Raw genomic sequence first — 41,969 nt, 5'->3', positions numbered from 1 at the left:
GTGGCCTGGAGTGATCAGGCGGCTCAGGATCCGACCTTGCAGGCGGTCAACAAGGGCGGCATGAGCGAGGATTCGCTGTATCTGAACATCACGGCTCCCAAGGATGCCGACAATCTGCCGGTCATGGTTTGGTTTCACGGTGGCTCCTTCGCCATCCTGTCGGCCAACTCCAGTCAGTACAACAACCCTGAAGGGCTTACTGAAAAGGGTGTAGTGCTGGTAACCGTGAATCATCGGCTGGGACCATTCGGCTACATTGCCCACCCGCTGCTGACTGAAGAGAGCGGTTATNGGTGTAGTGCTGGTAACCGTGAATCATCGGCTGGGACCATTCGGCTACATTGCCCACCCGCTGCTGACTGAAGAGAGCGGTTATAACGGCTCAGGCAATTACGGTCAGATGGATCTGGTCATGGCCCTGGAGTGGGTACGGGACAATATCGCTGGCTTTGGTGGTGACCCGAATAACGTGACGCTGTTCGGCCAGTCCGGCGGCGGTGGCAAAACCTATTCGTTGATGAATTCGCCGCAGGCCACCGGGCTGTTCCACAAGGCGATTGTGATGAGCGGTTTTGCCCCGCTCGACACCATCAGCGGCCCGGAGGTGTCGCTGGCCGAATCGGAGGCTATCGGTATGGCGTTGTTCGAGCGGACCGGGGTTACAACCCTGGAGGAAGCCCGGGCACTGCCTTGGACTGCTTTTGCGCAGGCCGACCTGATCAACAGCATTCCGCGTCAGACCTACCGGCCCAATGCCGACAACTACTACCAGCCTGATACCTACTACCGCAATGCGCTCGATGGAATGCCCAGCGATGTACCCCTGATGGCCGGTGTCACGTCCGGCGACTACGACACGCTCAGAGCATTTCTGCCAATCTGGCTGGCCCAGCGCTCCGATACCTATCAGTCGGAGCAGTTCATCTACAAGTTCAGCCGTGTTCCTGATGGCTGGGCGGACATGGGCCTGCGCAGTTGTCATGGTTGCGAGCTGCCCTATCTGTTCAACCATCCAGCGGGCATGGTGCAGAACTATCAGCTGGGGCTGGTCCTGACGCCCGAGGGTCAGCGCCCGGTAATTGGGGACCTCAACGGTAATGGCGTAAGCGGTAGCCAGGGCGATGCGCAGGATGTGTTTCTGTCAATGGAGTACGGCGCGGACGATGATCAGATCGCTGATCTGACCATGACCATGTGGACCAACTTCGCCAAAACCGGTAACCCCAGTATCGAAGGCTTCGACTGGCCGGTGTTTACACGCGAGAATGACACCTTTGTCGAGATCGGTCCTGACGCTCAGAGCAGCGTGAAGACCGGGCTTGAGGCAGCGATGCAGTGAGCTAAAGCCCCCCCCCGCGGTGGTTAAGGCGGGGGGGCTTTAGGCCGGGATCTGTTGTGTTCAGCGCACCGCTTTTAGTCGGTGCTCCCACAGTCGCTTGGCCAGTCGGCGCATGTTCGGGATGTCGTCCGTTTCATCAAGAATCGGTTTGCCAATCAGCGTCTCAATGATGTCTTCCATTGTCACCAGTCCACCCCAACTACCGAACTCGTCGTATACCAGACACAGGTGCTGCTGTTCGTTGAGCAGTTGACTAAGCAGGGCTTCGACATTCTGTGAGTCTTGCGCCACCTTGACCGGTTTCATTACCGAGGACACAGGTGCGCTTAGGTCGTCGGTGCCAAGGATATCGACCCTGAACACTACGCCGAGGGGGGTCTCGTCGTCGCTGATCACCGGGTAGCGTGAGAACTGACTGTCTTGCACGCGGGTCAGGGCGTCGGCCAGCGACATCTCTGGAGCCAGCGCTTCACACACGGTGCGTGGAGTCATTATGTCTCGCAGGCGAATCATATGCAGGTCCAGCACATTGCTGATCACGCGCTGTTCGTCGTCGTCGAGTTTGTCCAGTTCACGGCCGAGCAGCGCTAGCGCCTTGATCTCTTCGCGGATGTTATGTTCGGGTGTCTTGCCGCCGAGACTGCGGGTAACCAGGTCGGATAGTAGAATGAACGGCTTGAGCAGTACGATCATGCCGTTAAGAAAAGACGGCAGTACTGGCGCAAGTATTGGCCAGTAGCGTGCCCCCAAAGTCTTGGGCAGAATTTCAGAGAGAACCAGGATCAGCAGGGTCATGATTGCGGAGGCAATACCCAGGTAGCCATCGCCGAACACTATAGTGACCTGCGCACCGACTCCGGTGGCGCCGACCGTGTGCGCCACAGTATTAAGTGTGAGGATCGCCGCGAGTGGCTGGTCGACGTTTTCCTTGAGGTGCTTGAGGCGCTCGTAGAGCCGAGGCTTTTCGGCTTTTTGGTTGGCGATGAAGCTTGGTGTCATTGACAGCAGCGCTGCTTCAAGTACGGAACAGAGAAAGGAAACCAGAATGGATAGGACAGCAAACGCTATCAGGAGAGTCATGTATGGGGGGTGGTGGCCAATAGAGTGAATATTCTATTCCAGTTGTGTGTTAACGGCTGTGCTGGCTGTTGCGTACAGATATTTCTAAATGTTTCAATGCTGATCTGGCTGATATTGATCAGAACCAGATCTTGTCGTCAGTAGCCGAGCCATGTACGCAGTCTGTTCAGGCTACCCCAATGCGGCCAGCCCAACTTGATAGTGTTTAGACTCCAGCGGCTGACAAGCCCATCCAGCCAGCTTTGCACGCCGCCAAGCTGACCCAGCCAGCGCGGTGCCAGCCGCCGGGCCAGGCGGTAGGCGGCCAGCGGGTGGATCAGGTAGCTGCGCACTTGATAACTGCGGTGCTGACCGCTCAGGCACCAGTTGCAGAAGTGTTCGCAGTTGTTGGTGAGGATGTGATAGCGGCGTTCTCCCAGGCGTGAGCGGGCGCGGTGCACAACTTCGCGGCCGCTGAACGTCGTGTCAGGGCGCTGGTGGATCAACACTGGTTCGCCGGCGGCAAAACGGTCGATGCCGACTTCTTCTACCGGTCCGCCATGAATGTCACGGCACAACCCAGCGTAGTGAACCACCCGGCCTCGGCCAACATAGATGCCATGGTGCCAATAGCCATTGCGCGGGCTGATCAGATGGGTCCCGGCAGCCGGCTCCAGCTCACGTCCAAGATCCCAGAGAGCCAGATGCGGGTCGTCGGTGAAGTTCATGGCGATGGGCTGAGCGTTGAACATGGGAATCTCCTGCCTGGGGGGCTTTGTCGATTCGTTGGTATGTTTGTGATCAAGCATCAAGCGTGCCAGCCGCCTGTTCAGCGGGTGTTCTGCCATGCAGAGGCCGAAAAGAGTGAGCAAATGCTCAACAACACTGCGGATATGAGCAAATGCTCAAGTCACCCGCAGGCTGTGTGAGTGCGGTGAGTGGCGGTGGATTACCCGGTTTTGGGGCCTATGGCGCAGCGGCTGACTGCATGCCGCGCAGCAAGGCTTCCAGTTCCGCCAGCAGCCAGCGCATATAAGGTTCCTGGCCGAGTGACTTGCGCCAGTACAGACGTACCGGAATCGGTCGGCTGGGGAAGGGCAGCGCAAGTAACCGGTTGCCGTTGAGCCGGGCCAGATTCTGCGCGTAGCTGCGCGGCATGGTCAGTAGCAGGTCGGTCTGAGCGACCACCTGGGCAGCGGCATGGTAGTGCTCGCAGTGCAGGGCGATGCGCCGCTGCTGGCCTTGCAGGCCGAGCAAGTCCTGCTCAACCAGGCTGCGTTCGCGTTCGGTCAGGGTCACCAGCACATGCTCGGCCTCGGCGTAGTCGTCCAGACTCAACTGGCCGCTGTGGTAGGCCGGGTGCTGGGGGCCGACCATGACGCTGAGCTGTTCGCGCACCAGCTCGCGGCTGGCCAGTTGCTCGCTGACCGGATATTCCAGATTGACCGCCACATCCAGCTCGCCGGCCAGAATCCGCGCCTCGATGTCTTCGCCCAGCACCCGCTGACTATGAAAACGCACTTGCCAGTGCTGTGTGCGGGCGCGTTGCAGCAGGGTCGGCATCAGCAGAAACTCCAATGCATCACGCAGCCCGCAGCGGAAGGTCATGGCTGAACGGGTGGGGTCAAAGGCGCTGTGCCGCAGGGTGGTGGTGGCCAGTTCGTCCAGGGCGCTGCGCACTCTGGGCAGGATGCTGCGGGTGTGGGCGGTCATTACCAGTTGCCGGCCATGCTTGACGAACAATGGGTCGCCGAGCATCTCGCGCAGCCGCCGTAGGGCATGGGAGACCGCCGACTGCGACAGGTGCAGTTGATTGGCGGCCTCGATGGTACTGCCGCTATCAGCCACGGCCAGCAACACGCGAAACAGGTTGAGATCGCCCTTTGAATGAATTTCCTGCATAGAAATTCCTGAAAAATAGCCATTATACACATAGGTTGTGCCGCGTTAGTGTCGCAGGTTCTTGCGAGCCTGACTGAGGAATAACAATGAACAGCAGCATGATCGAGCAGGTAAAAATGAGCACCGTGGGTGGCGAGCGTGCAGCGAAGATTCCGCTGCCGCCAAGTTTCACCGATCCCTACCAGCACCGCGCCTATCTCAAGCAGCGGCTGGCGGCGGCATTCCGGCTGTTTGCCCTGTACCAGTTCGATGAAGGACTGGCCGGGCACATCACCGTGCGCGATCCGGTCGAGCCGGACACCTTCTGGGTCAATCCGGTGGGTGTGCACTTTGCGCTGATTCGCGCCAGCGATCTGGTGCGTCTGGATCACAGCGGCAAGCTGGTCGAAGGTGAAGCCCTGGTCAATCTGGCGGCGTTCATGATCCATTCACGTATCCATGCCCGTTACCCGCAGATCAATGCCGTGGCCCATGCTCACTCGCCCAAGGGGCGGGCCTGGTCGGCGTTCGGCAAGCCGTTGCAGCCGCTGACTCAGGATGGCTGCGTGTTCTTCGAGCGGCATGCGGTGTTTTCGCAGTTCAACGGCGTGGTGCATCAGCAGGGTGAAGGTGATGCGATTGCCGATCAGTTGGCCGAGGGCCATGTTGGACTGATTCTGCAGAACCATGGCCTGCTGACCGTGGGCAAGGATGTAGACAGCGCGGTGTCGCTGTTCATCCAGTTGGAGAAGTCTTGCGAGACCCAGTTGCTGGTTCAGGCAGCCGGTGCCGATGCCCAGCCGATTCCGGTCGAGATCGCGCGCAAGACCCGCGCCTTCACCGGCTCGGACCTGGTGGTGTGGGGCAACTTCCAGCCGCAGTACGAGATGATCGCGCGGCTGCAGCCCGATCTGCTCGACTGACCTCGACATAACGACAAGCCGGGGCGGGGCGCAAGCATCGCACCCGGCGAGGATAATTCATGGCCGGCGATCTTGTTGCACAGGTGCTGCTGCCCCTGTGTCTGTTTGTCATCATGCTGGGAATGGGTCTGACGCTCAGCCCCGGCGACTTTACCCGTATCTTTTGTTTTCCCCGCCCGGCTCTGGCCGGGCTCGGCGGGCAGATGCTGCTGTTACCCTTGGTTGGCTTTGCTCTGGCGGCCTGGCTGATGCCGACGCCGGCATTGGCCATCGGCCTGGTGCTGCTGGCGGCCTGTCCCGGCGGGGTGACCTCCAATCTGGTGACTTGGCTGGCGCGCGGTGATCTGGCGCTGTCAGTCAGTCTGACCGCCGTCAGCAGCCTGCTGGCGGTGATCAGTATTCCGCTGCTGGTCGGGCTGGCGTTCATGGTCTTTGGTGGCGGCTATCAAAGCGTGCAGGTGCCAGCGTTGCAGATGATGCTCAGTTTGCTGCTGATGACTCTGCTGCCGGTAGTAATTGGGATGTGGGTCCGGGCCCGCAGCGAGCGAGTGGCGCGCTGGCTGGAACCGAAGATCAGCCTGTTCGGTGCGCTGTTTCTGGCGATGCTGGTACTGGGGGTACTGGTACGTGAGGGCGACGATGTGCTGGCCGGGCTGCACCAGACCGGCGCGGCCATCGTTCTGCTCAATCTGGGCATGCTGACGCTGGGCCTGCTGCTGGCCCTGGCGCTGCGCCTGAATGCGGCGCAGACCACGTCGATCACCCTGGAAACCGGCATCCAGAACAGCACCCTGGCCATCCTGATCGCCACCAGTTTCTTGCAGGACGAGCAACTGGCGGTGCCGGCGGCGCTGTATTCACTGGTGATGTATGTCAGCGCCGGGCTGGTGGTGCTGGTGCGGCGCAGGCAGCAGGCTGTCGCAGCCGCTGGCCGCTTGGAGTCGTCGTCGGTTAGCTGATCAGGCTGTGGCGGTGCGGGCTGTGCCTTGGCTGAGCGGCACCGCAGATTGCCTGTCAGAACGACCGCAGCATGCGCCCGAGTAGTTCCATGGCCTGTTCGCTATCAGTGCTCCAGGGGTGGCCGTGGTTCAGACGCGCGCAGTGGCGAAAGCCCTGGCTGGCGGAAAAGATTGGCCCCGGTGCCAGGCTGATGCCCTGGGCCAGGGCCAGCTTGAACAGTTGCAATGAGTCGACCTGTTCGGGGAATTCGAACCAGAGAAAATAGCCGCCGCTGGGGCGGGTTACGCGGGTGCCCTGGGGAAAGTGCCGTGCCGCCGACGCCAGCATGGCATCCTGCTGGCGCTCCAGGGTGTAGCGCAGCTTGCGCAGGTGGCGGTCATAGCTGCCATGCTGCAGGTAATCGGCAATGGCGGTCTGGGCCGGCACTGAGGGCGATATGGTGGTCATCAGCTTGAGCCGGGCAATCCGTTCGGCAAAGCGCCCGCCGGCTACCCAGCCAACCCGGTAGCCGGGCGCCAGGCTTTTGGAGAATGAGCCGCAATGCATCACCAGGCCGTCGTCGTCGAGGCTTTTGATCGGCCTGGGCGGACGTTCGCCAAAGTACAGTTCGGCATACACATCATCTTCGATCAGCGGTACCTGATGCTCGCGCAGCAAGCCGTAGAGTTCCAGCTTACGCAGTTCGCTCAGGCTGGAGCCCACCGGATTCTGAAAACTGCTCATGAACCAGCAGGCTTTGATCGGCAAGCTGCGCAGTCGATCACGCAGAACGTTCAGGTCCACCCCGTCACGCGGATGTACGGGGATTTCCACAGCTTTCAGCTGCAGGCGTTCAAGTACCTGCAAACAGGCATAGAAGGCCGGGGATTCGATGGCCACCAGATCACCGGCCTGGGTCACGCTCTGCAACGACAGGTTGAGGGCCTCCAGTGCGCCGTTGGTGATGACCAGCTCCTCCATCGGCAGCCTGACCCCGCCGACCATGTAGCGCAGGGCAATCTGGCGCATCAGATCCGGATTGCCGGCGGTCATGTCGGCAATGATGTCATGCGGTGCCAGCGTGCGCAGGCTGTGCGCCATGGAGCGTGCCAGTCGGGCTAGCGGGTACAGGTCAGGGCTGGGAAAGGCTGAGCCGAAGGGCACAGTATGTGGGTTCTTCAGTGAGCCGAGTACCGAAAAGACCAGTTCGCTGACGTCGACATCGGTGGTTTCATGTGCGGCCGGGCTGGGTTGTGGCTCCGGCAGCGGCAGACCGGCCAGGGCCCGGACAAAATAACCGGAGCGGGCTCTGGCCTGAATCAGCCCACGGTCCTCAAGCAGATAATAGGCTTGAAACACGGTGGACGGGCTCACCCCGTAAGTCTGGCTGGCATGGCGCACCGAGGGGATTTTCTCTCCGGGGGCCAGAATACCGTTGCGGATCAGGCCGGCGATATCATCGGCCAGGCGTTCATAGCGTTTCATCAGCGTCTCCAGACTTACAGCGTTGTGCAGCTAGCGGCGTACCGGCGCCACGAAGGTGGATTTGGCCACCACTGGCGGGCCGCTGTCATCCAGCGCGGTCAACACGAAACGGATGTGTTGGCGCGGAGCGGGAGCCTGCTCACCGGTCCAGACGACACTGACCGGAATGTCGCGGATGTCTTCAGCGCTCAGCAATACGGGGCCAGGTGCTGCCAGCTGGAAATCCTCTGCCGCGTCCAGGCTCAGTTGGTAGTGGCCAGCCTGCTGACGTTTGTTGATGACTTTCAGGCTATAGGCGTTTTCCAGTTGTCCGGCACTGTTCTCGCGGAACAGGTTGCGGTCGCGGGTGACATCCAGCGACATCAGTGGCCGCTCGATCAGGGCGACGACAAACAGTCCAATCATCAACACCAGCATACCGGCATAGCCGATCAGCCGTGGCCGCAGCCAGTGAGTACGTTCACCCGCCAGCGCCCGTTCCGAAGTGTAGCGGACCAGGCCACGGGCATAACCCATCTTGTCCATCACGCTGTCGCAGGCATCGATACAGGCCGCGCAGCCTATGCACTCGAATTGCAGGCCGTTGCGAATGTCGATCCCGGTTGGGCACACCTGTACGCACAGGGTGCAGTCGATGCAGTCACCCAGGCCCTGGGCTTTCGGGTCGCTGTCCTTGCGTCGGGGGCCACGCTGTTCGCCGCGCTCGGCATCATAGGCGATGACCAGGGTGTCGCGGTCGAACATCACGCTCTGGAAGCGGGCATAGGGGCACATGTCGCGGCAGACCTTTTCCCGCAGCCAGCCGGCGTTGATGTAGGTGGCGGCGGTGAAGAAGAACAGCCAGAAAGCCGACTGTGTACCCAGGTTAAAGGTCAGCAGGTTGCTGGCCAGTTCGCGGATCGGGGTGAAGTAACCGACAAAGGTCAACGCGGTGATCAGGCTGACGGCCAGCCAGATGGCGTGTTTGGCGCTGCGGCGCAGCAACTTGTTGGCCGACCAGGGGGCGGCATCCAGGCGTATGCGTTGATGGCGATCGCCTTCGGTGACCTTTTCCGCCCACATGAAAATCCAGGTCCAGACACTTTGTGGGCAGGTGTAGCCACACCAGATGCGACCGGCGACCACGGTTATGAAGAACAGGCCGAAGGCAGCGATGATCAGAATCGCTGACAGCAGAATCAGGTCTTGCGGCCAGAAGGTAGCGCCGAAGATATGGAATTTGCGGGCGGCCAAGTCCCACAGCACCGCTTGCCGTTCATTCCAGCTCAGCCAGGCCGTACCAAAGAACAGCACAAACAGCGCCCCGGCGCCGAGCAACCGCAACAGACGGTAGCGACCGCTGAAGCTGCGGGTGTGAATAGGGCCGTCGGGGCCATAGGCGGTACCGGTGTCAATGATCTTGGCGGGAATTCTCTCGCTCATGGTGTTACCCCATCAGTCGTTATCAGGCTGATGAGGATGATCGTTGGCGCGGCTGATACGTAACAGACTCAGGTTTTCAAATAAAAACCATATCAGATGGAATTCAGCGCCTTTCGGCGCGTGGCATAAGGTCGCAGGACAGGCACCAGTTCGGTTGGCCGGGAACGATGCGTATACCCCCGACCCAACGCTCGCTATGGGGCAGGCTCAGCCAGTTTATTTGGCCGGCAAGCACCCGTTGTCCGGTTGCGGTCAGGGCGAGTTGGCGTTGCGGCCAGTTGGCCTCGGCGTCCGCGACAATTGCCAGTAACGGTTCGGCGGCGTTGAGCAGTGGCTGAATCAGCCACCAGTACATCAGGTCGCCGAGATAGGGCAGGGGCTCGCGTTCAGCCATCAGATGCGCATAGGCCTTGCCGACCGGTAATGGACCGTGCTCAGCGACGATCTGCAGAATCTGGCTTTCGCTCAGGCTCAGGCCGGTGTTCCGGGCCGGTAGCTCACGCAGATGTCGATGCAGTGCTCGGCCCATCATCGGCAGTGCCGGGGTGCCTGTGGCAATCAGTTCGGTCAGGGCGTGCGGCGTGTCTGCGCTGATCGCTGCCCAGGCCTGGCTGCCCAGCCGTAGTAGTTCCGTGCTGACCGGCTGGCGCTGGGGCCAGAGCCAGGCCAGCAGATCTGGCGCCAGTTGGCCGATACCAATGAAGCGCTCGACACCGGGAATACTGTCCACTGCGATCAGCTCAATGCGTGCTTTGGGCGGCTCATGATGCAGCCGGTGCAACAGGTAGGCGAGAATCAACTGATCGTAGCTGTCATGCTCGAACCACAGCACCAGGCGTTCGTACTCGTCCAGTCGCTCCAGGGTCGAGTAGGCCTGTCTGAGTCGGGCCAGTGAATCGGCCGGTTTCAGATCAAAGGCGCTGGCGAGGAAAGCGGCGCGTTGCTGGATCAGGGTCTGGTCATCGCTGGCCGGCACCGGGCCGATGCAGAACGGGTCGGAAAACTCGAGAAAGTCACCGCTGAAACCGGCGACCTTGAGACTGTGCTGAATGTCCGAGCCACAACGGATATGCAGGGTCCTGGCATCCTGATCGCCATGCAGCCCCGCATGGCGACTGGCAAAATCCAGCGCATCGATATGCGCCTTGAGCCTGGGCCAACTGCTGAACCCGCACTCACGGGCAATCACCCACTGGGCATCGGCCAGTTTCAGTGGTTGTTCGCGTGGCGGAATATGCCGGACTACACGGGCCAGTGCTTCGGGTTCCTGGCGGTTGATGGCTTTGAGCAGGTCCTTGGCGCGTTTGCGCTGCTGCTCGAGATTGAAACGGCCGTGACGAATGGTGTGCTGTGCGGACATACGACTCCCCTGACAAGCCTGTGTCCGCCCGGCAGGCCGGGATTCGTATGGAACTGTGGTTTGATGCCTTGGGCGCAGCCCTTTCCGCGGACGGAGACGCCTGGCGGCGTTGCCGCCAAGGTTCGCTGAGGGCAGGAGGGCTGTCAAGTCGCTGCGGCTATCAACAGACTGGTGAGCCAGCCAGCGGTATACAGACCGAAGCCAACTTGCCGCCAGCATGACTGAGGTAAAAAAACGGTCACCGGCTTGACGCCGATCCCTCCGAACCGTTAAAAGTGCTGAGCGACCCATATCAGGCAATGTCATGTTATTAACCCTGCTCAGTAGTGCAATTGTTTCCCGTACCGGCCAGGCCGGTTGCGAGCGTTGCGCCGTGGTCGCCAAGAAATCAAAGAAACAGTCGCTTATTTGACCGGGCGCACTGTCCTGTCAGATGAGCTGACAGGAACCTGCCCCGGACTCGATCCCCGCTAGCCCCTTTCTCTCCTCTGACAGCACCGAATCGGTCATTGATCAGGAGGAGTGTCATGTCATCGTTTCAAGGTATCTGGGTACCTGTGGTTACCCCGTTTCATCAGGGCCAGGTCGACTTTGTCGGTTTGCGGCGCCTGGTTGGCCATCTGCTGAATGCCGGGGTGCATGGCCTGGTGGTGTGTGGCACCACTGGTGAGGCCGCGGCCCTGAGCCAGGCTGAACAGTTGGCGGTGCTGGATGCGGTGCTGGAACTGGCCCCGGCTGAGCAGGTGGTCATGGGGTTGGCGGGCAATCACCTGGCGGATCTGCTGGGCCGGCTGGACGAGATCCAGCAACGCTCGCTGGCCGCTGTACTGGTGCCGGCGCCGTATTACATCCGCCCGTCGCAGGCGGCGCTGGAGAGCTTTTTCAATACCGTGGCCGAGCGCAGCCGGCTGCCGGTCATTCTCTACGATATTCCCTATCGTACCGGGGCCACATTGGCCTGTGAGACGTTGCTGAATATCACCCGGCATGAGCGCATCGTGGCGGTCAAGGACTGCGGCGGCAACCCGGCTAACACCCTGGCGCTGCTGGCCAGTGGCAATGCGGCGGTTCTGGTCGGCGAAGACGCCCAGATCTTCCCGGCCCTGTGCCTGGGCGCTCAGGGGGCGATCGCTGCTGCTGCGCATATTCATCCCGAACAGTTCGTGGCGTTGTATGAACAGGTGCAGAGCCAGCAGTGGCTGGCCGCCCGGGCGACTTTTTTCAGCTTGCTACCGTTGATTCAGACCCTGTTCAGCGAACCGAATCCGGCCCCGGTCAAGACGGCCTTGGCCTTGCAGGGGCTGATTGCCGATGAGTTGCGGGCGCCGCTGCTGGGCAGCAGCGATGGCGTGCGTGAGTTGTTGTTGGGCTTGGGACTTGCTCGGGCCAGAGCGGCCCAGGCATGAACTGAGTATGGAGAATCCGCGAGCATACGCTCGCGGAAAGGGAGGGTTCAGACAGCCAATCGTTTGCCGGCTTGTGCCTGACGCCGGCTCAGGCGCCAGATCAGTACCAGCGCCAGGAGAATGAAGGCGCAGGCAATGGGCCGGTCCAGCAGATAGCCAATGTTGCCGTCAGCCAGCAGCACGCTCTGGCGCACGTTGAGTTCGAACATCGGGCCGAGTACGAAGCCGATGATGAAAGTGACGAAGGAGAAGTCCAGCATGCGCATCAGAAAGCCCAGCGCGGCGAAGCCGATCAGCAGCCAGGCGCTGAACAAGTTGCTGGCGACGATGATGCCGGTCACGCACAGCAGCACGACGCAGGGCAGAATCAGTTGGAGCGGCAGGCGGATGATCTTGGCGAACAGGCGCATGGTGAACAGGCCGAAGAACAGATTGCACAGGGTGCCGATAACCATGGCGCCGAAGATCGCGTATACCAGCCGGGCCTGATCGGTGAACAGTTGCGGGCCGGGGGTGATGCCGTGGATGACGAAGGCACCGAGAATCAGCGCAGCGGCGACGTTGCCGGGAATTCCGAGCGACAGCAGCGGGATGAAGTTGGAGCCGACGACCGCCGAGTTGGCCGCTTCAGTGGCGGCGACGCCACGGATATCGCCCTTGCCGAAGTTCTCCGGGTTTTTCGCCGAGCGCTTGGCCGAGGCATAACCGAGGAAGGCGGCGGCAGTCGAACCCAGCCCCGGAATGGCGCCGATCAGGGTGCCTATGCCGGTCGACTTGAAAATGGTGGGGGCGATGTGGCGATAGTCGCGCCAGCCAAAATGGTTCTGTGCCGGATTGCCCAGGCCGGCATCCGGTAGCCGGTGCAGGCTGCCGCGCTGGTGATAGATGGCCTGACGAAAGATTTCGCCAAGTGCCAGCACGCCGATGCCCACCGCGCTGATGGCCAGACCATCCATCAGTTCCGGGATGCCGAAAGATAGCCGCTCACCGGCAGTTTCCGGATCGGTGCCGACCAGACTCAGGAGCACGCCAAGGGCGGCGGCAATCAGGCCCTTGAGTACGGAGTTGCCGACCATGCCGCCAACGACCACGAAGGCGACCAGTACCACTGCGGCCATTTCCAGCGGACCCATGCGCATGGCCACCAGTGCCAGCGGTGCTGCGACCAGGAACAGCACCAGATCGCTCAGAGCGTCGCCGGTCACCGATGAGGCGTGAGCGGTGCGCAGGGCCTTGAGTGCCTGGCCCTTGCGCGACATTGGATAGCCGTCGAAGGTGGTGGCGGTGGCCTCCGGTGAACCTGGGGTGTTCATAAGAATGGCCGAGACCGCCCCGCCCAGGGTGCCGCCCTTGTTGATGCCGACCAGCAGGCCAATGGCGGTGACCGGGCTGAGATAGAAAGTGAAGGGCACGGCGATGGTGATGGCCATCAGCGCGCCGACGCCGGGTGCGGCGGCGAAGATCTGGCCGATCAGTACGCCGAGGGCGATGTATAGCAGATTGGTCAGGGTAAAGGCGTCGGCCAGCCCCAGCAGCAGATCGTGCATGGTCAATCCTCGTCAGTCCAGGGGGGCGCCCAGCGCCAGTTTGAACAACAGCCAGAGCAGCAGCGGCCAGACCACCGCCGTTGGCAGAATCCAGCTGAGTCGGCGCTCGCCCATCGCCAGCATGAAGGTGGCCACCAGGAACATGGCGCCAGCCAGATAGCCGATTAGTTGTAGCAGCAACAGGCTCACGGCCATCAGGCCGATCAGCAACAACAGACGCAGCAGGCTGCGGCGGTTCAGTTCGATACGCCGGGTCGAAGGCTGCTTGTCGCGTAGCCGGGTAATGAACAGCAGCGCGCCCAGCACGGTGATGGCGCCCACGCACAGGTAGGGGAAAAAGCGCGGTGACAGGCCAAAGCCGAAGCCGGCGCCGATATGGTTCGGGATCAGATAGAACAGGCCAATCAGGCCGGCGATTGTGATCAGCAGGCCGGCCCACAGGTCAAGGTTACGTTCAAGCATGGCAGTAGCAGGCTCCTTGGGTCAGGGTGCTGAGTCGGCAGCGGCCCGGCGATAATCCTCGGCGGCGCTGTGAATGAACTCGGTAAGCTGCTCAGGGCTCATCACGATATTGGGAAAGCCCATGCGCTGTTCGGCCAGTTGCGCCACGGTGGGCGACTGGCTGGCCCTGATCAGGGCTGCCGACAGACGCTCATGGATCTGCGCTGGCATGCCTTTGGGTACCGCGAACATGAAATAGCCGGTATAGCCCATCGGGTAGCCCAGTTCGGTGATGGCCGGTTGCTGTGGTGAGGTACGCAGCCGCTCATCGTTCAGTGAGGCGATCACCCGAATCTTGCCGTTGCGCAGGAAGGCCTGGTGGATCCCGGCGCTCCAGGCAATGTCGATATGGCCGCCAATCAGGCTGTTCATGATCTCCATGCCGCCGCGCATCGGAATGATGCGGATGCGGATGCCTTCGCGCTCGGCCACCATGTTCAGTACCTCACGGGTGATTGGCGACACCGAGCCGTAGTTCAGGCCGTGCTGGCGTCCATAGGCGATCATTTCGTCCCAGTTGGAAAACGGCGCGTTGCCGCTGGCGACCAGGGCGTTCTGCAACTGGCTGATGGTGGTCAGGTAGTCGAAGTCGTAAGTGTCGTAACGCAGCGGGGCCACCCAGGGCATGCCGTCGAACGCCGAGTTGGCGGCCATGCCCAGGGTATAGCCGTCAGCGGCGGCGAACTTCAGACTGGTGGCCATGACGATCCCGCCGCCACCGGCAATGTTGCGCACGATGACCGGCTGTCCGAGTTCGCTTTCCAGTTCCCGGGCGACCAGCCGCGCCAGGGTATCGGCACCGCCACCCGGACTGAAGCCGACCAGCAGATTCAGCGGTTTGTTCGGCCAGTCGGTGTCGGCCTGGGCGGAGGAAACGCCAGCCATGACCAGCAGCCAGATCATCAGCAGGGGCAAACGGCTTCGATCCTTGAGCCGGGTGAGGGCAGACAGCATGAATAGCACCTTCTGAATCATTGTTATTGGTTGTCCGGGCGCCCTGGCGGCGAGCCGGATACTTCTAGAGCGCGCTGACGGCGATCAGCGCCAGCACACTCACACCCAGGCCCACGCTCATCACCGGCAGCAGCGAAGGTTGTCCCTGTTCGGCAGCGAGCATCGCCAGTTGGCGCTTGAAGCGGCGGCGCTGGCCGACATACAGAGACAATGACAATAGCAATGGCAGTACGGCCATGAACAGGGCACTGAGGTGATGCAGGCCGAACCAGTGCAGGGTCAGGCCGGCAAACATGGCCAGTGCCACCTGAGTGCGTACCCAGGCCAGCAGAGTCCGTTCGACCTGCAAGCCCTCATCGCGGCTGACGCTCATGCCAGCCCCCAGAACAGGCCAGCACTGACCATGGCCAGCAGGGCTACGGCCAGGGTCAGCAACGGCACCAGTTCGGAGATCGGTGGTGGCTGACGATGCCGCAGCGCCCGTTCGACCCTCAGCCAGCGCCAGCAGGCACCCAGGCTGAGTGTGGCACTCAGGCCGATCAGTGCGGTGGCCAGCAAGGTGCGCAGCAGCGGTTCGAGCAACTCCACGGTGAAGGCTTCGATAGCCACGCCACCGCCAAGCAAGGCCAACGCGGTGCGGATCCAGGCCAGAAAGGTTCGCTCGTTGGCCAGGGTAAAGCGCGGGTCGGGTGCCTGGCCGTCATTCAGGTTCAGGCTCCTGAATGACAGCCGCAGTTGTTGGAGACGCGAGTTCACCAGAGGCTCCGGATCAGCGCACGCCAGCACTGCGCAGCGCGCCGGGTGAATAGTCGGAGCTGCTGGCGCGGTAGCTGAAGTCGTAGGCACTGCGCTGTTCGTTGCCCATGCCGGTGATGATGTAGCGGCCACTGTGCAGGTCATAGAACAGGTCGCCAGCGCTGAGGGGAGCCTGTTGCTGGTAATTGTAGAAGGCATGGCTCTCGCCTACCCGCCAGAGCTCGCCACGGCTGTCGTAATGATCGGCCAGCAAAATCGCCCAGCTGTCCTCGTCGATGAAATAGCGGCGCTTGGAGTAGATATGCCGTTGGCCATCCTTGAGGGTGGAGACCACTTCCCAGACCCGGTGCCGCTCGTAGCGGGTGTGCTCCTGGTTGAGGTGGCCCTGGTGCACGATGTCGCTGTACTTGAGCTCCGGAGAGGCCAGGCGATAACTGTTGTACGGCACATACAGCTCGCGTTTGCCGACCAGCTCCCAGTGGTAACGATCCGGGGCGCCATTGAACATGTCGCGGCTGTCGGCAGTACGTAACCCGGCGGTGGTGGCGCCGGTGAAGTCGTAGGAAAGACTCGGAGCTCGACGCACACGGCGCTGGCCGGCGTTGTAGATCCAGGAGCGGCGTGGATTCTTAACCTGGTCGATAGTTTCATGCACCAGTACTACCTCACCGATCTGGCGGGCAGGGGCAATGATCTTGTGGCTGTAGAGAAACAGCAGGTCATCGGCTTTACCGGGGGCGTGATCGGTCAGGTATTCGCGCTGGGTAAAAAACTGCTCCGTGGTGGTGATGCTGTAGCTGCCATTGGGGTAGGGGGCGGCGGTATCGCTAACGGTGCGTGAACTGCCACCACGGTAGCGGGTGATATGGTTCCAGATTACCTCCAGGCCATTTTTCGGAATAGGGAAGGCGATGGCTCCTGCGAAACCCTCCAGGCCATTACCGTCATTGACCAGCCGGGCCTGGCCCAGATTGCGAGCGGCCGACTGCTTGACGTGATCCGGCAGATCGACACTGCGATGCGTGGGGTAGACCGGTATCCGGTAGCTGCTTGGGTAGCGATTGAAGGTGGCCAGTTGGCCGGGGCTGAGCTGCTGGCGATGCTGCTCAAGATTCTCGGACGTGATAGTGAACAGTGGCTGCTCGCTGGCGAAGGGATCTGTGGGTGTGCCGTTGGCATGGACCTGCGCGGCGTCTTGCGCCAGGCCGCCGGTCCAGGCTGGAATGCTGCCGTCGGCATTGCCGGCGCGTTCGGCGCCGATGGGTGTCAGGTCGTCGCCCAGACGGGCGGCCTGCTCGCTTTGAGCTGCGGCTAGAGCCGGCAGGCTGAGCAGGATGGAAGAGAGGATCAGGCCATGGGTGCGTTTGAAGTTTGTCATTGTATGGCTCGCTCAGAAAGTAATGCCAAAGCTGACGCTGACGAAGTCACGATCAGCGCGTACGCCGTAATCGCCATCCATGAAATTGGTGTACGACACACTGGCGTTGTAGGTGCTGTTGAAGGCGGCGTTCAGGCCCAGGCTGATGGCGCGTGAGCCTTCGTTGAAGGCGGACGTCTCATTCGGCCCATAGCCTTTTACGTCATGCGACCAGGACAGGCTGGGGCGCAGGTCGATGCCGGCGATTACATCCAGGTAGTTCCAGACTGCCCGGGCCTGATAGCCCCAGGAGTGGCGGGTGACGAAGCCCTTGTTGTTGCAGTGTTGTGGCGTCTGCGAGTTGGCCAGGCAGATGCTGTTGTCACGCAGTTCGCCCTGGCCATAGGTGCTGTTGCGGCCGTAGCGCGGGCCGAACCGGCCCTCCAGCCCGCCAACCCAGGTCATGCCGACTTCACCGATCAGAATCATGCTGTCGGCGCCCATCACCCGGGTGAAACCGTGGGTAGCACTGACCTGCAACTGGGTGACTTCCTTGCGCCGATAACCGCTGGAGACGCCATTGTCGACCGAGTTCACGGCGCCACTGGCAACCAGCGGCGAGCGATCCGGATTGTTCAGTGAGGCCTGGACCAGATCGGTGCCGTTGAACTGCAGCGGCAGATTCGGTCGATAGCTCAGCTCGCCCTGCAGTGCGGTGCCGCTGCGCAGGGTAGTGGCGAAGGTCAGGCCGTACAGGCGGATATCTTCCGGGTAGTCGGCGAAGTAGCCCGAAGTGCCGATACGCAGAACCCCAGCCAGATTGCGTCCGGCATCGCTGGCGAGAAAGCCTGAGCAGGCTGCGCCAGCCAGGCCCAGGTTGGCACACAGTTGCGGGGCGAAGTCGGTGTTGGTCAGGTAGGGGCTGGCGATCGAGCTGCTGTAGGGCAGGCGGCTGTGATAGTTAGCAGCGTAGAAGCCCAGTTCAGTATCCAGTGCCGGTACGAACCAGCGCAGGGCCATGCCCCACTGGCCGCTGTCACGTGCATCGTTGTCACCACGACGACGAATCTGGATGCCTTGCGGATCAAGATTTACCCCGAACGGGTCCAGGGCCTGACGGGCGGTGGCGTTGCCGCTGAAATCACCGCCGACGAACAGGCCGTCGCAGCCATCGGGCAGGGTGTCGTTACCGGCGAAGAAGGTGCCGCAGTTATCCAGCACGGTCTGGTCCCACTCGAGCTGGTAGAACGCCTCGGCGGACAGGTTGTCGGTCAGGTTCTGCATACCGTAGAGCATGTTGACCGGGGTCAGGCCTTCCTTGATTTCCGAGCCGGGCCGGCGCAGGGCGGCGACGTTGGCCGGGTTGATGACATTCAGACCGCCACGGATGAAGGTACTTTCGCCCCAGTTGATCACCTGGCGACCCAGGCGCACCGAGCCGGGTTGATCACCAATGCTGTAGTTGTGGTAGACAAATGCATCCAGCAACTCGAAGCCGGCCGACTTGGCAGCGTTCTTGCGCCCGGAGTCCTCGACGTTTTTGAAACGCTGGTTCTCATCGCGCAGGGCGTAGTCGTACCAATAGGTGCCACGCAGGAACACGCCGCTGTCGGCGTAGCGCAGCTCCAGGTCATGAGTGCCCTTGAACAGCTTGGAAAAGACATCACCGGAGCGGTAGTTGCGTCGACCGTCGTCACCGCTGGCGGCCCGCATAAGGTCCGGGTCCGGGTTGGCGGTCGAGATGCTGGCGCCAATCGACAGCGAGGAGGTGATCTGGCCGTCGATTTCGCCCCACTGGAAGTTGGCGGCTGAGACAGGCGCGGCGGCACAGGCCAGAGACAACAGCAGCAGGCGGAAGGGGGGCTGGTTGCCCGTTCTGTTTATCAACACTGTGAACCTCTTTTTATTATAAGTAGGTTATGGGTGGTTTATGCTTGTTCGTGATGGCTGTCATACTAGGGCGGCTAAAAAATGCTCACAAATACAGTATTTCGATATGCTCCATGCCGTTTTGATATGCCCCTGAAAGGTCCGTTGCCATGACTCTGAAGCAACTGCGTTATCTGATCACCATCGCCGAGGCTGGCAGTTTCTCGGCGGCGGCGCGCAATGCCTATATCGCCCAGCCGGCCTTGAGCCGGCAGATCGGCATGCTCGAAGAGGAGCTGGAAATGCGCCTGCTGGAACGCCAGCATGACGGCGTGGTGCTGACCGATGCCGGGCGCCGGCTCTACGAAGTGGCGCGCTCGGTGATTCAGAAAATCGACTCGGTCAAGGATGAGCTGGTCTCCACCAAGGGCGATCCCAAGGGCCAGGTGTCGATTGCTATTCCGGTAGCGGCATCGGCGCTGTTGCTGCCGCTGATCATCACCCAGGCGCGGGAGAAGTTTCCCGGTATTGAGGTACATGTACGTGACGGTCTGAGTACTGAAGGCGGGCAGGCGATTGAGCTGGGCAAGGTCGATTTTGGTGTGGTGCCCAATGCCGAGGAGCTTGAGCATGTTCGTGCCGAGCCGGTGCTGGTGGAGGAACTGTGCTGGTACGGGCGTATCGACATGCCAACCCTGGGCCCGACTATCCGGTTTGCCGAGGCGGCGGCTTCGCCGTTGGTGATGGGGCCGCGTTCGCTGCATTTGCGCCGGCGCCTGGAGCAGGTGGCGATGCAGCAGGGGGTGGCATTGAATATCTGCTACGAGCAGCATTCGGCCCAAGGCATCAGTAGCCTGGTCAGGAGCGGGCTGGCGGCCACCATTACCAGTTGGCCGGCGCTGGAGGAGCAGTTCCATCCACAGGCGCGCCGAATCATCGAGCCGAGTATCCGCCGCACTGTGTCGATTGCCTACTCGGTACACCGGCCGCTGACCTTTGCTGCTTCCTGCATGCGCGATCTGGTGCGTAACCTGCTGCTGGACCTGGCACGCTCTGGCCGTTGGCACGCCGAGCCGGTGGAGCCTGGCCCGGCGGCTGATGGCGACTAGGGCATCAAAATGCCCTTAGCGATGGTATTGCGCTGAATCTCGCTGGTGCCGGTGAGGATGCGCATCATGCGGCTGGCGCGGAACAGCAGCTCCACCGGATGGCCCTGGATCAGCCCGGCCCCGCCATGCACCTGCACGGCGCGGTCGATGATGCTGAAACAGGTCTCCGAGACGAACAGCTTGCACATCGAGGCCTGAGTGCGGATATCACCGCCGGCATCGTATTGCGCGGCGCTGGTGTAGACCAGGCTGCGCGCAGCCGTCAGCTCGGTGGCCATGTCGGCAATCATGTGATTGACGGCCTGGAACATGGCGATCGGCTTGCCGAACTGGCTGCGGCTGCGGGCATGCTGGATTGACAGTTCCAGCGCCAGTCCGGCCATGCCGAGCATGGTCGGGCAGTGCAGCAGACGGTTCAGGGTAATCCGCCCCATAGCCAGCTTGAAGCCCTGGCCTTCTTCACCAATCAGGTTGGCGACCGGCACCTTGACGTTATCCAGAACGATATCGCCATGGCTGCCCTTGCCGGACATTACCCCGTAATCATCCTTTACCGTCACGCCGGGTGCATGCAGATCGACGAAGAACGCCGAGATGCCGCCTGGTTTGCCATCGCTTTCGGTCTGCGCCAGCAGCACGGCGATATCAGCGTAGGAGGCGCCGGAGATGTAGCGCTTGCTGCCGCTGAGCAAATAGTGATCGCCGTCGCGTACGGCCTTGGTTTTCAGCGCCGAGGCGTCGGAGCCTGCATCGCTTTCGGTCAGGGCGAAGCACACCGCCTTGTCGGCATGGCACACCGGCTGCAGGAACTGCTCGATCTGCAGCTCGCTGGCGACCTTGAACAGGTGGCCGATGCGTGGCGGGCCGCTGAGTTCGCCGAGAATATGCGGCGCCAGTTGGGTGCCGCTCAGCACGGTGGCCTCTTTGACCGCGCACAGGTCGACCACACTGAGCCCGGCGCCGCCCAGTTCGGCGGGCAGCATCACATTGTAGAAACCTTGCTCGCAGGAGCGTTTCCACAGATCGCGCAGCAGTGCCTTGGGCGGGGCCTCACCCCACTGCAGGCCCTCGCGTTGCTCCAGCGGTTTGATTTCGTCGTTGACGAAGGCCTTGATGCGCTCGATCAGCGCCTGAGCTTTTTCACTGGGTTGAATCATGAGTTGTCTCCGGATCAGATCTTGCGCGCCACGCCCTGCCAGTACGCGTCGCGTACCAGGCGGCGGACCACCTTGCCGTTGGGGTTCTTGGGCAGTTCGTTGACGAAGTCGACGCTGCGCGGTTTCTTGAAGCCGGCCAGGTGCTGGCCGCAATACTGGATGATCTCTTCGGCGCTGAGCTGCTGACCGGGCTTGAGGACCACCACCGCCTTGATCGCTTCACCCCATTGTTCGTCGGGTACGCCGACCACCGCCGCCTCGAAGATCTGCGGCAGGCTGTAGAGCACCTGCTCGACTTCGGTGGGATACACGTTGAAGCCGCCGGAGATAATCATTTCCTTCTTGCGGTCGACGATGAAGATGTAGCCAAGCTCGTCCACCGTGGCCAGATCGCCGGTCAGGTAGTAGCCGTCACGCATGACCTCGGCGGTCAGTTCCGGGGCCTGCCAGTAGCCCTGCATGATGTCTTCGCCCTTGGCGACGATTTCACCGATCTCGCCTGGCTTGACGTCTTCAAAGTTGTCGTTGACCACCCGTAGGTCGGTTTCGAAATAGCAGCGCCCACAGGACGCCAGACGCTTGTTGTCGCCATTGAGGCTGTCGATGTGATCGCGCTCGGTCAGCACGCTGACCAGCGAGCAGGTTTCCCCGGCGCCGTAGCCCTGGGCCAGAATCGGGCCAAATACCTGCATGGCGCGCTTGACCAGCGCGGGTGCCATCGGGGCAGCGCCGTAGAGCACCAGGCTCAGGCTGCTGAGGTCGTAGTTCTCGACCCCGGGGAAGTTGACCAGACGGTTGATCATCGCCGGGACCAGGAACAGGCGGTTGACCCGCTCGCGCTGAATGGTCTCCAGCAGCTTCTGATCGTCGTATTGCTCGATCAGTAGGTTGCAGGCACCCACCGCCAGCAGCGGCATGATCTGCATGCCGCTGGCATGGGTAATGGGGCCTACATGGGCCATGACCTCGCCGGGCTGGGCGCGGCGGGTAGGGCTGTTGCTGCTCTTGCGGATCAGCGCCTTGCGGTTGCCGTAACTGAGCATCGCCGCCTTGAGCACTCCGGAGCTGCCGGAGGTGTAGTGCAGAACGGCCAGTTGCTCATCGGCCGGGTCGGCGTTGATCGGCTCGGGGCTGCCTTTGAGCAGCAGGTCCTGGTAGTGAATGTCGCCACCATCGTCGTCCAGGCTGATGATCCACTGGAGCTTGGGTAGCCGCTCGCATTGTTGTTGCAGGGCCTTGGCGAACGCCGGGATGGTGATGACCGCACTGCTGCACGAGTCTTCCAGTACCCGGACGATTTCTTCAATCGACAGCCGGGCATTGATCGGCACCTTGACCATGGCGGCCTTGTAGAAGGCAACTTCGGCTTCCACCAGCTCGACCCGGTTGGGGGCCAGAATGGCGATATGGGTGCCGGCACTGAGACCCAGGTTGAGCAGGCCTGAGGCCAGGCAATTGCTGCGATATTCCAGTTCGGCATAGGTGAGGCGTTTGCGCGAATCGACTACGGCCTCGTGGTTTGGCCAGTAGCGTGCGCTACGGGTCAGGATTTTTCCCAGATTCACGGGCATTCCTCTGCATCGGTTGTTGTTTGGAGGCAATCCTACAAGCGCCGGTTAAACGCCTGCCAATACAACAAATTGATGGTTGGTATGCCGGTTCGATATGGGGTGGGTGCGGCCTGCTATTTGGCCGGCACCCAGTCACTGGCAATCAGATTATCGTTCTTGCGCGCCTTTTCGGCTTTTTTGCGGGCACTGATGCTGGCGACGCACTGGTCGTCGTTATTGAGAATGACGATGCATTCAAGGCACTGGATGCATTCGTCGTAGTCGATCTTGCCGTTTTTGTGGATGGCGTTGATCTCGCAGTGGTTCTTGCAGTGCTGGCAAGGCTGGCCGCAGGCGTCGATGCGCTTTAGCCAGGAGAACAGCCGCAGCTTGCCGAGGATTGCCAGACCGGCGCCCAGCGGGCAGACATAACGACAGTAGAACTTGTGAATGAACAGCCCCAGTGCCAGCAGGCTCACGGCGTAGAGTACGAACGGCCAGGTGCGGACGAAGAACAAGGTGATCGAGGTCTTGAACGGCTCGACCTCGGCCAGGCGCTCGGCCAGGGTCAGCGAATAGAAGGATACCGGCACCAGAACGATCAGGATCAGGTACTTCAGCCACTGCAGTTTTTGGTGCAGCGGGTCAGGTACTTTCCACTGCTTGATCCGGAGCTTTTTCGCCACCCAGCCGAGCATTTCCTGCAACGCGCCGAATGGGCACAGCCAGCCACAGAACAGCCCGCGGCCCCAGAGGAACAGGCTGACGAAGGTGAAACTCCAGAGGATGAAGATCACCGGGTCCATCAAAAATACCGTGATATCGAAGTCCTGCCACAGCGCCAGAAACAGGGTGAAGATGTTGACCACCGAGAGCTGGCCCTGGGCATACAGGCCGAGAAACACCAGGGTGAAGATCAGAAAACCGGCGCGCAACTGATGGAAACGGCGGCTGTTGCGGCTGAACTGGTGCTGGTTGATGAAGATCCAGCTCAGCAGCGCCAGCGCGGCGATCACCACCACAATCTGCCACCAGCGCTCCTGCCACATGCGCAACCACATGGGCACGGATTTGGTTGCCACCGGTGGGGCCTGAATCTCGAACAGGGATTCATCTAGGCTGAACGGCTGAGTGAACTGAGTACTGCTGGAAATCAGATGGTTGCGTTGCAGGGTCACGTTCAGTTGCAGCGCGGTGTCGCCAACCGGGTTGTAGCCGGCATGTGGCTTGATACGGAAGATATGCGCGGTCAGTTGCTCGGCTTCGAGTCCGGGGATGTCCGGCAGCAGGTCGCTGCCCAGGTCCATGTCATGTAGCTCGATCGGGTGGCCGTTCTGCACCAGCACTACCCGGCTCGGCGCGCTGGCGGGAATGAAGTCGTCCGGTACATGCCGGTAACGTCCACGTGAGATGATCAGCAGAGCCTGTTCTCCATCCTTGAGTTGTTCCATCACTTGACCAAAGGCCGGTTCGCCCAACAGGTTGCGACCAATGCTGGGCGCGTTGAGGTAGGCGAACCACAGCTCGCTGAAGGGCAGCTCAGGGTCATCATCGAGCTGGCTGTAATGGCTCAGCGAGTGGCCCAGAGCCTGTTCTACCTGGGCATCGTCCAGGCGCCAGTGCTGGAGGTAGCCGCGCTGCAACAACTGGCCCCACTCCAGCGGCTCGAACAGCTCCGGGCGGGCGATCGCCAGCGGTCCCTGGGCAAACCCCTCAAGCAGATTGCGGGCGACCTCCATAGCGGAAATCATCACTGTTTCGTTGAGAATCACCACCGAGACCGTGGCCTTGCTGACCCCGTCGAACTGATGCACCGAGTCGCTGCCGCCGCTGCGCCGGCCACCGACGATGATCGGCTTGCCGATGTTGGTGTTGCGGTACTGGTCGATGAAGTTGAACAGCGACTGCTCACCCAGACCATGCAAAAACACCGGCTCGTGGTGTTCGAGGATGTGGATGCCAGTGAGGGTGCCCTGTGGGTCCATGCCGATCAGCAGGCGGATCGGTTTGCCGGAAAAGCCCTGCAGGGTCGAGTAGTCATTGGACTCGAAGGCGTAGCCGATCAGCTCGTCCAACTGGTAAACCGGGTAGACCGCCGGGCTGGCCAGCTTGTCGTCGATCCGGGTGGCTTTGGGAAACAGGCTCTGAATCTCGTCCTTGAGTGGTACGGCGTGCAGGGCGCTGCTGAGCAGCAGACTGCCGAGCAGGATCAGACGAGCGAGCATGGGTGCCTCCGTGGCTTCTTGTTTGTTATAGGGTGACGGCCAGCCGGTCGCCTGGATTGCCACGACGCTACGCGTCTCGCAATGACGGTGTGGGTGCGGGCCCGCCAGCACAGCCTCGCACCAACTCCCGTCATCGGGTCAGTACGGCCTTGCACTAACTCCAGTCATCGCGAGGGCCGTAGGCCCGTGGCGATCCATAGTCCTGTGTGATGGGGTCAATGCTTGATCAGTGGCGCTGCGCTCGCCATGCAACTTGGGGAGGGTAAAACCGCTACTTCAGTCTAGGGTGACGGTCCAGATGCTTAAAAAGCGTTGCTTAATGCGGTAGTCTGCATACCTATAACTACAACACTTGATGCCGGCGCCATGTCCCACGATATCAGTATGCTTCGCAAGTTCGTTACCCCGGAGATCATTTTCGGCGCAGGGTCGCGCAAAACCGTTGCCAACTATGCGTCCAACTTTGGCGCCAGGAAGGTCTTGCTGGTGTCCGACCCCGGTGTGCAAGCCGCCGGCTGGGTGAGCGATGTCCAACAAAGCCTGCAGGAGCAGGGCATCGGTTATGTGTTGTTCACCCAGGTTTCGGCTAACCCGCGCACCGAAGAGGTGATGCACGGCGCCGAGGTTTACCGGGCTGCGGGCTGCAACGTCATCGTCGCCATCGGTGGCGGTAGCCCTATGGATTGCGCCAAGGCCATCGGCATCGTGGTTGCCCATGATCGGCACATTCTTACCTTTGAGGGCGTGGATACCATTCGTGCTCCAGGCCCGCCGCTGATCTGCATTCCCACCACCGCCGGCACTTCAGCCGATGTCTCGCAGTTCGTGATCATTTCCGATCAGCAGGAGAAAGTGAAGTTCTCGATCATCAGCAAGGCGGTGGTGCCCGATGTCTCGCTGATCGACCCGGAAACCACCATGACCATGGATGCGTTTCTGTCTGCCTGCACCGGGGTCGATGCGCTGGTTCATGCCATTGAGGCCTTCGTCTCCACCGGCAGCGGGCCGATGACTGACGCCCATGCGCTGGAGGCCATGCGCCTGCTCAACAGCCACTTGGTGCCGATGATCGCCAACCCACAGGATGTGGCGCTGCGTGAGAAGGTCATGCTCGGTAGCCTGCAGGCCGGTCTGGCGTTTTCCAACGCGATTCTCGGTGCGGTGCATGCGATGTCGCACAGCCTGGGCGGGTTTCTCGATCTGCCGCATGGGCTGTGCAACGCGATTCTGGTCGAGCATGTGGTGGCGTTCAATTTCGATGCTGCGCCCGACCGTTTCAAGGTCATCGCCGAGACTTTGGGGATCGATACCCGTGGGCTGACCACGCCACAGGTACGCCAGCGCCTGGTGCAACATTTGATCGAGCTGAAGCAGGCGGTTGGCTTCCAGCAGACCCTGTCGATGCATGGGGTTTGCACCAGTGATTTGCCGATGCTGTCGCTCCATGCCATGGATGACCCCTGCATCCTCACCAACCCGCGTGAGTCCAATCTGCGCGATGTCGAAGTGGTGTATGCCGAAGCGCTCTGATCAACGCGGTGATGTGCTGACCGGGCTGCTGGGCCTGGGTTCGCACTCTTCGCGCAAGAACTATTACCCCGAACTGCTGATCCGGCTGGAAGAGCTGGAGGCCGAGCGCAATCGCTACAAGTGGTTGTTCGAGAATGCCGCACTGGGGATTTTTCAGGCCAGCCTGGAGCGCGGGTTGCTGGCCGCCAACCCGTCAATGGCCAAACTGCTGGGCTATCCGACGGTTGATGAGGTAGTGCAGGCCTACCCAAGCCTGGCAGAGGGCTTTTTTATCGGTGGCCGCGAAGAGTTTCAGAGTATTCGCAAGACCTTGCTGCTCAACGGCGAGCTTACCGGCTATGAAACCCAATTGTTGCGCGAAGATGGCCGGGCCATCGATGTGCGCATGAGTCTGCTGCTCAAGCCGGATGCCGCTGAGTCGGTGGTTGAGGCTTTCGTCGCCGATATCACCGAGCGTAAGCAGGCCCAGGCGGCGATGCAGCGACTCAATGATGAGCTGGAGCAGCGGGTACAGGAACGCACCCGTGAGCTGGAAGCGCTGAACGATCATCTGCGCCACGAGATCATCGAACGTGAGCGGGTGCAGTGGGAACTGCGCGATGCCCGCGATGCCGCCGAACAGGCCAATCGCAGCAAGGACCGCTACCTGGCCGCAGCCAGTCATGACCTGCTGCAACCGCTGAATGCCGCCCGGTTGCTGCTGGCGACCTTGCGCGAGCGCTCGCTGGAAGCCGCTGAGGCGCAACTGGTCGAGCGCTCTCACAGTGCCCTGGAAAGCACCGAGGATCTGCTGACCGACTTGCTCGATATCGCTCGTCTGGACCAAAGCAGCGTCAAGCCGGAGTGGGGCGATTATGCTCTGGCCGACATTGTTGATCCGCTGGTTGATGAGTTCCGGGCGGTGGCCGATGTCGCAGGCCTGCAGTTGCGCTCACGTCCGGGGCACTGGGCAGTAAGGACCGACTATCGGCTGCTCAGCCGGATTTTGCGTAACCTGCTCAGCAACGCCATTCGCTACACCGACCAGGGCCGGGTGCTGATTGGCTGCCGGCTCTGGGGTAGCCGACTGAGCATTCAGGTCTGGGACACCGGGCGGGGGATTCCGGCGGACAAGTTCGACGAAATTTTTCAGGAGTTCAACCAGCTTCAGGGCGCCAGAGCCGGCCAGCGCAAGGGTGTGGGGTTGGGGCTGGCCATCGTCGAGCGGATCACCAATCTGCTCGACACCCGTATCACATTGCGCTCGATTGAAGGGCGTGGCTCGATGTTCGCGGTTGATGTGCCTCTGGCCCGCATGGCCCCAGCCACGCCCCAGGTTGCTCCCGGCCTGATCGAACAGCTCAGTACCCCGTTGCAGGGGCGACGGCTGCTGGTGATCGACAACGAGCCGATCATTCTCGACAGCATGCGTGACCTGCTTGGCCAGTGGGGTGCGCAGGTCTATCTGGCGCTGGATGCCGCAAGCTCGCTGGACGTCTTGGGCGATGACATGCCGGATGTGATTCTGGTCGATTATCACCTGGATGAGGGGCGTACTGGTGATGAGGCGGTCAGTCTGTTGCGCGAGCATTTCCAGCGGTCGATCCCGGCCATCATGATTACCGCCGATCGCAGCGAGCACTGCCAGCAGACCTTGCGTGAGCTGGGCATCCCGGTGCTGAACAAGCCGGTCAAGGCCGGCAAGCTGCGAGCCATGCTCGGGCAGATGCTCAAAAGCTGAGATCATTTGCGACTTTGGTATTGCGCCTGTCAGTACCAAAGCACAGTACCCAGCGGCGAAACCGCCTTTCACCATGACTGGAAATCCATAACGGAGTGATGCGTCATGCAAGCCCTGGCCTTGCCTGTCACACCGGCAGACGGGCGTGACTATCAACTGTATCGGCATGCCAACGGTCTGCACTGCCTGCTGATCGCTGATCCGGCGGCCAGTCGGGCCACGGCGGTGGCGCTGGTCGATGTCGGCAGTCACGATGAGCCCGATGCCTATCCGGGGCTTGCCCATCTGCTCGAGCACCTGTTGTTCATGGGCTCGGCCGGTTATCCGCAAGCGGGCAGCTTTCCTGAACGGGTCAGCCGTTGGGATGGACGTTTCAACGCCAGCACCGCGCCGGAGCGCACGCGGCTGCACTTCAGCGTCAGCCCCGAGGGGTTGGACGAGTGTCTGGCGCATCTGCTCGATATGCTGGCGCAGCCATTGTTCAGCCCGGCGCTGGTGGCCAGTGAACGTCAGGTGATCGATGCCGAATTCCGTACCCGGCTGGCCGACCCGGACATTCATCGTCAGGCGGTGCTGGGCTTGTGTTTCGATCCCCGGCATCCGGGGGGGCGTTTCTCTGCCGGCAATGCCGAGAGTCTGGCTGCCGAGCCGCAACGCCTGGCGAACGAACTGCACGATTTTCATCGACGCTACTACCGCGCCGGGGCAATGACTCTGGTGGTGCATGCACCAGCGAGTCTTGAGCATTTATCGAGACTGGTTGAGCAGCTTGGACGGAGCTTGTCGGCGGGCGAGCGTGAGCCGCGCCAACGGCCACAGCCCATGCTGCGCTCGCCCGCGCAGCTGATTGACTGGTCTGGCCCCGGAGGCTCCAGCAGTTGGACCCTGCTGTGGTCACTGGCGAATCTGCCGGCCGAATCGGCCGCGGCCAACTGGCTTCTGGCCTGGCTCAACAGTGCGGCTCCGGCTGCGGCTCTGGGCTGGTTGCGGCGCCAGGGAGTGGTGCTGAACTGGCAGGCGCGGATCGAGCCGGGTGTCAGCGGTCCGGCGCTGCTGGTGATTGAACTGGAGCCGTTGTCACCAGCGCTGGACGTCGCCACTTTGCTCAGTGCCTGGCAGCAATGGCTGGCCGCGCTGGCCGCGACCGGTCCAGAGGGTTGGCCCTGTGAGCAACGGCAAGACTGGGCTGATCAGGCGTTCAGCCGTGGGCCCCAGGGTGAACCCTTGATCTGGTGCGCCCAGTTGGCCGAACGGCTGCTGCGTCAGGGCGCCGAGCAGCTTCTGAAGAGCGAAGACTGGCAGCGTCCTGAGCCACAGCTATGGCAAGTGTTGTTGACCGCGTTACAGGATGCACCGCATGTACTGCGTTGCAACGCTGGCCAGATTACGCCTGAGCAGTGCCGCTGGACAGCTACCTCCTATGCTTGCCAGCCCTTGCGACGGACGCCCCCGCCGATCACTGGTATTGCACTTGCACCGGACGACTGGCCGGCCTGGGGACGCCGGAGCCGCGCAGAGCAGGGGGCGGCTCAGACAACAATGCCACCAGGTGTGCGCCGGCTCGGCAATGAGCCGGTTGGCACCTGGCAACGGACCCGCCTGGCCTGGTGCTGGCCTGCCGAGCAGGCCGACTTCAACAGTCTGAGCGGGCTGGTCAGGCTCTGGCAGTTGCAATGCGAAGTGCTGGCCGAGCAGGCCAGTTTGCGGGCCGTGCAGCTCGACTGGCAGGCGTTGGAAGGGCGTATAGAGCTGACTTTGAGCGGCCCGCGCGAGGTTTTGCCCGAATTGCTCGGCGAACTGCTGGCGAGCCTGAACCCTCCGAGCGAGACTGAACTGACGGTGCTTTGGCGCTTGCAGCAGCACGATCATCGTCAGCGTGTGCAGGCCTTGCCGGCCTACCGGCTGTTGCAGCGCTTGCAGGATGGGCCGGATCAACTGTTGAACGCCCCGGTGTTGACGCTGGCGGATTGGCGGCGCTTGTGTGCCCAGGCTCAGTTGCTCTGGCTGCATCCGCAAGATTGGTCGGGCGAGTCTGACGGCGTCATTGCTGGCCACCTGAGTGAACGCTTCCCGGCCGTGGCCGCGCCGTTCTCCTGGGACTGGAGCTTGCCGTTCATGCAGTCCGGACCGGTGCCTTGTGCCCATCCGGATCGGGCCCTGGTGGTCTGGTTGCCGGCGCCGACTGCCGGGTCACTGATGCACATCGGCTGGCGCTTGCTTGAACACTGGCTGGCGCCGGCGTTCTTCGACCAGTTGCGCACCCGCCAGCAACTCGGCTACTGGGTGGTTGCGCGCTATCATCCATTGTCCGGCTGGCCGGGCATACTGCTGTTGGTCCAGTCACCGAACCAGCCGCTGACTCTGATCGATGAGGCGGCAATAGCCTGTCTTGAACAACAGCACCAGTATTTGCGGGAGCTGCCGTTCGAGCAGGTGCGCCAGGCTGCGGCTCGCCTGGCAGCAAGTATCCAGACCCGGCGGCAAACCGCCGACGGCGCTTTCGACGCTGCCTGGCAGGCGGCACTCTACCCACTGCAGTCGTCGCTGGACGAGCAATTGCTGACGCTGCGCACCCTCTCCGAGCGGGACTGGCAGCACCTGCTGCACAGTTTCTTCATCCAGGCCCGGCGTATCCGTCTGGTCAGTGCCCAGCCGGGTTGATTCAAGAGCTGTTTAGTGCCTGGACCGCTACCAAGGTAGTGCTGGTAGCACATGCCAAAGCATTGATTGGTCGAGGCTTTTTGCCTGCCACCAAAGACTGGTGGATTCGCGCCCTTGGCAGAATGGGGTGGTTCCCGAGGCTTTCCGATAATCGGCCCGACGGCATTACAACGTCAGCCATGAATCCATCGGAGAGCACAATGAACAAGAAAAAGATTGCCAGCCCGCTGTTGACTGCACTGGCCGCAGCCATCATCAGCGCACCCGCATCCGCCGCCATCACCCTGTACGATCAGGATGGCACGACTTTCTCTGCGGACGGCTACATCAACGTTTTCTATGTCCATTCGGATGTCGACAGCGCCGATCCGGCCCGCGAGCGCAAGCAGTCGCGGGTGAAAATGGGCTTTCTGCCCAACTACATCGGTTTCAACATGGGCAAGGACATGGGCGATCTGCAACTGGGCGCACGCTCCTCGTTCTGGGTCACCATCAATGACAGCGAAACCAACGGCACCGCGACCGACATCGATGTGCGTCAGTTCTACGGCACCATCGGTGGCGACTGGGGTGAGTTCCTGGTAGGTAAGGACTTCGGTCTGTTCGCCCGTTCCAACATTTTCGTCGACGAGTTCCTGGCCGGCTACGGTCAGGTCAGCGACACCCTGGGGCTGGTTGATTTCGGTGGCGTGTCCTTTGGCAACATTGGCAGCGGTTATCCCTATCCGTTCCCGACTGCGCAGATCACCTACCGCTCGCCGGTCATGAATGGCTTCCGGGTGGCTGCCGGTATCATGGATCCGGTCGATACCACCGATGATTCGCTGGTGGGCAAGAACTATCAGGACCGTCCGCGTTTCGAGACCGAGATCACCTATCAGGCCCAACTGGGTGGTGTCGACCTGTTCACCTGGATCAACGGCCAGCGTCAGACTTCGAAGAACACCGACAGCAGCGTCGACTCTGTGACCTCCAAGGGCCTTGGTTACGGTGTCCAGGCCAAGATGGGCAACCTGTCGCTGACCGCCTCCGGTTTTGATGCCGAGGGTGTCAACCCGTTCTTCACCAATAACGCCGGTCAGGCGCAACTGCGCGAGATCGACAGCAAGGGTCACCTGCTGCAGGGTTCCTACAAGTTCGGCAAGAACCGTCTGGCGCTGTCCTACGGCAAGACCAAGGACGACGGCAACGGTATTGGCGTCAAGGCTGACTACAAGACCCGTGGTGTGGCGCTGTTCCACAGTGTCAACGACAACCTGACCCTGGTTGGCGAGTACAACCGCTTCGAGCTGGATGATCGCACTAACAGCCTGAAGCTGGAGAAAACCAGCACTGTGGCGCTGGGTGTCGCGCTGAGCTGGTAAAACCGGCAAGGCACTACCAACAACCGGGGCTTGCCCCGGTTGTTGCGTTTTGGGTCACGGCGGGTGGCCATTACTTCCAAGGTTTATTCACCCAGTACCGAAGTAGTATGTCGAGCCCGGTGGCCGCTCCCTACAATCAAACTAGACCCACCCTCGCGATGACGGGGAAGAGGATGACAGGGCAAGAGAATGCCGGTGACGTGCTTCACCCCACCGTCATTGCGAGGCACGAAGTGCCGCGGCAATCCATCGGGGTTGCTGGGAGTACGGACTGGATCGCCACGGGCCTGCGGCCCTCGCGATGACGGGGCAAGAGAATGCCGGTGACGTGTTTCACCTCACCGTCATTGCGAGGCGTGAAGCNGGGGCAAGAGAATGCCGGTGACGTGTTTCACCTCACCGTCATTGCGAGGCGTGAAGCGCCGCGGCAATCCATCGGGGTTGCTGGGAGTAAGGGCTGGATCGCCACGGGCCTGCGGCCCTCGCGATGACGAGGAAGGGGCGGTGGTGTGGTGCTGGTAGGCAGATAGTCAAAGGTGGGGAGGCGGATATGCCGCACAAGCTGGCCGATTGTTTCAAGACCGCGATGACCGACGCGGCAGAGCCGGAACAGGCGGCTCAGGATCTGGCCAGCCAGTTGCTGCACCCGCACCTGGGCTTCGTGCTGTTTTTCTGTTCGGCCGAGTACGACCTGGCGACCCTGGCGGATGCGCTGGAGCAGCATTTCGGCGGAGTGGCGCTGACCGGTTGCACCAGTGCCGGGGAAATTACCTCGCAGGGCTATGGCCGCGGCTGTATTACGGCCATCGGTTTTGATCACCGGGCCTTTGCCGTCGACTGCACGCTGATCCGTGAGCTGGACAACTTCAGCCTGGTCGATGCCCAGCAGGCGGTCGAGCGCATGCTCAGTCACTGCCGGCATACCGGTCTGGCGCCAATCAAGGATCACACCTTCGCCCTGACTCTGCTCGATGGCCTGTCCAGTCGTGAGGAAGTCGTGCTCTCGACCCTTAGCGCAGCGTTGGGCAGCATCCCGCATTTTGGCGGCTCGGCCGGCGACGATAATCACCTCAGCCATACCCATGTTTACCATCAGGGCCGCTTTCATACCGGCGCGGCGGTGGTGGTGATGTTCAATACCTGGCTCAATTTCGAGGTATTCACCACCCATCACCTGCAACCTCTGGCCGACAAGTTGGTGGTCACCGCCGCTGACAGCGAAACCCGCACCGTGCTGGAGCTTAATGCCGAGCCAGCCGCTGAGGAGTATGCCCGGTTGGTCGGGGTGCCGTTGAGCGAGCTGAGCCTCAGCCATTTTGCCCTCAATGTGCTGGCGGTGCGCATTCGTGATCAGTTCTATGTGCGCTCGATCCAGCGGGTCAACCCGGATGGCAGCCTGACTTTCTACTGCGCGGTGGATACCGGCATCGTGCTGACCGCCATGCAGCCGGGGCCGCTGCTGCCTGATTTGCGGCTGGAGATTGAGCGTTTGCGTCAGCAGTTGGGTGAACCGGTACTGATCATTGGCTGCGACTGTTTTCTGCGTCGGATGGAAAGTGAGCTACGCGGTGAAGCCGACAGCCTCGGTCGCTTTCTCGCCAACAACCGGGTGATTGGTTTCAACACCTATGGCGAGCAGTACAACGGCATGCACATCAATCAGACCTTCACCGGGGTGGCCTTTGCCTTACCACACTGAACAGGCGTTGCTGCCGAGCAGCGATGATGAGCTGCTGGCGCTGCGGGCCGAGGTCAACAAGTTGCGGCGGATTAACGCGGCGCTGATCGAGCGTGTCGAGTCCAGCTCCAGCCAGCGCACCGAGAGCTACGCGGCGTTCCAGCATTCGGTGGAACTGGCCGAGCAGGTTCGCGAGCGGACCCAGGCGCTCAACGAAACCATGGCCGAACTGCAGGCCAGCAACCGCCTGCTTAGCGAGGCCCGGGCCAGGGCCGAGACCGCCCATCATTACCTGATCGATGCAATCGAAAGCGTTTCCGATGCCTTCGTCCTGTTTGACCGGCATATGCGCATCGTGCTGTTCAACAGCCGGTTTGCTGCCTTTTGGCAAGGAACCCGGGCGCGGGTGGTGGAAGGCACCACTCTGAGCGAGGTCAAGCGCCTGGCGACTTCGACCGGGCTGGTGGTGGATATCGAGGCCGGGGCCGACGGTCATTTGCTTTATCAGTTGCGTAACCAGCGCTGGGTGCAGGTCAGCGAGCGGCCGACCCGTGAAGGCGGACTGGTGATCATGTACACCGACATCACCGACCTCAAGCATTCCGAAGCGGCACGCCGCGAGAAGGCCTTGGCGCAGAAGACCCGGTTGTTGCAGCGCACGGTCGACAGCCTGTCGCAAGGTGTGGCGGTGGTCAACGACGAAGGCGCGCTGGAGTTATGGAACGGGCGTTTCCTGGAGCTGGCCGGACTGGCGCCGATCGAGGCCCATCGACCGTTTGCCGAGGTAATGGAAGACAGCGAGCTGGATCTGTTCACGCCCTACACCCTGTGTGAGGATGGTGAGCCATTGCTCAGCAGCGAGCAGCGCCTGAGCAATGGTCGGGTGCTGGAAGTGCGCACCCACCCGATGCCGACTGGCGGTTTCGTCAACACCTATACCGATATTACCGAGCATGACCTGTACGCCAATGCTTTGCTGGAAAGCGAGCGTTGGGTGCGACTGATCACCGATCATGTGCCGGCGATGATCGCCTATGTGAGTGACGACCTGACCTATCAGTTCACCAACAAGGTCTATGACGAGTGGTACGGCTGGCCGCGTGGCGACATTCACGGCCACAGCCTGCGCCGGGCTCACAGTGAGGAGCAGTTTGCCCGTCTGGAACCCTACATCGAGCGGGCCTTCAACGGCGAAAGCGTGACCTTCGAGTTCGCCGAATCGAACCTTGAGGAGCAGGAACGTTACCTGTTGCGCTCCTATGTGCCCAACCGCAATGCCGAAGGCGAGGTGATCGGCATCTTTGTACTGATCCGCGATATCACTGATCGGCGGCGAACCGCCGAGGCCCTGCATCAGGCCTATCAGCATCTGGAGCAGCGGGTGCGCGAGCGTACCCAGGAACTGACCGCGCTCAACGACCAGCTTCGTCAGGAAATCAGCGAGCGGGCCCAGGCCGAGTCGCGCCTGCGCGAGGCCAAGCGCGAGGCCGAGCAGGCCAACCTGTCGAAAACCAAGTTTCTTGCTGCTGTCAGCCATGACCTGCTGCAACCGCTCAACGCCGCCCGGCTGTTTACCGGAGCCTTGCTCGAACAGCCGGTACCCGATCATAGCGCTGGCCTGATCCGCCAGGTCAGTCATTCGCTCGAGGATGTGGAAAACCTGCTTGGCACCTTGGTTGATATTTCCAAGCTGGATGCCGGAGTGATCAAGCCGGATATCTGCGATTTCACCCTGTCAGAGCTGCTCGACAATCTGGCCAACGAGTACCGTCAGGTGACGGCCAGCGAAGGGCTCACATTCAGCTTCGTTGGCAGCCAGGCGGTGGTGCGCAGCGACCCGCAGCTGCTGGCGCGGATTCTGCGCAACTTCTTGTCCAACGCCATCCGCTATACCCGCAGTGGCCGAATTCTGCTGGGCTGTCGTCGGCATGCCCATGGCCTGCGTATCGAGGTCTGGGATACCGGGCTGGGGATTCCCCAGGACAAGCTGCAGGAGATCTTTCAGGAGTTCAAACGGGTCAATCCGGCGGCCAACACCAAAGACCGGGGCCTGGGTCTGGGGCTGGCAATCGTCGACAAGATAGCCCGCATGCTGGGCCATCGCATTCGGGTGCACTCGGTTGAGGGCAAGGGTTCGGTGTTCTCGGTCGATGTGCCCTTTGGCCGGCTGCGTCACGAACCGGTCAGTGAGCGACCGGTGACCGCTATGATTGGTCAGCATCTGGAGCAGGCCAGAATCTGGGTGCTGGATAACGATGCTTCGATCTGTGCCGGCATGCGCACCCTGCTCGAAGGCTGGGGCTGCGAGGTGGTTACCGCGTTGTCTGAAGATGATCTGGCTGCGCAGGTCGATCAGTTCCATGCGCCGGCCGATCTGTTGATCGCCGACTATCACCTGGATAACGATGAGAACGGCGTCGATGTGGTTGCCCGTATCAACGCCCGGCGCGGCAAGCCGTTACCGGTGCTGCTGATTACCGCCAATTACAGTAACGAACTCAAACAGCAGGTGCGCGAACTTGGTCATGTGCTGATGCACAAGCCGGTAAAACCTATGAAGCTGAAAACCGCGATGAGCCATCTGCTGGCGCAGCAGGGCTGATTGCAATCACGCTGCAACAGCAGCCTTCCACGCCGCCTCAGCGGCGCAGATAGGCGCTGAAATCCACGTCGCTGGCCGAGAGAATCGCCTGCACCCGGTTGTGGACATTGAGCTTGCGCAGAATCGCCGAGACGTGGGCCTTGACCGTGGTTTCGGCGATATCCAGGTGATAGGCGATCTGCTTGTTCGACTCGCCCTTGGCCATACGCTCGAGGACCAGCAGCTGCTTACGGGTCAGGGCGTACAGCAGTTCGGGGGAGATCGGGGTTTCTTCCGGGCTGCGCCGGGTGATGGTGCGGTTGGCGCGAATGATATCCGAGGGCAGGTAGACATTGCCGCCGAGAATCTGCTCGATGGCTTCGGTCATCTGCGTACGTGGTGAGGATTTGGTGATGAAGCCGACCGCGCCGTAGGTGATCGCCTGCAGCACCACCTGCTTGTCTTCCTCGGCGGAGACAATCACCACCGGAATCGAGGGCGACTCGTTGCGCAGGGTGATGAGGCCGTTGAGCCCATGCATGCCGGGCATGTTCAGATCAAGCAGGATCAGGTCCAGATCGTCCTGTTCCTTGGCGAGTTCAAGAGCACTGTCCAGGTCCGAGGTTTCCATGAGCTCTGTACCGGGAAAGCCTTCGCGAATCACATTGCAAATGGCTTCTCGGAACAGCGGGTGATCATCGGCGATGAGTATCTTGTACATGGCTGTTCCAACCTGTGGCTAGGGCAGCTTGCTCGAAGGCCGCTGCTTCTTGTGTATGTTTGTGTATTACACCCCTGGGATGGTGATTTGCAAATGATACATTGGGACAAAAAATCGATACTAAAGTAGTAAATGCTTTAAGGGCACAGCGCAAAGCATGCCCGCCGCCTATTCCGACTTGCGCCGCAGCGCCGCATGCTGCGGGTTAAAGGTCAGTACCGCCAGGCTGGTGACCACCAGCAGCAGGCCCAGGCAGATGATCAGGGCCATGGCGTTGAAGCGCTCATAAAGGGCGAAGCGCACCAGTTCCACTGCATGGGTGAAGGGGTTGAAACTGCACAGCCAGTACAGCCATTCGCTGGCTTCGCGCATTTTCCACAGCGGGTAGAGCGCTGAGGACAGGAAGAACATTGGGAAGATCACGAAGTTCATCACCCCGGCGAAGTTCTCCAACTGGCGTATCCCGTTCGACAGCAGCAGACCCAGGGCGCTGAGCAGCAAGGCCGCCAGCAGTAGCGCGGGCAGGGCGGTCAGCAGGCCGAAGACCGGGGGCTGGATGTCGAACAGCCAGGCAATGCTGATAAAGGCATAGACCTGAATCAGCGAGATCAGCGAGGTGCCGAGCAGTTTGCCGACCAGCAGAAACGGCCGGGGCAGTGGGCTCATCAGCAGTACCCGCATGCTGCCCATTTCACGGTCGTAGACCATCGACAGTGAGCCCTGCATGCCATTGAACAGCAAAATCATGCAGCACAGCCCAGGCAGGATGTAGGTTTCGTAGGTTATGTAGGTGTCATAGGGGGCAATGATCGAGACACCCAGCGCCGCCCGAAACCCGGCGGCGAACACCAGCAGCCATAGCAGCGGCCGGACCAGGGCGCTGAGAAACCGCGAGCGCTGGAGAATGAAACGCAGCCATTCGCGTTGCAGGATGCCGCCCAGGCAGGCCAGATAAGCGCGCAGGTTCATGCCGCCTCCGTTTGCCCGGTAAGCCGGGCGAAGGCATCAGCGAGGCTGGCAGCAGCACTGCTGCGTACCAGCTCGGCGGCGCTGTTTTCGGCCAGTATCCGGCCCTGGTGCAGCACCACAACCGGATCTTCGGCCTGAATCTCATCGAGCAGGTGGGTGGTCCAGACCACCGTCAGCCCGCGCTCGGCACACAGTAGGCGGATGTGCTGGTTGAGAGCCAGGCGGCTGGCCTGATCAAGGCCGACGCTGGGCTCATCGAGCAGCAGAATCTTTGGTTCATGCAGCAGTGCCCTGGCGATCTCGACTCGGCGGCGATGGCCGCCATTGAGCTGGCGGACCTGTTCATGCTGGCGCTCGAGCAGACCCTGGCGCTGCAGCTCGCTTTCGATGCGTGGGGCGGCCTGGCGGCGTGACAGGCCGTGCAGCGCGGCATGGTAGGCGAGGTTCTGACGCACGCTCAGATCCAGATCCAGCGTGCTTTGCTGAAACACCACACCGAGCTGACGCAGGGCCTGGCGCGGTTGCCGGCGGATCGACAGCTCGCCGAGCAGGATGTCGCCCTGTTGCAGCCGGTACAGGCGGCTGAACAGGGCCATCAGCGTGCTCTTGCCGGCGCCGTTGGGGCCGAGCAGGGCGTTCAGCCGGCCGGACTGCACCGTGAAGCTGACGCCCTGAAGCGCCAGCCGCTGGCCGTAGGCGAAGCTGACATCGCGTACGTCGAGTTGCATCAGGGGGTCACCACCACGCCCCAGGGATAGCGCCCGACCTTGATGCTCTTGACCGGCTTGAGACTGGCGACGTCGATCACAGTGACATCGCCGCTGACGCCGTTGGTGGTCAGCAGCAGGCTTTCATCGGTATTGAACGACATGTGCCAGACCCGCCGGCCGACCAGGATATAGTCGAGCACTTCATAGGTTTGGGCGTCGACCACCGCAACATGGTTGGCCGGCCCCAGGGCGACGAAGGCATATTTGCCGTCACTGGAGAGTTTTACCCCGACCGGCTGGACCCGATCCGGGTGAATGCCCTTGATCGCAAAGTTGATGGTGTGCTGGATCTGTTTGCTGTCGACATCGACCACATGCACGGTGCCGCCAATCTCGGCCGAGGCCCACAGGGTCTTGCTGTCCTTGGTGAACTCGACGTGGCGCGGGCGCTGGTCGACCAGGGTGTTGTCGACCAGTTCGTTGGTGCTGGTGTCGATCCAGTGCAGCATGTTGCTGGTTTCGCTGGTATTGACCGCCCACTTGCCGTCGTAGCTGACCGCCATGCCCTCGGGTTCTACGCCAACGTCGATCTGGGCCAGCACTTCATTGGTTTTTACATCGATCACGGTCACCAGGGCATCGTCCTCATTGGAGATATACAGCCAGCGGTCATTGGGGTGCAGGGCGAACTGCTCAGGGTCGGCGCCGGAGGGTAGTTCTTTGATGATCTGGCGGGTTTCCAGGTCAATCACCTGGACCCGGTCGGAGTCGCTGGCGCAGATGTACAACAGCTTGTTGTCACTGGACAGCAGCACGCCGCGTGGGCGCATGCCGACGTCGATGGTGTCGACCACCTCCATCTTGGTCAGGTCGATCACCGAGACGGTGTTGTCCTTTTCATTGGTGACATAGGCAGTTTCGGCCAGGGCGTTGAGGCTGAAGCCGCCGAGCAGCAGAGCGCCGGTCAGTAACCCGGTTTTGAGAAATGAGGTTTTCATGTTGGTTTTCCTGTTGTCGTTGTAGTTATCTGAAGGTGTCTGGCCTCGGCGGCCAGTAACCTTCAACGGCCCGCCAGCAGATCGCACTGGCTTTCCGGTTGATCGAAGCCCAGAGTGTCCAGGTCGGTCACCGGGTGCAGGTAACCTTCCTGGGGCGAGTTGGTTACCAGCGCACGCGGATGGACCACCGGGATCGGCTGACGCAACTGGCCGTTCCAGGTGCGGTAGCTCAGGCGCCGGCCCTTGAATCCGTCCAGTGGCAAGCGGTCGGACAGGCTCAGGGCACGAATCTCGTCAACGTCGGCATGCTTCAGGGTGGTCACGGCGGCGCCGATGCTGCGCACCCCGAGCCAGGCGGCGAAGTCGAGGCTGTTCATCCAGCGTCCGGCCTGATCCTCGAAGCGCTTCTGCAATTGCGCGGCGCCGTAGGTTTCCACGGTCTTGTGCCAGCCAACCGGAGTCAGGCCCTGGGTGCCGGCTACCGGGCGCGGGTACCAGGTGTTGTAGGGGATGTATTCACCAAAATCGCCACGTTCGTCGGCGACGATCACCACGTCGTATTCGCGGGTCTGGGTGAACAGCGGTACTTCGGCCTGGGCGGCGCGGCGCAGGTCGGTATCGAAACTCCATTGTTTCTCGGCGACGATCCGGTGGCCGAAACGCTTGGCGCTGCGCTTGACCGCCTCGGCATAGGCCAGGTCGTCTTCGGTACTGCCGCTGATCAGCAGCCAGCGGGTTTGCTTGCGTACCGCCAGAAACTGGGCCAGGGCATCGGTCAGCATCGCCCGGCTGGGCAGGGTGTGCAGCACGTTGGGCAGGCAGCTCTGGCTGCGCAGGCCATCATCGTAGCTACCGGCATTGAACAGCAGGCTGTCGCTGAACTCGCCAGCCAGTTGCTGCAACGGAGCGGCCGGCAGGTTGGTGACGAACAGCCGTACACCTTCGGCGTGCAAGGCACGGGCGGCGTCCAGGGTGGCATCCAGTTCACTGGCGCTGGCCACCTGCAACTGATAATTGTGCTTGAGAAAGCGCCCGGTGCTGTTGTTATCGACGATTGCCAGCTGCGCGCCTTGCAGACCGGCATCTTCAGGTTCCGGAATCACATTGGACATGATCGGGCCGGGATCAGGGGTCCAGGCCACATAGCCAATCGAGACTTCGAGGCTGGCGTGGGCCCGGGTGGCGATCAGAGTGGCGCTGAACAGCATCAGCAGGCCGATCAGAGTATGCAGGGCGAATGTGCGCATAGAGCCTCCTTCTTGTGATGGCTCCAGCATGGTGCTGCGCAAGTCGGGGGTAAATATGAAGAAAGTACCAACGCGCCAGTACCAAGGTACTATTTCGGTGACTTGTCCTATGTCCGAGCATGAACCTCGACAACATGAGAACAAGGGCCATAACCATGAAAAACACCCCAATATTCCTGTCTGCCGCGATTCTGAGTGCCAGCTTGCTGTTGGCCAACAGCGCCCTGGCTGCCGGTGATCTGACTCGCCGCCCGGTCACATTGCCTGATCTGGTGCTGGGTAACGAAGAAAGTGACTTCGCCATGACGCACAAGGAATATGAGGTCGAAACCGGTCAGGCCTATCGGCTCAAGATCATCTCGTCCGGGCAGAAGGAATACGCCTTCCAGGCGCCGGATTTCTTCAAGGTCACGCACCTGCGCAAGGTTGAGGCCGGAGATGTCGAGATCAAGACCGCCTACCTGCACGAGCTGGAGTTCGAAAAGCCCGGACAGGCGGAAATCTTTTTCACCCCGTTGGTACCTGGGCGCTATGAGTTCTATCTCAAGGGTCTGGAAAGTCGCGGGATGACTGGCCACTTCGTGGTCAAGTGAGATGCGTCTGTCGACCGCCGCGCGCCTGCAATTGTGGATTTGCGCGGCTTTCGCGCTGGTGCTGGCAGTAACCCTGCTGGTACTGCTGCGTCAGGCCGAAAAGGATGTGGTGCGCGAACTGGAGAGCGGCCGGGCCCTGGCCCTGCATCTGTTCGACGGCCTGTCACGCAGTGCCGACCTGAGTACCCTGGAACCGTTCGAGAATATTCGCCACGTGCGTATTTCCCGTCCAGACCAGCCACTGGTGCTGACCAGCAGTGACGAGTTTCCCGACTGGCTGTTGCACTGGATGCGGCCCGCGATCGAACGTGGTTTCCCGCCCGTATACGTGACCTTTCCCGACGGTCAGCAATGGATG

Annotated in this window: 35 protein-coding genes (1 of these 35 running past the window's edge); 14 read left to right on the top strand and 21 right to left on the bottom strand. The window is 61.4% G+C overall.

All coding sequences use genetic code 11. The features are described from left to right. Both C2846_RS14195 and C2846_RS18755 read left to right on the top strand, forming a co-directional pair. Entirely contained in the window at window positions 1-363 is a 363-nt protein-coding gene (locus C2846_RS14195; protein WP_119701751.1) for a carboxylesterase family protein, read from the top strand. Next, on the top strand, window positions 311-1,339 hold the full coding sequence (locus tag C2846_RS18755; protein ID WP_131038223.1) for a carboxylesterase family protein: 1,029 nt from the start codon (window positions 311-313) through the stop codon (window positions 1,337-1,339). Before C2846_RS14195 ends, C2846_RS18755 begins: the two co-directional genes overlap by 53 nt. Before the next feature lie 60 nt (window positions 1,340-1,399). Here the strand turns inward: C2846_RS18755 and C2846_RS14185 are convergent, their stop codons facing one another. The 3 genes from C2846_RS14185 to C2846_RS14175 all read right to left on the bottom strand — a co-directional run bounded on the left by C2846_RS14185 (window position 1,400) and on the right by C2846_RS14175 (window position 4,300). Continuing rightward, window positions 1,400-2,419, bottom strand: coding sequence for a CNNM domain-containing protein (locus C2846_RS14185; RefSeq protein WP_080051234.1), 1,020 nt, complete (start codon window positions 2,417-2,419; stop codon window positions 1,400-1,402). A 137-nt stretch (window positions 2,420-2,556) separates the two neighbouring features. Beyond that, window positions 2,557-3,150 (bottom strand): lecithin retinol acyltransferase family protein, encoded by a 594-nt coding sequence (locus C2846_RS14180; RefSeq protein ID WP_205890225.1) that lies wholly within the window; start codon window positions 3,148-3,150, stop codon window positions 2,557-2,559. 214 nt (window positions 3,151-3,364) lie between these two features. Further along, on the bottom strand, window positions 3,365-4,300 hold the full coding sequence (locus tag C2846_RS14175) for a LysR family transcriptional regulator (protein ID WP_119701749.1): 936 nt from the start codon (window positions 4,298-4,300) through the stop codon (window positions 3,365-3,367). An 86-nt stretch (window positions 4,301-4,386) separates the two neighbouring features. On the opposite strand from C2846_RS14175, the gene C2846_RS14170 reads away from it, so the two are divergent. Next, window positions 4,387-5,202, top strand: a complete 816-nt coding sequence (locus tag C2846_RS14170; RefSeq protein WP_119701748.1) for a class II aldolase/adducin family protein — start codon at window positions 4,387-4,389, stop codon at window positions 5,200-5,202. Window positions 5,203-5,261: 59 nt separating this feature from the next. Continuing rightward, window positions 5,262-6,161, top strand: coding sequence for a bile acid:sodium symporter family protein (locus tag C2846_RS14165; RefSeq protein ID WP_119701747.1), 900 nt, complete (start codon window positions 5,262-5,264; stop codon window positions 6,159-6,161). A 55-nt stretch (window positions 6,162-6,216) separates the two neighbouring features. Here C2846_RS14165 and mapR read toward each other — a convergent pair whose 3' ends face one another. The 3 genes from mapR to C2846_RS14150 all read right to left on the bottom strand — a co-directional run bounded on the left by mapR (window position 6,217) and on the right by C2846_RS14150 (window position 10,408). Next, window positions 6,217-7,626 (bottom strand): GntR family transcriptional regulator MpaR, encoded by a 1,410-nt coding sequence (mapR, locus tag C2846_RS14160; RefSeq protein ID WP_080051230.1) that lies wholly within the window; start codon window positions 7,624-7,626, stop codon window positions 6,217-6,219. Window positions 7,627-7,656: 30 nt separating this feature from the next. After that, on the bottom strand, window positions 7,657-9,048 hold the full coding sequence (gene ccoG, locus C2846_RS14155; RefSeq protein ID WP_119701746.1) for a cytochrome c oxidase accessory protein CcoG: 1,392 nt from the start codon (window positions 9,046-9,048) through the stop codon (window positions 7,657-7,659). A gap of 103 nt (window positions 9,049-9,151) precedes the next feature. Then, window positions 9,152-10,408, bottom strand: a complete 1,257-nt coding sequence (locus C2846_RS14150) for a DUF1835 domain-containing protein (protein WP_080051228.1) — start codon at window positions 10,406-10,408, stop codon at window positions 9,152-9,154. A gap of 527 nt (window positions 10,409-10,935) precedes the next feature. On the opposite strand from C2846_RS14150, the gene dapA reads away from it, so the two are divergent. Further along, window positions 10,936-11,814, top strand: a complete 879-nt coding sequence (gene dapA / locus C2846_RS14145; protein ID WP_080051227.1) for a 4-hydroxy-tetrahydrodipicolinate synthase — start codon at window positions 10,936-10,938, stop codon at window positions 11,812-11,814. Window positions 11,815-11,861: 47 nt separating this feature from the next. Here dapA and C2846_RS14140 read toward each other — a convergent pair whose 3' ends face one another. The 7 genes from C2846_RS14140 to C2846_RS14110 all read right to left on the bottom strand — a co-directional run bounded on the left by C2846_RS14140 (window position 11,862) and on the right by C2846_RS14110 (window position 18,813). Next, a complete protein-coding gene (locus tag C2846_RS14140) occupies window positions 11,862-13,361 on the bottom strand; it encodes a tripartite tricarboxylate transporter permease (protein WP_080051226.1) in 1,500 nt (499 codons plus the stop codon). Window positions 13,362-13,373: 12 nt separating this feature from the next. Next, on the bottom strand, window positions 13,374-13,823 hold the full coding sequence (locus tag C2846_RS14135; RefSeq protein ID WP_080051225.1) for a tripartite tricarboxylate transporter TctB family protein: 450 nt from the start codon (window positions 13,821-13,823) through the stop codon (window positions 13,374-13,376). Between the two features lie 21 nt (window positions 13,824-13,844). Beyond that, on the bottom strand, window positions 13,845-14,816 hold the full coding sequence (locus C2846_RS14130) for a Bug family tripartite tricarboxylate transporter substrate binding protein (protein ID WP_165443829.1): 972 nt from the start codon (window positions 14,814-14,816) through the stop codon (window positions 13,845-13,847). Between the two features lie 64 nt (window positions 14,817-14,880). Next, a complete protein-coding gene (locus tag C2846_RS14125) occupies window positions 14,881-15,189 on the bottom strand; it encodes a DUF202 domain-containing protein (RefSeq protein ID WP_080051223.1) in 309 nt (102 codons plus the stop codon). Further along, window positions 15,186-15,572, bottom strand: coding sequence for a YidH family protein (locus tag C2846_RS14120; protein ID WP_095623729.1), 387 nt, complete (start codon window positions 15,570-15,572; stop codon window positions 15,186-15,188). Before C2846_RS14120 ends, C2846_RS14125 begins: the two co-directional genes overlap by 4 nt. 13 nt (window positions 15,573-15,585) lie before the next feature. Continuing rightward, entirely contained in the window at window positions 15,586-16,950 is a 1,365-nt protein-coding gene (locus tag C2846_RS14115; RefSeq protein WP_119701745.1) for a DUF1329 domain-containing protein, read from the bottom strand. A 12-nt stretch (window positions 16,951-16,962) separates the two neighbouring features. Beyond that, on the bottom strand, window positions 16,963-18,813 hold the full coding sequence (locus tag C2846_RS14110) for a DUF1302 domain-containing protein (protein ID WP_420849054.1): 1,851 nt from the start codon (window positions 18,811-18,813) through the stop codon (window positions 16,963-16,965). A gap of 155 nt (window positions 18,814-18,968) precedes the next feature. On the opposite strand from C2846_RS14110, the gene C2846_RS14105 reads away from it, so the two are divergent. Continuing rightward, entirely contained in the window at window positions 18,969-19,907 is a 939-nt protein-coding gene (locus C2846_RS14105) for a LysR family transcriptional regulator (protein WP_119701743.1), read from the top strand. On the opposite strand, the gene C2846_RS14100 is transcribed toward C2846_RS14105, so the two are convergent. The 3 genes from C2846_RS14100 to C2846_RS14090 form a co-directional block, all read right to left on the bottom strand. Then, window positions 19,904-21,064, bottom strand: a complete 1,161-nt coding sequence (locus C2846_RS14100) for an acyl-CoA dehydrogenase family protein (RefSeq protein WP_119701742.1) — start codon at window positions 21,062-21,064, stop codon at window positions 19,904-19,906. The genes C2846_RS14105 and C2846_RS14100 overlap by 4 nt on opposite strands. A gap of 14 nt (window positions 21,065-21,078) precedes the next feature. Beyond that, window positions 21,079-22,629 (bottom strand): class I adenylate-forming enzyme family protein, encoded by a 1,551-nt coding sequence (locus C2846_RS14095; protein ID WP_080051217.1) that lies wholly within the window; start codon window positions 22,627-22,629, stop codon window positions 21,079-21,081. Window positions 22,630-22,748: 119 nt separating this feature from the next. Beyond that, window positions 22,749-24,839 carry a NosR/NirI family protein gene (locus C2846_RS14090; RefSeq protein WP_119701741.1) on the bottom strand — a complete coding sequence of 697 codons (2,091 nt, stop codon included), beginning with the start codon at window positions 24,837-24,839 and terminating at the stop codon, window positions 22,749-22,751. Window positions 24,840-25,205: 366 nt separating this feature from the next. Between C2846_RS14090 and ercA the strand changes: the two genes are divergently transcribed. The 6 genes from ercA (at window position 25,206) to C2846_RS14060 (ending at window position 36,394) form a co-directional block, all read left to right on the top strand. Continuing rightward, complete coding sequence (ercA, locus tag C2846_RS14085) at window positions 25,206-26,369, top strand: alcohol dehydrogenase-like regulatory protein ErcA (protein WP_119701740.1); 1,164 nt, start codon at window positions 25,206-25,208, stop codon at window positions 26,367-26,369. After that, window positions 26,353-28,089 (top strand): hybrid sensor histidine kinase/response regulator, encoded by a 1,737-nt coding sequence (locus tag C2846_RS14080; protein ID WP_119701739.1) that lies wholly within the window; start codon window positions 26,353-26,355, stop codon window positions 28,087-28,089. The genes ercA and C2846_RS14080 overlap by 17 nt, the downstream gene beginning before the upstream one ends. 105 nt (window positions 28,090-28,194) lie before the next feature. Next, window positions 28,195-30,750 (top strand): insulinase family protein, encoded by a 2,556-nt coding sequence (locus C2846_RS14075; RefSeq protein WP_119701738.1) that lies wholly within the window; start codon window positions 28,195-28,197, stop codon window positions 30,748-30,750. A 200-nt stretch (window positions 30,751-30,950) separates the two neighbouring features. Then, complete coding sequence (locus tag C2846_RS14070; RefSeq protein ID WP_080051212.1) at window positions 30,951-32,114, top strand: porin; 1,164 nt, start codon at window positions 30,951-30,953, stop codon at window positions 32,112-32,114. Window positions 32,115-32,664: 550 nt separating this feature from the next. Beyond that, window positions 32,665-33,813: a nitric oxide-sensing protein NosP gene (nosP, locus tag C2846_RS14065; protein WP_080051211.1), complete on the top strand. Its 1,149-nt coding sequence runs from the start codon at window positions 32,665-32,667 to the stop codon at window positions 33,811-33,813. Beyond that, complete coding sequence (locus tag C2846_RS14060) at window positions 33,743-36,394, top strand: hybrid sensor histidine kinase/response regulator (protein ID WP_080051210.1); 2,652 nt, start codon at window positions 33,743-33,745, stop codon at window positions 36,392-36,394. Before nosP ends, C2846_RS14060 begins: the two co-directional genes overlap by 71 nt. A 37-nt stretch (window positions 36,395-36,431) precedes the next feature. Here C2846_RS14060 and C2846_RS14055 read toward each other — a convergent pair whose 3' ends face one another. The 5 genes from C2846_RS14055 to C2846_RS14035 all read right to left on the bottom strand — a co-directional run bounded on the left by C2846_RS14055 (window position 36,432) and on the right by C2846_RS14035 (window position 41,018). Beyond that, window positions 36,432-37,094: a response regulator gene (locus C2846_RS14055; protein WP_080051209.1), complete on the bottom strand. Its 663-nt coding sequence runs from the start codon at window positions 37,092-37,094 to the stop codon at window positions 36,432-36,434. 168 nt (window positions 37,095-37,262) lie between these two features. Further along, complete coding sequence (locus C2846_RS14050) at window positions 37,263-38,057, bottom strand: ABC transporter permease (RefSeq protein ID WP_119701757.1); 795 nt, start codon at window positions 38,055-38,057, stop codon at window positions 37,263-37,265. A gap of 2 nt (window positions 38,058-38,059) precedes the next feature. Continuing rightward, the gene (locus tag C2846_RS14045) at window positions 38,060-38,794 is read right to left on the bottom strand and encodes an ABC transporter ATP-binding protein (RefSeq protein ID WP_119701737.1); all 735 of its coding nucleotides are present in this window, start codon (window positions 38,792-38,794) and stop codon (window positions 38,060-38,062) included. Next, entirely contained in the window at window positions 38,791-39,771 is a 981-nt protein-coding gene (locus C2846_RS14040) for a YVTN family beta-propeller repeat protein (protein WP_080051207.1), read from the bottom strand. Before C2846_RS14040 ends, C2846_RS14045 begins: the two co-directional genes overlap by 4 nt. A gap of 62 nt (window positions 39,772-39,833) precedes the next feature. Further along, entirely contained in the window at window positions 39,834-41,018 is a 1,185-nt protein-coding gene (locus C2846_RS14035; protein WP_080051206.1) for an ABC transporter substrate-binding protein, read from the bottom strand. Between the two features lie 155 nt (window positions 41,019-41,173). Here C2846_RS14035 and C2846_RS14030 point away from each other — a divergent pair, with 155 nt between their 5' ends. Continuing rightward, window positions 41,174-41,611, top strand: coding sequence for a cupredoxin domain-containing protein (locus tag C2846_RS14030; protein WP_080051205.1), 438 nt, complete (start codon window positions 41,174-41,176; stop codon window positions 41,609-41,611). A 1-nt stretch (window position 41,612) separates the two neighbouring features. Further along, on the top strand, window positions 41,613-41,969 hold the 5' end (the start) of the coding sequence (locus C2846_RS14025) for a HAMP domain-containing sensor histidine kinase (RefSeq protein WP_119701736.1). It continues 915 nt past the right edge of the window; 357 of the gene's 1,272 nt are visible here — the first part of the coding sequence; it begins with the start codon at window positions 41,613-41,615; its stop codon lies beyond the right edge, outside the window.

It is taken from the genome of Pseudomonas jilinensis, assembly GCF_003586265.1.
Taxonomy (GTDB): Bacteria; Pseudomonadota; Gammaproteobacteria; order Pseudomonadales; family Pseudomonadaceae; genus Halopseudomonas; species Halopseudomonas phragmitis.
Note: the sequence above shows the minus strand (reverse complement) of the source record. Positions and strands in the feature narration are given on the sequence as shown.

Excerpts from the sequence above, each read along its gene's own strand:
- C2846_RS14185 (WP_080051234.1), bottom strand. The coding sequence starts at position 2,419 with ATGACTCTCCTGATAGCGTTTGCTGTCCTATCCATTCTGGTTTCCTTT.
- C2846_RS14180 (WP_205890225.1), bottom strand. The coding sequence starts at position 3,150 with ATGTTCAACGCTCAGCCCATCGCCATGAACTTCACCGACGACCCGCAT.
- C2846_RS14175 (WP_119701749.1), bottom strand. The coding sequence starts at position 4,300 with ATGCAGGAAATTCATTCAAAGGGCGATCTCAACCTGTTTCGCGTGTTG.
- C2846_RS14170 (WP_119701748.1), top strand. The coding sequence starts at position 4,387 with ATGAACAGCAGCATGATCGAGCAGGTAAAAATGAGCACCGTGGGTGGC.
- C2846_RS14165 (WP_119701747.1), top strand. The coding sequence starts at position 5,262 with ATGGCCGGCGATCTTGTTGCACAGGTGCTGCTGCCCCTGTGTCTGTTT.
- mapR (WP_080051230.1), bottom strand. The coding sequence starts at position 7,626 with ATGAAACGCTATGAACGCCTGGCCGATGATATCGCCGGCCTGATCCGC.
- ccoG (WP_119701746.1), bottom strand. The coding sequence starts at position 9,048 with ATGAGCGAGAGAATTCCCGCCAAGATCATTGACACCGGTACCGCCTAT.
- C2846_RS14150 (WP_080051228.1), bottom strand. The coding sequence starts at position 10,408 with ATGTCCGCACAGCACACCATTCGTCACGGCCGTTTCAATCTCGAGCAG.
- dapA (WP_080051227.1), top strand. The coding sequence starts at position 10,936 with ATGTCATCGTTTCAAGGTATCTGGGTACCTGTGGTTACCCCGTTTCAT.
- C2846_RS14140 (WP_080051226.1), bottom strand. The coding sequence starts at position 13,361 with ATGCACGATCTGCTGCTGGGGCTGGCCGACGCCTTTACCCTGACCAAT.
- C2846_RS14135 (WP_080051225.1), bottom strand. The coding sequence starts at position 13,823 with ATGCTTGAACGTAACCTTGACCTGTGGGCCGGCCTGCTGATCACAATC.
- C2846_RS14130 (WP_165443829.1), bottom strand. The coding sequence starts at position 14,816 with ATGCTGTCTGCCCTCACCCGGCTCAAGGATCGAAGCCGTTTGCCCCTG.
- C2846_RS14125 (WP_080051223.1), bottom strand. The coding sequence starts at position 15,189 with ATGAGCGTCAGCCGCGATGAGGGCTTGCAGGTCGAACGGACTCTGCTG.
- C2846_RS14115 (WP_119701745.1), bottom strand. The coding sequence starts at position 16,950 with ATGACAAACTTCAAACGCACCCATGGCCTGATCCTCTCTTCCATCCTG.
- C2846_RS14105 (WP_119701743.1), top strand. The coding sequence starts at position 18,969 with ATGACTCTGAAGCAACTGCGTTATCTGATCACCATCGCCGAGGCTGGC.
- C2846_RS14100 (WP_119701742.1), bottom strand. The coding sequence starts at position 21,064 with ATGATTCAACCCAGTGAAAAAGCTCAGGCGCTGATCGAGCGCATCAAG.
- C2846_RS14090 (WP_119701741.1), bottom strand. The coding sequence starts at position 24,839 with ATGCTCGCTCGTCTGATCCTGCTCGGCAGTCTGCTGCTCAGCAGCGCC.
- ercA (WP_119701740.1), top strand. The coding sequence starts at position 25,206 with ATGTCCCACGATATCAGTATGCTTCGCAAGTTCGTTACCCCGGAGATC.
- C2846_RS14080 (WP_119701739.1), top strand. The coding sequence starts at position 26,353 with ATGCCGAAGCGCTCTGATCAACGCGGTGATGTGCTGACCGGGCTGCTG.
- C2846_RS14075 (WP_119701738.1), top strand. The coding sequence starts at position 28,195 with ATGCAAGCCCTGGCCTTGCCTGTCACACCGGCAGACGGGCGTGACTAT.
- C2846_RS14070 (WP_080051212.1), top strand. The coding sequence starts at position 30,951 with ATGAACAAGAAAAAGATTGCCAGCCCGCTGTTGACTGCACTGGCCGCA.
- nosP (WP_080051211.1), top strand. The coding sequence starts at position 32,665 with ATGCCGCACAAGCTGGCCGATTGTTTCAAGACCGCGATGACCGACGCG.
- C2846_RS14060 (WP_080051210.1), top strand. The coding sequence starts at position 33,743 with ATGGCGAGCAGTACAACGGCATGCACATCAATCAGACCTTCACCGGGG.
- C2846_RS14055 (WP_080051209.1), bottom strand. The coding sequence starts at position 37,094 with ATGTACAAGATACTCATCGCCGATGATCACCCGCTGTTCCGAGAAGCC.
- C2846_RS14040 (WP_080051207.1), bottom strand. The coding sequence starts at position 39,771 with ATGAAAACCTCATTTCTCAAAACCGGGTTACTGACCGGCGCTCTGCTG.
- C2846_RS14035 (WP_080051206.1), bottom strand. The coding sequence starts at position 41,018 with ATGCGCACATTCGCCCTGCATACTCTGATCGGCCTGCTGATGCTGTTC.
- C2846_RS14030 (WP_080051205.1), top strand. The coding sequence starts at position 41,174 with ATGAAAAACACCCCAATATTCCTGTCTGCCGCGATTCTGAGTGCCAGC.